The organism is Paenibacillus lutimineralis, assembly GCF_003991425.1.
Taxonomy (GTDB): Bacteria; Bacillota; Bacilli; order Paenibacillales; family Paenibacillaceae; genus Fontibacillus; species Fontibacillus lutimineralis.
Genome location: NZ_CP034346.1, coordinates 5,378,015 through 5,435,685 on the forward strand (window position 1 = coordinate 5,378,015; position 57,671 = coordinate 5,435,685).

55 protein-coding genes, 1 pseudogene, 1 riboswitch and 1 other annotated feature (2 of these 58 running past the window's edge) are annotated in these 57,671 nt (G+C 47.5%); of the genes and pseudogenes, 18 read left to right on the plus strand and 38 right to left on the minus strand.

From position 1 onward, the window contains the following. The 4 genes in view from EI981_RS23795 to gnpA are tightly spaced (at most 12 nt apart) and all read left to right on the plus strand, a layout consistent with a single transcriptional unit that may run on beyond the window. Positions 1–506, plus strand: the 3' portion of a protein-coding gene (locus tag EI981_RS23795; protein ID WP_127002475.1) for a carbohydrate ABC transporter permease. Its footprint begins 388 nt before the window's first position; 506 of the gene's 894 nt are visible here — the last part of the coding sequence; the start codon falls outside the window, past its left edge; the stop codon is at positions 504–506. A gap of 12 nt (positions 507–518) precedes the next feature. Then, entirely contained in the window at positions 519–1,403 is an 885-nt protein-coding gene (locus EI981_RS23800) for a carbohydrate ABC transporter permease (RefSeq protein WP_127002477.1), read from the plus strand. A gap of 9 nt (positions 1,404–1,412) precedes the next feature. After that, positions 1,413–1,592, plus strand: coding sequence for a DUF6903 family protein (locus EI981_RS23805; RefSeq protein WP_227011572.1), 180 nt, complete (start codon positions 1,413–1,415; stop codon positions 1,590–1,592). A gap of 12 nt (positions 1,593–1,604) precedes the next feature. After that, positions 1,605–3,779 carry a 1,3-beta-galactosyl-N-acetylhexosamine phosphorylase gene (gene gnpA / locus EI981_RS23810; RefSeq protein WP_127002481.1) on the plus strand — a complete coding sequence of 725 codons (2,175 nt, stop codon included), beginning with the start codon at positions 1,605–1,607 and terminating at the stop codon, positions 3,777–3,779. A 330-nt stretch (positions 3,780–4,109) separates the two neighbouring features. On the opposite strand, the gene EI981_RS23815 is transcribed toward gnpA, so the two are convergent. The 7 genes and pseudogenes from EI981_RS23815 to EI981_RS23845 all read right to left on the minus strand — a co-directional run bounded on the left by EI981_RS23815 (position 4,110) and on the right by EI981_RS23845 (position 11,598). Further along, positions 4,110–4,967: a MetQ/NlpA family ABC transporter substrate-binding protein gene (locus EI981_RS23815; RefSeq protein ID WP_127002483.1), complete on the minus strand. Its 858-nt coding sequence runs from the start codon at positions 4,965–4,967 to the stop codon at positions 4,110–4,112. 65 nt (positions 4,968–5,032) lie between these two features. Then, the gene (locus EI981_RS23820) at positions 5,033–5,701 is read right to left on the minus strand and encodes a methionine ABC transporter permease (RefSeq protein WP_127004967.1); all 669 of its coding nucleotides are present in this window, start codon (positions 5,699–5,701) and stop codon (positions 5,033–5,035) included. Continuing rightward, positions 5,701–6,714 carry a methionine ABC transporter ATP-binding protein gene (locus EI981_RS23825; protein ID WP_127002485.1) on the minus strand — a complete coding sequence of 338 codons (1,014 nt, stop codon included), beginning with the start codon at positions 6,712–6,714 and terminating at the stop codon, positions 5,701–5,703. Before EI981_RS23825 ends, EI981_RS23820 begins: the two co-directional genes overlap by 1 nt. A 139-nt stretch (positions 6,715–6,853) precedes the next feature. After that, a riboswitch (SAM riboswitch) is annotated at positions 6,854–7,005 on the minus strand. A 116-nt stretch (positions 7,006–7,121) separates the two neighbouring features. Next, entirely contained in the window at positions 7,122–7,838 is a 717-nt protein-coding gene (locus tag EI981_RS23830) for a Cthe_2314 family HEPN domain-containing protein (RefSeq protein WP_127004969.1), read from the minus strand. Between the two features lie 155 nt (positions 7,839–7,993). Then, positions 7,994–9,759 (minus strand): annotated as a pseudogene (locus EI981_RS23835) (UbiD family decarboxylase). Between the two features lie 334 nt (positions 9,760–10,093). Beyond that, positions 10,094–11,065 (minus strand): COX15/CtaA family protein, encoded by a 972-nt coding sequence (locus tag EI981_RS23840; RefSeq protein ID WP_127002487.1) that lies wholly within the window; start codon positions 11,063–11,065, stop codon positions 10,094–10,096. 167 nt (positions 11,066–11,232) lie between these two features. After that, positions 11,233–11,598: a thioredoxin family protein gene (locus tag EI981_RS23845; RefSeq protein ID WP_127002489.1), complete on the minus strand. Its 366-nt coding sequence runs from the start codon at positions 11,596–11,598 to the stop codon at positions 11,233–11,235. 265 nt (positions 11,599–11,863) lie between these two features. On the opposite strand from EI981_RS23845, the gene EI981_RS23850 reads away from it, so the two are divergent. Continuing rightward, positions 11,864–13,198 carry a DUF2515 family protein gene (locus tag EI981_RS23850; protein ID WP_127002491.1) on the plus strand — a complete coding sequence of 445 codons (1,335 nt, stop codon included), beginning with the start codon at positions 11,864–11,866 and terminating at the stop codon, positions 13,196–13,198. Between the two features lie 4 nt (positions 13,199–13,202). Here the strand turns inward: EI981_RS23850 and EI981_RS23855 are convergent, their stop codons facing one another. The 11 genes from EI981_RS23855 to EI981_RS23905 all read right to left on the minus strand — a co-directional run bounded on the left by EI981_RS23855 (position 13,203) and on the right by EI981_RS23905 (position 26,620). Beyond that, positions 13,203–14,840 (minus strand): putative polysaccharide biosynthesis protein, encoded by a 1,638-nt coding sequence (locus tag EI981_RS23855; RefSeq protein WP_127002493.1) that lies wholly within the window; start codon positions 14,838–14,840, stop codon positions 13,203–13,205. Positions 14,841–14,893: 53 nt separating this feature from the next. Then, complete coding sequence (locus EI981_RS23860) at positions 14,894–15,373, minus strand: DUF456 domain-containing protein (RefSeq protein WP_127002495.1); 480 nt, start codon at positions 15,371–15,373, stop codon at positions 14,894–14,896. Between the two features lie 13 nt (positions 15,374–15,386). Next, positions 15,387–16,130 (minus strand): Cof-type HAD-IIB family hydrolase, encoded by a 744-nt coding sequence (locus tag EI981_RS23865; protein ID WP_127004971.1) that lies wholly within the window; start codon positions 16,128–16,130, stop codon positions 15,387–15,389. A gap of 304 nt (positions 16,131–16,434) precedes the next feature. Beyond that, positions 16,435–17,331, minus strand: a complete 897-nt coding sequence (locus tag EI981_RS23870; protein ID WP_127002497.1) for a metal ABC transporter permease — start codon at positions 17,329–17,331, stop codon at positions 16,435–16,437. Continuing rightward, positions 17,328–18,281 carry a metal ABC transporter permease gene (locus EI981_RS23875; RefSeq protein ID WP_418789082.1) on the minus strand — a complete coding sequence of 318 codons (954 nt, stop codon included), beginning with the start codon at positions 18,279–18,281 and terminating at the stop codon, positions 17,328–17,330. The genes EI981_RS23870 and EI981_RS23875 overlap by 4 nt, the downstream gene beginning before the upstream one ends. Next, the gene (locus EI981_RS23880; protein WP_127002501.1) at positions 18,281–19,039 is read right to left on the minus strand and encodes a metal ABC transporter ATP-binding protein; all 759 of its coding nucleotides are present in this window, start codon (positions 19,037–19,039) and stop codon (positions 18,281–18,283) included. The genes EI981_RS23875 and EI981_RS23880 overlap by 1 nt, the downstream gene beginning before the upstream one ends. A 46-nt stretch (positions 19,040–19,085) precedes the next feature. Beyond that, entirely contained in the window at positions 19,086–20,060 is a 975-nt protein-coding gene (locus EI981_RS23885) for a metal ABC transporter solute-binding protein, Zn/Mn family (RefSeq protein ID WP_127002503.1), read from the minus strand. A gap of 212 nt (positions 20,061–20,272) precedes the next feature. Then, the gene (locus EI981_RS23890; protein WP_127004973.1) at positions 20,273–22,261 is read right to left on the minus strand and encodes a peptidoglycan D,D-transpeptidase FtsI family protein; all 1,989 of its coding nucleotides are present in this window, start codon (positions 22,259–22,261) and stop codon (positions 20,273–20,275) included. Positions 22,262–22,444: 183 nt separating this feature from the next. Continuing rightward, positions 22,445–24,511: a peptidoglycan D,D-transpeptidase FtsI family protein gene (locus tag EI981_RS23895; RefSeq protein ID WP_127002505.1), complete on the minus strand. Its 2,067-nt coding sequence runs from the start codon at positions 24,509–24,511 to the stop codon at positions 22,445–22,447. A 433-nt stretch (positions 24,512–24,944) separates the two neighbouring features. Next, on the minus strand, positions 24,945–26,093 hold the full coding sequence (locus EI981_RS23900; RefSeq protein ID WP_127002507.1) for a transglutaminase domain-containing protein: 1,149 nt from the start codon (positions 26,091–26,093) through the stop codon (positions 24,945–24,947). Positions 26,094–26,149: 56 nt separating this feature from the next. After that, a complete protein-coding gene (locus EI981_RS23905; protein WP_227011573.1) occupies positions 26,150–26,620 on the minus strand; it encodes a hypothetical protein in 471 nt (156 codons plus the stop codon). Positions 26,621–26,917: 297 nt separating this feature from the next. Here EI981_RS23905 and EI981_RS23910 point away from each other — a divergent pair, with 297 nt between their 5' ends. The 3 genes from EI981_RS23910 (at position 26,918) to EI981_RS23920 (ending at position 28,829) form a co-directional block, all read left to right on the plus strand. Next, positions 26,918–28,066, plus strand: coding sequence for an MFS transporter (locus EI981_RS23910; RefSeq protein WP_127002509.1), 1,149 nt, complete (start codon positions 26,918–26,920; stop codon positions 28,064–28,066). Between the two features lie 178 nt (positions 28,067–28,244). Beyond that, a complete protein-coding gene (locus tag EI981_RS29825) occupies positions 28,245–28,355 on the plus strand; it encodes a sporulation protein YjcZ (RefSeq protein WP_127004977.1) in 111 nt (36 codons plus the stop codon). 126 nt (positions 28,356–28,481) lie between these two features. Continuing rightward, positions 28,482–28,829: a toprim domain-containing protein gene (locus tag EI981_RS23920; protein ID WP_127002511.1), complete on the plus strand. Its 348-nt coding sequence runs from the start codon at positions 28,482–28,484 to the stop codon at positions 28,827–28,829. Between the two features lie 32 nt (positions 28,830–28,861). On the opposite strand, the gene EI981_RS23925 is transcribed toward EI981_RS23920, so the two are convergent. The 3 genes from EI981_RS23925 to trpS all read right to left on the minus strand — a co-directional run bounded on the left by EI981_RS23925 (position 28,862) and on the right by trpS (position 31,676). Continuing rightward, the gene (locus EI981_RS23925; RefSeq protein WP_127002513.1) at positions 28,862–29,461 is read right to left on the minus strand and encodes an SCO family protein; all 600 of its coding nucleotides are present in this window, start codon (positions 29,459–29,461) and stop codon (positions 28,862–28,864) included. A gap of 13 nt (positions 29,462–29,474) precedes the next feature. Next, positions 29,475–30,410: a heme o synthase gene (cyoE, locus tag EI981_RS23930; RefSeq protein WP_127002515.1), complete on the minus strand. Its 936-nt coding sequence runs from the start codon at positions 30,408–30,410 to the stop codon at positions 29,475–29,477. A gap of 285 nt (positions 30,411–30,695) precedes the next feature. Next, a complete protein-coding gene (trpS, locus tag EI981_RS23935) occupies positions 30,696–31,676 on the minus strand; it encodes a tryptophan--tRNA ligase (protein ID WP_127002517.1) in 981 nt (326 codons plus the stop codon). 132 nt (positions 31,677–31,808) lie between these two features. Then, positions 31,809–32,086: a binding site (T-box leader), on the minus strand. Positions 32,087–32,234: 148 nt separating this feature from the next. Between trpS and EI981_RS23940 the strand changes: the two genes are divergently transcribed. Continuing rightward, the gene (locus EI981_RS23940; protein WP_127002519.1) at positions 32,235–33,203 is read left to right on the plus strand and encodes an aldose 1-epimerase; all 969 of its coding nucleotides are present in this window, start codon (positions 32,235–32,237) and stop codon (positions 33,201–33,203) included. A gap of 168 nt (positions 33,204–33,371) precedes the next feature. Continuing rightward, positions 33,372–33,608, plus strand: coding sequence for an alpha/beta-type small acid-soluble spore protein (locus EI981_RS23945; protein ID WP_127002521.1), 237 nt, complete (start codon positions 33,372–33,374; stop codon positions 33,606–33,608). A 103-nt stretch (positions 33,609–33,711) separates the two neighbouring features. Here the strand turns inward: EI981_RS23945 and EI981_RS23950 are convergent, their stop codons facing one another. Both EI981_RS23950 and EI981_RS23955 read right to left on the minus strand, forming a co-directional pair. Continuing rightward, complete coding sequence (locus EI981_RS23950) at positions 33,712–34,131, minus strand: O-methyltransferase (RefSeq protein WP_127002523.1); 420 nt, start codon at positions 34,129–34,131, stop codon at positions 33,712–33,714. A 310-nt stretch (positions 34,132–34,441) separates the two neighbouring features. Further along, positions 34,442–36,250: a M3 family oligoendopeptidase gene (locus EI981_RS23955; protein WP_127002525.1), complete on the minus strand. Its 1,809-nt coding sequence runs from the start codon at positions 36,248–36,250 to the stop codon at positions 34,442–34,444. Between the two features lie 307 nt (positions 36,251–36,557). Here EI981_RS23955 and EI981_RS23960 point away from each other — a divergent pair, with 307 nt between their 5' ends. Both EI981_RS23960 and EI981_RS23965 read left to right on the plus strand, forming a co-directional pair. Further along, positions 36,558–36,731 (plus strand): YycC family protein, encoded by a 174-nt coding sequence (locus tag EI981_RS23960; RefSeq protein ID WP_127002527.1) that lies wholly within the window; start codon positions 36,558–36,560, stop codon positions 36,729–36,731. Continuing rightward, positions 36,728–36,967, plus strand: a complete 240-nt coding sequence (locus EI981_RS23965; RefSeq protein WP_127002529.1) for a hypothetical protein — start codon at positions 36,728–36,730, stop codon at positions 36,965–36,967. The genes EI981_RS23960 and EI981_RS23965 overlap by 4 nt, the downstream gene beginning before the upstream one ends. Before the next feature lie 91 nt (positions 36,968–37,058). Here EI981_RS23965 and EI981_RS23970 read toward each other — a convergent pair whose 3' ends face one another. Both EI981_RS23970 and EI981_RS23975 read right to left on the minus strand, forming a co-directional pair. Continuing rightward, complete coding sequence (locus tag EI981_RS23970) at positions 37,059–37,757, minus strand: DUF2225 domain-containing protein (RefSeq protein WP_127002531.1); 699 nt, start codon at positions 37,755–37,757, stop codon at positions 37,059–37,061. A 147-nt stretch (positions 37,758–37,904) separates the two neighbouring features. Continuing rightward, complete coding sequence (locus EI981_RS23975) at positions 37,905–38,297, minus strand: globin domain-containing protein (protein WP_127002533.1); 393 nt, start codon at positions 38,295–38,297, stop codon at positions 37,905–37,907. A 387-nt stretch (positions 38,298–38,684) separates the two neighbouring features. On the opposite strand from EI981_RS23975, the gene ylbJ reads away from it, so the two are divergent. From ylbJ to EI981_RS23990, 3 genes are all read left to right on the plus strand, one after another. Then, the gene (ylbJ, locus tag EI981_RS23980; RefSeq protein ID WP_227011574.1) at positions 38,685–39,932 is read left to right on the plus strand and encodes a sporulation integral membrane protein YlbJ; all 1,248 of its coding nucleotides are present in this window, start codon (positions 38,685–38,687) and stop codon (positions 39,930–39,932) included. A 75-nt stretch (positions 39,933–40,007) separates the two neighbouring features. Then, complete coding sequence (locus tag EI981_RS23985; RefSeq protein ID WP_127002537.1) at positions 40,008–40,814, plus strand: NAD kinase; 807 nt, start codon at positions 40,008–40,010, stop codon at positions 40,812–40,814. Positions 40,815–40,840: 26 nt separating this feature from the next. Continuing rightward, the gene (locus EI981_RS23990; protein ID WP_127002539.1) at positions 40,841–42,283 is read left to right on the plus strand and encodes a S41 family peptidase; all 1,443 of its coding nucleotides are present in this window, start codon (positions 40,841–40,843) and stop codon (positions 42,281–42,283) included. A 27-nt stretch (positions 42,284–42,310) separates the two neighbouring features. Here the strand turns inward: EI981_RS23990 and EI981_RS23995 are convergent, their stop codons facing one another. Further along, positions 42,311–42,643: a YutD family protein gene (locus EI981_RS23995; protein ID WP_127002541.1), complete on the minus strand. Its 333-nt coding sequence runs from the start codon at positions 42,641–42,643 to the stop codon at positions 42,311–42,313. 23 nt (positions 42,644–42,666) lie between these two features. Then, positions 42,667–43,566, minus strand: a complete 900-nt coding sequence (lipA, locus tag EI981_RS24000) for a lipoyl synthase (protein ID WP_127002543.1) — start codon at positions 43,564–43,566, stop codon at positions 42,667–42,669. Positions 43,567–43,802: 236 nt separating this feature from the next. Between lipA and EI981_RS24005 the strand changes: the two genes are divergently transcribed. Continuing rightward, positions 43,803–44,870 carry a M23 family metallopeptidase gene (locus tag EI981_RS24005; RefSeq protein WP_127002545.1) on the plus strand — a complete coding sequence of 356 codons (1,068 nt, stop codon included), beginning with the start codon at positions 43,803–43,805 and terminating at the stop codon, positions 44,868–44,870. A 53-nt stretch (positions 44,871–44,923) separates the two neighbouring features. On the opposite strand, the gene yunB is transcribed toward EI981_RS24005, so the two are convergent. After that, the gene (gene yunB, locus EI981_RS24010) at positions 44,924–45,697 is read right to left on the minus strand and encodes a sporulation protein YunB (protein WP_227011575.1); all 774 of its coding nucleotides are present in this window, start codon (positions 45,695–45,697) and stop codon (positions 44,924–44,926) included. 536 nt (positions 45,698–46,233) lie between these two features. On the opposite strand from yunB, the gene EI981_RS24015 reads away from it, so the two are divergent. Then, on the plus strand, positions 46,234–47,316 hold the full coding sequence (locus EI981_RS24015; protein ID WP_127002549.1) for an FAD:protein FMN transferase: 1,083 nt from the start codon (positions 46,234–46,236) through the stop codon (positions 47,314–47,316). A gap of 130 nt (positions 47,317–47,446) precedes the next feature. On the opposite strand, the gene EI981_RS24020 is transcribed toward EI981_RS24015, so the two are convergent. Together EI981_RS24020 and EI981_RS24025 are read right to left on the minus strand one after the other, a co-directional pair. Next, a complete protein-coding gene (locus EI981_RS24020; protein ID WP_127004979.1) occupies positions 47,447–48,244 on the minus strand; it encodes a TrmH family RNA methyltransferase in 798 nt (265 codons plus the stop codon). Between the two features lie 23 nt (positions 48,245–48,267). Beyond that, positions 48,268–48,933 carry a potassium channel family protein gene (locus EI981_RS24025; protein ID WP_127004981.1) on the minus strand — a complete coding sequence of 222 codons (666 nt, stop codon included), beginning with the start codon at positions 48,931–48,933 and terminating at the stop codon, positions 48,268–48,270. Between the two features lie 133 nt (positions 48,934–49,066). Between EI981_RS24025 and sspI the strand changes: the two genes are divergently transcribed. After that, the gene (gene sspI / locus EI981_RS24030; protein WP_127002551.1) at positions 49,067–49,300 is read left to right on the plus strand and encodes a small acid-soluble spore protein SspI; all 234 of its coding nucleotides are present in this window, start codon (positions 49,067–49,069) and stop codon (positions 49,298–49,300) included. Between the two features lie 318 nt (positions 49,301–49,618). On the opposite strand, the gene EI981_RS24035 is transcribed toward sspI, so the two are convergent. The 8 genes from EI981_RS24035 to EI981_RS24070 form a co-directional block, all read right to left on the minus strand. Beyond that, entirely contained in the window at positions 49,619–51,202 is a 1,584-nt protein-coding gene (locus EI981_RS24035) for a peptide chain release factor 3 (protein WP_127002552.1), read from the minus strand. A 171-nt stretch (positions 51,203–51,373) separates the two neighbouring features. Continuing rightward, complete coding sequence (zwf, locus tag EI981_RS24040; protein ID WP_127002554.1) at positions 51,374–52,927, minus strand: glucose-6-phosphate dehydrogenase; 1,554 nt, start codon at positions 52,925–52,927, stop codon at positions 51,374–51,376. 210 nt (positions 52,928–53,137) lie between these two features. Beyond that, positions 53,138–53,971, minus strand: a complete 834-nt coding sequence (locus EI981_RS24045) for a hypothetical protein (RefSeq protein ID WP_127002556.1) — start codon at positions 53,969–53,971, stop codon at positions 53,138–53,140. 181 nt (positions 53,972–54,152) lie between these two features. After that, positions 54,153–54,815 (minus strand): response regulator transcription factor, encoded by a 663-nt coding sequence (locus tag EI981_RS24050; RefSeq protein ID WP_127002558.1) that lies wholly within the window; start codon positions 54,813–54,815, stop codon positions 54,153–54,155. After that, positions 54,805–55,872, minus strand: coding sequence for a sensor histidine kinase (locus EI981_RS24055; RefSeq protein WP_127002560.1), 1,068 nt, complete (start codon positions 55,870–55,872; stop codon positions 54,805–54,807). Before EI981_RS24055 ends, EI981_RS24050 begins: the two co-directional genes overlap by 11 nt. A gap of 40 nt (positions 55,873–55,912) precedes the next feature. Continuing rightward, positions 55,913–56,563 carry a cell wall-active antibiotics response protein LiaF gene (liaF, locus tag EI981_RS24060; RefSeq protein WP_127002562.1) on the minus strand — a complete coding sequence of 217 codons (651 nt, stop codon included), beginning with the start codon at positions 56,561–56,563 and terminating at the stop codon, positions 55,913–55,915. Between the two features lie 105 nt (positions 56,564–56,668). Next, positions 56,669–57,370: a PspA/IM30 family protein gene (locus EI981_RS24065; protein ID WP_127002564.1), complete on the minus strand. Its 702-nt coding sequence runs from the start codon at positions 57,368–57,370 to the stop codon at positions 56,669–56,671. Between the two features lies 1 nt (position 57,371). After that, positions 57,372–57,671 carry the 3' portion of a PspC domain-containing protein gene (locus tag EI981_RS24070; protein WP_127002566.1) on the minus strand. The gene runs 201 nt beyond the window's last position, so only the last 300 of its 501 coding nucleotides appear in the window; the start codon falls outside the window, past its right edge; its stop codon occupies positions 57,372–57,374.

Here is a 57,671-nt window from a genome sequence, read left to right on the forward strand (position 1 = left end):
CGAACAGCGGACTGTTGAACGCATTCCTGAATTTGTTCCGCAGTGCCACCTCAGACCCGATTCTCTGGCTCGGTGATCAGAAGATCGTCATTTACAGCTTGAGCGGTGCCATGGTCTGGCAGGCCATCGGCTACTACATGGTTATGTATATGGCGAGTATGGCCAACATTCCCGAGAGCCTGTACGAATCTGCCGATCTCGAAGGGGCCGGTCGAATTCATCAATTTTTCAGCATCACCATTCCGCTGATCTGGACGAATATCCGAACGACGCTGACCTTTTTCATCATCAGTACGATCAACATGAGCTTCTTGTTCGTCATGGCGATGACGGGCGGCGGACCGGACGGTGCGACCGAAGTGTTCCTCAGCTATATGTACAAGGAAGCTTACACGAATTCCTCATATGGCTACGGTATGGCCATCGGCGTTATCGTATTTCTGTTCTCGTTCGCGCTTGCCGCTATACTGAATGCGGTCACCAAGCGAGAGCACTTGGAATATTAAGGAGGGGACAAAATGAATCCAGAACATCAGCATAGCAGCAATAAATTGTATAAATTCTTCATTTACCTTCTGCTGATTGCCCTTGCGGTCGTCATCATCGTCCCTGTCGGCTGGGCCTTCCTCGCTTCGATCAAGCAGGACGTTGAATTCTATGGCAGCCCTTGGGCTCTCCCGGAAGGATTCCATCTTCAGAACTTTGCGGATGCCTGGCAGAAGGCGAAGATGGGCAGCTACATGCTCAACTCCGTGGTTACGACAGCGATTGCCCTTGTTTTGCTGCTCGTCATAGCCTTGCCGGCAGCCTATGTGCTGGCAAGATACAAGTTCAGAAGCAGCAGCTTCTGGAACATGCTATTTATGGCTGGTTTATTTATCAACATTAACTATATCGTCGTTCCGATCTTTTTGATGCTCAACAATGGGGATAAATCGCTGCGCAGCCTTCTCGGGCAGCCCTTCCTCCTCAACAATCTGTTCATTCTGGCGCTCGTCTATGCCGCAATGGCTCTGCCCTTTACGATCTACCTGCTATCGGGGTATTTCAAGACATTACCTAAGGAATATGAAGAAGCTGCTTCCGTGGATGGTGCCGGTTATTTCCGTACGATGGTTCAGGTCATTATGCCAATGGCCAAGCCAAGCATTGTTACCGTCATTCTGTTCAACTTCCTCTCGTTCTGGAACGAGTATATTATCTCGATGACTTTGCTGACCAAACCGGGGCTAAGAACGCTGCCTGTAGGTTTGATGAACCTGATGGCCGCTCAGAAATCCGCCGTCCAATACGGCCAGATGTATGCGGGTCTGGTGCTGGTTATGCTGCCGACCCTGATCCTCTATATGCTTGTACAAAAAAAGCTCACCCAAGGCATGACTATGGGCGGGCTGAAAGGGTAAGGTGCCATGATGAACGATTCTCCGAGAACGATGCTACGTTATTTACTCATGCTGATCGTTTTTATTATCGCCATGACCCTGGTCATCACCGGCCAGAAGAGTATTGGTCCCGCCGGGCTAAGTACGATGCTAATCGGGCTTGGCCTGCTGGTTGGCCTGCTGTGGTTCTATAATCGACAATATAAATAGGAGTGATTCTCTATGGCTAACAGACAAGGCCGTGTCACGATTCCAACAGATCTGGACGTCATCTCACAAACCCATGAAATTATGAAGCGCTGGGGCGCCGATGCTATACGGGACTGCGACGGCACCGACTTCCCGTCTGAGCTCAGCGAGATTGGGGCCAAAGTCTATTCTACTTACTATACGACCCGAAAAGATAATGAATGGGCGCTGGCGAATCCGGATGAGATCCAGCAAATGTACTTAATGACCCCATTCCATACGGCCTCAAGCGCAGAGCTGTCTATTCCGCTGATGAAGGGCCTCTATCCAGATATGCTCAAGGTGAATGATCGTGATGATATTACACGCTGGTGGGAAGTTATGGATCGTACAAGTGGCGAAGTCGTGCCGACCGCACAGTGGAGCTATGATCCAGCAACGGAGAGCGTGACGATTGAGGCCGTACCGTACCATGACTATACAGTAAGCTTCCTCGCATATATCATGTGGGATCCGGTTCACATGTACAATTCCGTCGTTAATGACTGGAAAGACGTAGAGCATCAAGTCACTTTCGATGTCAGACAGCCCAAGACGCATAAATTTACGATGGAGCGGATTCGCAAATTTATAGAGGAGCATCCTTATGTCAATGTGATCCGATTCACAACATTCTTCCATCAATTTACGCTTATCTTCGATGAGCTGGCTCGAGAGAAATATGTGGATTGGTACGGCTATTCCGCTTCGGTCAGCCCCTATATTCTTGAGCAATTCGAGCAGGAAGTCGGCTATACATTCCGGCCCGAATTTATCATCGATCAAGGTTATTTCAACAATATGTACCGGATTCCCTCCAAGGAGTTCCGTGATTTCCAGGCCTTCCAGCGGCGTGAAGTTGCCAAACTGGCCAAGGAGATGGTCGATATTGTCCATGAATGCGGTAAGGAAGCGATGATGTTCCTCGGCGATCATTGGATCGGCACTGAGCCGTTCATGGAGGAATTCGCCTCGATTGGGTTGGATGCGGTTGTTGGCAGTGTGGGCAACGGCTCGACCCTGCGCCTAATTAGCGATATTCCCGGTGTAAAATATACAGAAGGACGGTTCCTACCCTACTTCTTCCCGGACACCTTCCATGAAGGTGGAGACCCGGTACGAGAAGCCAAAGTGAACTGGGTAACGGCCCGCCGCGCCATTCTACGCAAACCAATCGACCGGATCGGCTATGGCGGTTATCTGAAGCTAGCGCTCGATTTTCCTGAATTCGTTGATTATGTGGAGAGCGTCTGCGATGAATTCCGGACGTTGTATGACAATGTTCAAGGAACAACGCCTTATTGCGTGAAGACGGTAGCTGTACTCAATTGCTGGGGCAAGATGAGAGCCTGGGGCAATCATATGGTTCACCATGCCCTCTACTACAAGCCTAACTACAGCTATGCCGGCATTATTGAGACGCTCTCCGGTGCTCCATTTGACGTGAGATTCATCAGCTTCGAAGATATCAAGCAAAACCCGTCCATCTTAGGGGATATCGATGTTATTCTCAATGTTGGAGATGGCGATACCGCTTATACAGGCGGCGACTGGTGGCTAGACTCGGACATCGCTATCGCTATTAAGAAATTCGTGCATGAAGGCGGCGGCTTCATCGGCGTTGGTGAGCCTGCAGCTCACCAGGCCAATGGGCGCTACTTCCAGCTGACCAATATTCTTGGTGTAGAGCAGGAACGAGGCTTCACACTGGGCTATGATAAATATAATTGGACCGAGCATGATCATTTCATTACCACCGATTGCAAAATCGATGACCAAGGACATAAGCTGATCGATTTTGGCGAGGGCAAGAAAAATGTGTTCGCCCTTGAAGGAACGACCGTACTGCGCCATATTGACAAAGAAGTGCAGCTTGCCATAAATGAGTTTGGCCGGGGACGTGGAGTATACATCAGCGGCCTTCCTTACAGCTTCGAGAACAGCCGGCTGCTGTATCGCGCCATTCTGTGGAGCGCCCATGGCGAGGATGAGCTGCATTGCTGGTTCAGCGATAACTACAATGTCGAAGTTCATGCTTATGTGAAGAACGGCAAATACTGCGTAGTTAATAACACCTATGAGCCGCAGCAGACCACCGTCTATCGTGGAGATGGTTCCAGCTTCGAGCTCCAGCTGGATGCGAACGAGATTAAGTGGTACGAGATTTAATAAATAGCCGTACAAATAGAAAGAAACCAATCCATGCGGACTTTGATTGTCCGCGAAGGATTGGTTTCTTTTTCATAAACTCCCTAAACTGAAAATAAGTGCTTATATACAACTAATTCAGCTATTATGAGAAAAATTTTGCATATAACTGCTTTTATACACTTATTTGATTGATATTTCTTAATATCGAAACCTAAATAAGAAAATAGCTGCGTATACGCAGCTATTTTCTGAATACAAGAGAATTTCTGTTCAATAAGTGTATTTCTGCAATTATCTTTTTCGATTTAGCGGCTACTGAAGCGCTTATTGACATGTACTAGTTTCTTATTAAAATACAGGTACGAGTGCACCTTTATACGTATCCTCGATAAATTTCTTAGTATCATCGGAAGTCAGCGCCTTGGCCAGCTTCTGGATTGCATCGGAATCCTTATTGTCTGGACGGGAAACGAGAATGTTCGTATAAGGAGAATCTTTGTCCTCGATGAACAGAGCGTCAGTCATTGGATTTAGATCAGCCTTAAGCGCATAGTTCGTATTGATCAGAGCCAGGTCAACCTCATCCAATTGACGTGGCAGCATTGCTGCATCCACCTCTTTGAACTTCAGGTTCTTCGGATTTTCTGTAATATCTTTGGAAGTAGCTGTAACTCCAGCATCCGGGTTCAGCTTGACCAGACCTTGCTTCTCGAGCAAGAGCAGCGCGCGTCCGCCGTTTGTTGCATCATTAGGAATTGCAATCGTAGCACCGTCTGCAATTTCATCCTTGGACTTAATTTTCTTCGAATATGCACCAAATGGTTCAACATGCACACCTACGACAGATACCAGGTCGAAGTTGTTCTGTTTGTTCTGTTCGTCAAGATAAGGCTGATGTTGGAAGTAGTTCGCATCCAACTGCTTCTCGAATACTTGCACGTTCGGCTGTACATAGTCAGAGAATTCCTTGACTTCAAGCTCAATGCCTTCTTCCTTCAGCGCTGGAGCAATATGCTTAAGAATGTCCGCATGAGGCGAAGTCGCCCCAACAACCAGCTTCACAGGCTTATCAGTCTGCGTATTCTCGCTTCCGGCAGCACTGCTATTGCCCGCCGTATTATTCGCTCCCTTGTCTCCGTTGCTTCCGCAAGCAGATACCACCAACACCAACACAAGCGTTAACAGGGTAAGACTCCACTTCTTCATACAGTATGACCTCCTAATAATTAAATTTGAATAAGGACAGGACAGCTTATATATTTTGTAATTCCTTATTTCCTCGTAAAATAAATGACCAGCCGGTCGCCCAGCATTTGCAGCACCTGTACCAAAATAACCATGAAAATAACCGAAACAATCATAACTTCCTTCTCATAACGGTAGTAACCATACCTGATAGCCAGATCCCCCAGGCCACCACCGCCAATCATTCCTGACATCGCGGTATAAGAGACGAGGGTGACTATCGTGATCGTGATCCCTGCGAGCAGCCCAGGCAATGATTCCGGCAACAGCACCTTGCGGATAACCTGGAACGGGGTCGCCCCCATCGCCTGCGAAGCTTCGATCACACCGCGATCCACTTCGCGCAGTGCCGTCTCAACGAGACGAGCGAAGAACGGAGCAGCAGCGATCACGAGCGGAGGAATCGTCCCTTGCACACCGGAGGAGACTCCGACAATGGCACGGGTTAGCGGGATTAGAGCAACGATCAGAATGATGAACGGTACCGAACGGATAATGTTAACGATAAATGACATGACTCTGTATACCCATTGCAATACCGTGGAATTGGAACGCGAGGAAACATATAACAGTACCCCCAGCGGTAAGCCAATAACTAGCGTAAACAAGGTTGAATATAGCATCATCTGCAGCGTATCCACCGAAGCCGTTCCCATCTCCGACCAATCAATCTTCGAGAAATCAAGACCCCACATCACTCCATCACCTCCACATCAAGCTCGCGCTCTCTTAACAGTGCTATTGTACGGTTAACATCATCATTGCTGCCTTCGAAGGATACTGTCAGTTTCCCGTATGGCGTATCCTTGATCGTCGATATCGTGCCCTGCAAGATAGCGAAGTTAACGCCAGTCTCGCGCACCACTTGTGACATAATCGACTCATAGGTCTTCGTACCGAGGAAAGTGATCCTTGCCAGCTTAGATCCGCTTGTTAGCGAGGCCGCCGCCAGCTTGAAGCCTTCCTCTCCTTGGGCATCGCGATCAATGAATTCCTTCGTCACAGGATGCTTCGGCTTCAGAAATACTTCTGCAACCGGCCCCTCTTCGACGATGCCGCCCGCATGAATAACAGCAACACGGTCGCAGATGCTCTGGATGACATGCATCTCATGGGTAATTAGCATAATCGTTAAGCCAAATTTCTTGTTAATGTCCAGTAGCAGCTTGAGAATAGAATCCGTTGTCTGCGGGTCAAGTGCGGATGTCGCCTCATCGCAGAGCAGTACATCTGGATCACTGGCTAGCGCCCGGGCAATGCCGACACGCTGCTTCTGACCACCCGACAACTGAGATGGATACTTATTACGATGTTCCTGAAGACCGACCAGCTCAAGCAGCTCACTGACCTTCTTCTCAATTTCTTGCTTCGGTGTATGAATCAGTGTCAGCGGAAATGCAATATTATCGAATACCGTTGCCGAAGAGAGCAAGTTAAAATGTTGGAAAATCATGCCAATCTTTCGCCGCTTCTCCTGCAAATCCCGCTTGTTAAGCCTTGTTAGCTCCACACCGCCGACCCAAATTTCGCCTTCCGTCGGACGCTCCAGCAGATTGATACAGCGGATTAGCGTACTCTTTCCTGCGCCGGAATGACCGATCACACCAAATATTTCACCTTTACCAACGGATAGATTAAGCCCGGATAAGGCAGTTGTTTTCTTCTTTTTGTCGCCATATGTCTTCGTTAGCTGCTTGAGTTCAATCATAGCGAATTGCCCCCCACTACAATGGTGGACTGCGGATTGACCGCTCTTCTCACCACTGTTAATCATGAATCTTCCAGAAAATATAAGAAAAGAGCCCCTACACAGATTCAAAGGGCTCTCTTTACGTAAAGACAATGCCTTCTCATCTGTCAAAGCCCTGTCCGCTGTAAGCAAACAGACTTTGAAGGAATTAGCACCATGACATTTATCGATTCTGGTATCGTACCAAACATCGGATAAATCGGTTGCCGGGCTTCATCGGGCCTTTCCCTCCACCACTCTAGATAAGAAATATTTATGAAATTATTAATTTAAGTTTCTGAAACTATTCTGAGTATAGTAACATTCTCACAGTTTGTCAAAGGAAATTTGACACAGTTCACATTTTCCGCGTCACACCACGTATTTTATCTCCCAGCCAGCTGCTTCCATCTTTGATTTGTGTAGACAAATACCGCCTCAAGCGTCTCACACACCATTTGATAGCCTTGCTCCAGATCGCGGATATGCAGGTCCAAATTCTCCAGCTCGATTTTACCGAACAAGGCTTGGTGCCGTTGCCATAGATCGTCACGCAATTCTGAATTCATGTAATGGATCTCCGTGTTGCGACGACGTCTAAGTTCAGATAGCGCTTCGCGATATTGATTTTTGATGATGTTTAGGTCTTTACCCAATTCAGCATGCTTCGGAATGAGCTGAAGCTGACGCAGCACCGTGAAGAACGAGAAATGAGGCTTAATCTTAGCCATCTTCATATCGAACAACTCGTTAAGCACAGTTCCCAACTTGTCTAGAACTGCAAATACACGTATAAATCCGTCTTTGTAGAAAAATACGTATCGTGCATAATCCTCTCGCTCAGCAGGTTCCATGTCTTCTACCGAATCATGCGTAACCTTCTTACGGAACAGACTTGAGGCGAACAAGCACTCCTCCAGTTCATTGAGCGATGAGATCAATCCCAGAATCCAAATCTCAAGCTTACGATAATCATGCGTCGGATCATGTTTAAGCTCGATTTCATGACGCAGTATACGAATGGTCTCCTTCATCGCCTTATGCGCCTTGTCCAGTCTCTCCTCCGGTTGTCTGGGTGGCTCCCCAAGTAAGCTACGCAGCATGTTCATTCCTCGCTTCCTGCTAGAAGTTGTTCAAAAAGTCCGCACCCTAGCATCATCCGACTGAAGCGTTTTGAAAAACGCACATCGGAAGCAAAAGCGGTGCTGAAAATCGGTCTTTTTGAACACACTGTTAGCGACAAAGTTCTATTCCCCAATTATACAAAATAGCTTTTCCAGCGCTCGTCCACTAATTTTACAATATCCTCCGGAGGGAACAATTCATCCGGATATCCGGGCTTTATACGAGCATCAATCACGATCGGCAGACTATAGACAAGATGGTGCTGACGCACCTCACTTGCCGTATAAATATCGCTCGCTGGATTGAAACGGGTAAATACGGTCCAGAGGAATGAAGTCTGATCATACGTTACTGTCTTCGCATCGTCAACCAATACGGCGAGCGGCCAAGCTGTTCCCCGTTCCCGTAAACGTGCCAGAACACGTTCGGCTAATTCCGGCTCGTCCTCATAGGATGCACCGGATACGACAAGACATCCGTCATGGAAGACAGAAATCTGACTGATCTCAGTGATATCCCCTTCGTCATAAACCTTCGGTAGTTCCCGGACAGGCTTGCCAACCCCGATCATAATCGCTTTACTGCCGTGGTTCAGCTTATGCCCCGTATAGTCCAGCGTGTCATGCGAAGTATTGTTAATGATGAATAGATCGCTTCGCGGATCGAAACGTTCCAGCACGGTCTTCAACAGCAGACGGAAGTCGGCCAGATCGAGCTTCTGATCCGTCAGCATCAGGAACTTGGTTAACGATAATTGGCCTTCACCGAGAATACGGAAGCCGGCAACTAGCGCTTCGCGCGAATAGCTCTCCCGCACCACTGCGGACGATAGCGCATGGAAGCCGCTCTCCGCATAGGTCCACAGGGAATGAACCTTAGGCATCACAAGTGGAAATGCCGGAGACAGCAGCTTCTGCAGGAAGTCTCCCAAGTAATAGTCCTCCTGACGCGGCTTGCCAACAATCGTTGCCGGGTAAATCGCATTCTTCCGATGCCACATGTTCTTCACATGCAGAACCGGAAAATCATGCTGCAAGGAATAGTAACCAAAGTGATCGCCGAACGGTCCTTCCGGACGGCGTTCGAACGGAGAAACAACGCCCTGAATGGCGAATTCAACCTCCGCTGGAATCCGATGTCCGCCAAGCGGGTTATCCACCATCGGCAACTTCTCTCCCAGAATAAAGGAAGCTACCAGCAGCTCTGATAAGTTCTCAGGCACCGGAGAAATCGCCGAGGCAATCATCGCTGGCGGACCGCCAATAAAGACGGATACCGGTAGAGCTTGCCCCATCTTTTCTGCTTCATGGTAATGAAAGCCACCGCCCTTTTGAATTTGCCAGTGTACGCCTGTTGTCTGATCATCATAGATTTGAATCCGGTACATGCCGAGATTGTTCTCTTTCGGATGAAGCGGATTCTCTGTATAGACTAATGGCAACGTTACAAAAGGACCGCCATCAACCTGCCAGCTTGTCAGCTTTGGTAGCTCGCGGAGAGGCGCATCCTTCTGACATACTTCAAGAATCGGTGCCTTACTCTTCGGTACATTCTTAAGTCCTACCTTGAGCACTTCCGAATCAAGCCGCGCTCATTCCAGATCGCTTTCGGATTCGGCGGCATAATGCGGTCTAGCATCGTGACTAATTGATTGGCTAGCTGCTCCGGACGAGATCCGAACGCCATCTCAACGCGGCGGATCGTTCCGAACAGATCTGTCGCCACCGGGAACGGAGTTCCCTTTACATTTGTGAACAGCAATGCAGGTCCTTCGTCGTCAATGACCCGACGGTGGATTTCCGCCAATTCCAAGTAGGGATCAACAGGAGCATCGATAATCGTCAGTTCATTCTCTCTCTGAAGCATATCTATCCAATCATGCAAATTTTTACAGCCCATTTTAAATTCCTTCCTGAACAGCCTGGATTGCCGTATCTATATATCTGTCTTTATTATTTCAATGATTTAATATTCCATTTCACAGTTCACAGTATAACAGTTACTAGCGCTTCAGCCTGCCGAGACCAACAACAGATTCATGACAAATGGCAAATATGAAGAAAGCCCACGAGTAGATCGTGGACTTTTGTTCCTCACTATAATTTCTACCCAATTATAATAAAAAGCGGAAATACCTGCATTATTGCATTCTTTTGACTAAAAGATTGGATTTCAGCTGTAAAAAGACGCATTTTGCAATTTTGGTAATCTCCTTATCAAAGATCCCGTCGAGCTATGCATCGATCCGTTTGCCGCTAGTCTTATTGGAGCTTTGTCTGCTGAGCTGCCACGTTCTGACACTCAAATAACATAACACCCCGAATAATGAAGCGAGCACGATTATATGGGCGAGTGAAGTAAATAAGTATACTTCGAAATTGCTCAAAGTAAATACGATCCCCGCACCCGTGAACACCTGAATGATGATCAGGACCGTTGCGGCAATGCCTAATTTACGAATTTCCCTGTGATGCGGATGCTTCCAATACGCCAAATGTCCGACTAACGCAATGAGTACAAGGAGCAGCAGAGCCGCGACACGGTGAATAAAAGCGACACCAGTCCCGCCAGTCAAATCGGGAATCAGCTCATTATTGCATAGCGGCCATCCACTGCAGCCTCCCGCCGAATCCGTATGGCTGACATAGGCACCTATGTATACAACAATATAAGTATATAATGTGGCAAACCAGGTCAAATTGCGAAAGCCGATCGATACCGGTAGTGCATCGGATTGAGCAGATACCGGACCGGAATTCTTCTCCGTTGTCTCTTCAGTGCGTATACCGAGTGCTAACATGATTGAACTTGCAAAGGCAATCAGTGAGAAGCCGAAATGAAGGGCCATTACACCGGACGAGGTAGGATAAATTACCGCCATTGCCCCCATAAAAGCTTGTACCATCACAAAAATAAGCGCCAGCAGCGCATATAGCTGCAGGTCTTTGCGGTTCTTGCGGTACAACCAGAAAGCGATGAATGCGCCTACCGCAAGTAACCCCGCGGCTCCACTTATCGCCCGATGCGAGTATTCAATCATCGATGCAAGCGTGTGGGCCGGTACAAATTTCCCATGACAAAGCGGCCATTCATTGCCGCAGCCGAGTCCCGACTCTGTCTTCGTCACCACGCTCCCGCCCAAGGTAGCGAGGAACATAACAAAACAGGACAAATAACTAAGCCATTTCAAATGCTTCGTCTTCAATGATTTTCACCTGCTATAACAAAGTGTTAGGGAATTTTCACAATTCATACCACTTCATTATACCTGATATCCTCCATGCAATCATAGGGGAACATGACAAAATATTCAAAAACAAAACACGCCGCCCGCCAAATGAGTTGGGGGCAGCGTGTCTAGTTCTGAACTGCTTAGCTCTCTTTACTATCCGCCGTATTATGTAGTGCGGAATATACATCCAGCGCTTTGTTCAGGAAATCCTCGATCTCCTCACGTGATTTACGGAGTTTATTAACGAAACGAACGAGTTCTCTGCCGTCGGTATAAGCGACAAAGCTAGGAATGCCCATGATGTTCTGTTCCTGACTTACGTCTCCGACCTGATCCACATCGACCTCAACAAGGGTCAATCGATCTTCAAATTTTTGTTCTACTTCAGGCATGAACGGGTCCATAAATTTGCAATCTACGCACCAGTCCGCTTTAAATACAGCGACTACCAAATTGCTGGATTGAATGCTGACTTGGAACTCCTCAGCGGAAGTAACTTTTCTCATTGACTTTCATTCCTTTCTCATAATGTATTCTCCAAATCGATGTATCTCTAGTCAACCAAATTGAAGTGTGGAAGTCAAATATTTCGGCCATACTTATAGAAGATGTTCAAAAAATCCACTCCTCATGCCCTAGTTTCATTCAACTGAAGCGTTTTGAAAAAACGCACATCGGAAGCATAAGCTTCGGTGCTGAAAACCTACCTTTTTGAACACACACTTATATCAACTACACGACAACATGCTTCGAAGAAAGCGAGGTCCAACCATGACGCAGCAAATTCCCCCTGATCCGGATAACACGTCCAAAGAGGGTCTAAGAAAATTGATTCTTCGTCTACCTACAGCGATCAGCGAAGTTGTTAAAGACAAGACTGCTCAGTGGACCAATTCCAGCAAATTAAGGGAAGAACGATTGCCCCTGGACTGGAACGAGGCTGCGGTCAATGCGGTTAAGGCGGAAGTTGAAGATTTGCTGCGCCGTAAATCTGCACTTGGAGGCATCGCCGAGCCCTGGACAGAAGCCGAGCTAAAGCTTGCCGAAGAGATTACCGACGCGACTCGTAAGGCGGAAATTAGCAATATTACACGCACCGAAGCTTATTGGCAGTTTTTTGAGCAATATCCAGAGCTGCACTGGGCCTTCCTGGCTCATATGGTATCGCGTAATGCCGGCTGGTGGATGACTGACCTGAAGGGGAGCAGATTACAGAATGTATTCGATGAAGAGGGAAAACAGTCTTTCTACCGTTTTTTTGAGCGCAGTAATGCGCTTATTTTCCAAGATGCCTTCCCGCAGCTTCTATTATATGCCAAGAGCCGCGAAATGGGCCGAAGCCTGTTCCACCTGCTTCCGCACTTCCATGTCTCCCGCTTCATGCAGCCCTTCTGGGAGCGGTTCTGGATCGACCGCAGCAGTCCACTACTGACTGTCGGGCTTATCATTAATGAACAGAACTATATAGATAAGCAGGTCTTTCGCCATCCGCATTATCAGATATCAATAGGTGATTTCAATGAATCCGCTCTGATTCAATTGCTCGGCATGAATCATATCATATTCCCGCTGCTGAAGAACAGCGGGGATGAAGACGGACTCAGAGAATGTGAGTCCGCAGCCGACGGGCAAGACTGTCCTGAATCTGGTGATGTGCGCCGGCTGGCCGGTCGCAGCGTCGTTAACCCGGTCAGTCTGCCCGCCCGCATCGCGCTAGGCAAGAGCCTGTACGCGATGCTGTTTGGCCTGCGCGCCGTGCACAGCGGCGCGCAGCGCTTCGCCGCGGGCGTGCCGCACACGGGCTCGCGCGCGGACTATTGGCCGGATTTGTTCACGGCCAATCCAGCGGAAGCTCTGACCCCCGCCCAGGGGTCAGAGCTTGCCGAAGGCGAGACGCTGCCCGGCGGCCAGCGTCTCTATAGCCCCAAGCTGACGGACGTTTGGGGCGACGCCCCCTACGAACCAATCCTGCGCGAGGATTGGTTCAAGGACCCGAGCGCGCTGAACGGGATCAGCGCGCCGCAGTCGCCGTACCTGTGCGACATCAGTCGCGAGCACAGGTACGGTATAACAAAGGCGGCGCTCCCGGAGGACGCCGCCGACTAGCAACTTACATGGTTCCGCCTTTACCTGCTGAACCGCGCTGCAGGCGCATGAGCGGTCTGAAGACCTTCTGTAGTGCCCGCGGATAGGTTCCCAGTTCTTCCTTACGGACAACGCGCAGAACGACGAGCAATACAGGATAGAGAGCCACCACGGCGGCCCCGACGATGCAGCATGTGATGAAGAAGGCCACGCGCCCTGGCATGAAGGCTTCCATCCCGACGCCAAGCTGATTCAGCCCATAACCAACTCCCGCCAAGGCAACGACGGTAAGCAGGAATCCTGCCCAGCGTCCTCCCATAATCGAGAACGGTACGATCTTCTTCATCGAGCGCAGATTAAGCAGCGTAATGACGAGGAAGCATAATGCTGTTGCAATAATAATGCCATAGATGCCAAGCAGCGGAGCCAGGGCATAGCTGGCTACCAACTTGACGATAATTCCGATGATGACATGCACCATCGATAAGGTCGCCTTATTAATCCCTAGCAGGATCGAGTTGCTCGTCATCATTGTAATCTGGAAGATCGTTGCAAAAGTAAGCAAGGCTACGATTCCACTTCCGTCACGTGTACTGAAGAGCAAACCGTTGACCGAGTAAGCCGCCGTCCCCAGAGCAAGAATAATCGGCATGCCGGTAAGTACGGCGACCTGCATGGCCAGAGTAACCTGCCGCTTCAAATGCGCCTGATCTCCGCGGGCAAAGGCTGCCGAAATGATCGGTACGAGCGATTGACTCAGCGCAATAGCTAGAATCGGTGGAATACCAGCGATCATTTGCGCCCGATTGCCAAGAATTCCGAGTACATATGTCGCTTCATTCGGACCAATCTGTCCCGACAAGAGCGGCTTCAGAATCGAGTTATCAATGAAGTTCACAGCCGATACTGTCATCGAAGAGACGACGATCGGAATCGACAGCTTGAAGATTTCCGCGTAGATGCGGCCATAGGAGATTCTGGCTTGTCCATCATCAGCCTGAAGCGGCAGCTCGCTGCGGTCCTTACGGCGGACCTTCATATTGTAATAGAGCATAACGAGCAGCGCGGCGACGCCGCCAATGACTGCCCCAAAAGTAGCCCCGGCAGCGATTTTCTCACCCGAATAACCCCAATGATAGAATAGAAAAGCTAGAATCAGACCCGTTCCGACGCGAACGAATTGTTCGATAACCTGCGAAATACCGCCAGCAATCATAATATTCCGCCCCTGCAAATATCCACGGATAATCGCGATCAGAGGAAATAACAGCAAGGCAGGCGCTAGCGCTCGAATCGTCACAGCCGTCTCGGGAATGCCCGATGCCCGAGCATACACCGGAGCAAAAATATACAAGAGTACGAACATCACAATGCCGGAAATAGCCGCAAACATCAACCCCGCATGATAGATTCGTCTTGCTTCCATCGGACGGTTCAGTGCATGGCGCTCCGATACCATTTTACTAAGTGTACTAGGAATTCCCGCTGTTGCAATTGTTAGCAGCATGAAATAAGCGGCATTCGCCTGGGAGTAAGATGCGTTCCCGATATCGCCTAAAATATGCTCCAAGGGAACGCGCTGGAACAAGCCCAGCACTCTGGCGATCAATGCCGCTCCGGCAAGAATTAACGTGCCTTTGATGAACGATTCTTTCTTGGACAAAAATAATTCCTTCTTTCCAGGATTACTGCAAGAGTAATGCGCGATATAATAATTTAGATAACCCATATAATAAATAGAATAATCATGACAAGCTGGAGGATAATCTTAACCACAAAGCTGCTGAATAAACCAACAACAGAGCCGATACCTACCTTAAAAGCTCTATCAATACTCTCCCCGCGGATCAGTTCCCCGATCATCGCCCCGAGCAGCGGACCAAGCACAAGGCCGAAAGCTGGTATGACGAAAGGGCCGACAATAATGCCGATGGTACTTAGCCAGATCGATAGCTTGCTACCGCCAAACTTCTTCACACCCCAGGCTCCAACCGCGTAGTCGGCCACCATCAGAACAACGACAATCAAGGTTTGAACGGTCCAGAACACCCACCCGAACGAATCGAACGAGAAGAACCAACCGTAGACGAAAAAGGCAAAATAGACAGCAAGTACCCCTGGCAAAACAGGATATACCGCCCCTGCCATCCCGATAGCAAATAAAGCGATGACCAATATCCAGCCCAGCACTGCCATGCAACGCTCACTCCTACGTCAAAATATAATCGCGGATAATTATCGCAATCCCATCATCATTGTTGGAAGCCGTCACAACATCCGCCTGTTCCTGAACTGCTAATTGCGCATTACCCATAGCTACGCCGAGGCCCGCCGCCTGAATGACGGCCAGATCGTTCAAGCTATCGCCGATTGCTACGACTTCCTCCATCCTCACGCCGAGAAGCTCGCAGACCGTACGAATTCCAGTCGCCTTATTAATCCCGGCAGGATTGATCTCCAAATTATAAGGGGAAGAATTCGTAATCTCAAGTCCGCCGATATTTTGCAGCTCCGTCATTAAGGAGTGGCGCAGATCATGATCCTCAGTATGATAACCGAACTTAAGCCAATGATTCTGCTCCAGCAGTTCCGGCCTCCAGTTCTTCTCATTATAAGTTCCTTCTACCGCATCTGCCCAGAACCATACATCATGATCCCGGGACATTTGATGCATCCGCTTCACGACCGACTGATCAAGTTGTTCCCGGCGATACAGTTCATGTGGAGAACGCCATACTTCACTTCCATTAACCGTTACCATGGGTGTACCCAGACCAAGCTGTTCGCCGAACGGCACCGCATCAACGAATCGGCGACCCGTTGACAAGCATACATGCACACCGGCTGCCATCGCCTTACGCAGCCATTTTTCCGTATCTGGAGAAATTTGGTGTTGATCTGTAAGTAAGGTCCCATCCATATCCAATGCCAGCAATTTATACTTCAAAGTAATCCCCCATTCTGTAAGTAAGTGTTCAAAAAGGTCGGTTTTCAGAACTTTTTGAACAACCTCTATAATTGATAATCTGAAATTCGGGAGTGTATAGCCTTTATAGGCACAACATACCGTCATTTTATCATAATCCTCACCGATCCACATAGACGCTGCTCACAGGAGAACATATAACCGGTAAATCCACAATTTACTATAGACATCTATCCACGTTCCAAATCTTCCCACCTCGCTGAACAAAGCAAAAAGAGAATCCCCCTTGATAGGAGATTCTCTATATCTTTTACATTGTTATCTGCTTCATTCATTCTGCTGCCTGTTTCAAACTGCCCACCCGCATCTGCTGTCGTTTCGTCCAACGGGAGACTAGCCCATGCGAAGGTGAGAACAGGAACGCTAGAACGAACAGAATTCCGCATACCGTGATCATCGAACCGGCAATCGAAGCATCGAACAGCTTCGCAATATAGTAACCGCCAGTAGAGCTGATAGCCCCGATCAAGACGCTGTACAGCAGCATCAGACCGAGACGGTCAGTCAACAGGTATGCCGTCGCTGCAGGGACGATGAGCATCCCGACGACGAGAATCGCTCCTACACTTTCGAAGGAAGCTACCGTTGATAGGGAGACCAGCCCCATCAATAAATAGTGGAACAACGCCACAGGTATGCCCAAGGCTGCAGCGAGCGCTGGATCGAAGGCGCATATTTTGAACTGCTTATAAAATAACACGATCGTAATCAGCACAATAAGGAAGGTTGCTCCCAGCATCCAGATAGCGACAGGACCCAGATTGTAGCCATTCCAGATCAAAGAATCCCATGGCACATAGGCAATTTCTCCAAATAACACACAATCCAGGTCCAGGTCTATATGCTGGGCATTGCGGCTGATCAGAATAACCCCGATCGCGAACAATGCCGTAAATACGATGCCGATGGAAGCATCTGACTGCAAGCCGCTACGCTGCAGCAATTGAATCAGGAACACGGTAATCAGTCCAAGCACCGCGGCTCCGAACAGCATCAGGAACGAATCCCGCGAGCCGCCGATGAGGAAGGCTATCGCAATGCCGGGAAGTACAGAATGACTAATCGCATCTCCCACCATCGCCATTTTGCGCAGGACGAGGAAGCAGCCAAGAATCCCGCAGGTTGCCGCGACTAAAGTGCCGGTAAGTATAATCCAGAAATCCATCATCCGTCTAGCCCTCCTTCCACAGTTCCTGCGCGATGGCGAGCTGTCTCGAGCGATTGAGTCTTACGTATATGCTGCCTGGTCCGCGCCCTACGCCATAACTTGGCTATAAGGCCGCGGTTCGGAGCAAATACCACCGAGACACAGAACATCGAAGTTGCAGCCAGTACAGTAACCGGTCCGGTAGGAAGATTCGATAGCGTTCCGCTAATCAATGTCCCCGTTACACCCGAGAATGCACCGATCACTCCGGCAATGATAACCATAACTCCAAGCGAGTCCGTCCAGTACCGGGCCGATACGGCTGGAGTGATAAGCAGTGCGGCTACCAACACAACGCCAACCGCCTGAATTCCTACAACGACAGCAATCACCGTCATGAATAAGAGCACCTGCTCCAGCAGCCCTACTTTCATACCCATCCCTCTAGCAAAGCCAGGGTCAAAGCTGACAAGCTTGAATTCTTTGAAGAATATGAAGCAGATCAAGATCAGCAACAGTGAGACAGCGCCCATCATATATACATCGGACTTCATCATTGACGCTGCCTGCCCGAACATATACTTATCGAGTCCGCTTTGATTTCCGTTCCCACTATGCTGAATCTTCGTCATCAACATGACCCCGATTCCGAAGAATACCGATAAAATAATGCCAAGTGCTGCATCCTGCTTGATGCGTGAATAACGAGTTATGGCATAGATGCCGAAGGTCGCTATCATTCCCGACACGATGGAGCCGATCATGAATAATCCAATCGATTTAACACCGCTTAACATGAAGGCGATGCAAATCCCCGGGAGTGCGGCATGGGCAAGCGCATCCCCTAACAGGCTCTGTTTGCGTAAATAAGTGAATGAGCCGATAACTCCGCTTCCGATTCCAAGCAATAAGGAACCCATCAGAATCCACTGCATATTCGGATCGGCAAACCAGCCTAATAAAGTAGACATCATGTAAGACTCACCGCCTCCTGCGCTACATCCTGCAGCATGGCAATCCTTCCGCCATAAGTCTTCTGCAGATTGGAGGAGGTAAATATCTCCTCGGTCGGCCCCGCAGCTACTAGCTTGCCGTTAAGTAGAACGACTTCATCAAAGTACTCCTTCACGGTGGACAGATCGTGGTGGACAACAAGCACCGTCTTGCCTTGCTCCTTAAGCTCATGCAGCAGACGAATGATCGCTTTCTCTGTCGTCGCGTCTACCCCGGCAAAAGGTTCATCCATGAAATAGAGTGTGGCATTTTGCGCCAATGCTCTCGCTAGAAATACTCGCTGCTGTTGTCCCCCGGACAACTGACTGATCTGCCTGCCCGCGAAATCCGCCATGCCGACCTTGGCCAGACATTCCATGGCGATCTGCCGCTCCTTCACCCCCGGACGGCGAATCCAGCCCAGATGTCCATATCTGCCCATCATAACTACATCCAGCGCATTCGTTGGGAAGTCCCAATCGACGGATTCGCGCTGTGGCACATAGCCGACCTTCTTCCGATTCTCTTGGTAACTGCGGCCAAATACCTTCACTGTGCCTTCAACAGCCGGGATGAGTCCCAGCACCGCCTTCAGCATCGTCGATTTCCCAGCCCCGTTTGGGCCGAGCACCCCGATCAGCTTCCCGGAAGGAATCCGAAAGGATACCGAATTTAATACCGGCTTCTTCTGATAGGCTACCGTCAAATTACTTACTTCAAGCGGGTACACACCCATGGTTATATCGCTCCTTATCTCCTTGGCGTTAGTCACCGCCTATATTTTATTTCAATGCATTTACGATCGTGCTTACATTGTGCCGTACCATTTTGATATAAGTATCCGCATCAGATCCCGGCTCCCCTAACGAATCGGAATACAATTCACCGCCGATCTCAACCTCATGTCCCTTCTCCTTGGCTCCGGCAATGACCGCTTCCATCGATTTCGTCGGTATGCTGGATTCTACGAACACCGCCTTGATCTTATTGTCGACCAGGTAATCCCGAAGCTCGCTCACATCCTTAGAGCCATACTCCGCGGCCGTACTGATCCCCTGCAATCCCATAACTTTAATCCCGTAGGCTTCTCCAAAATATCCAAAGGCATCATGTGCAGTTACAAGCACACGGCCGGATGGTGGAATTTCGGCAACCGCCGTCCGCACCTCTTCGTCGAGTTCCTTCAATTGCTGTATATATTTCTCGGCATTGTCTTTATAGAGATCAGCGTGGGCCGGGTCATAGCTGGCCAAAGCATCGCGGATTGTCTCCGTTGCTGATATCCAGTGCTTCACATTGAACCAGATATGAGGATCATACTGTGTACCACCTGCATCCTCCCCGGAACGAAGCAGCGAGGTATCAATTCCTCGGGATACGGCTACCGTCGGCTTGCTGCGCTCGAGCTTCTCGAAGATCTCCGTCATTTTTCCTTCCAGATGCAGACCTCCGTAAAAGATCATATCCGCCCGATCCAATCGTGTCATATCTCCTTGCGAAGCTTTATATAGGTGCGGGTCTACCCCTGGCCCCATCAAGCCGATAGCTTCAACCTCTTCCCCGCCGACCTCCTGAACAACATCCGTAATCATCCCAATCGTGGAGACAACTTGGATTTTGTCGCCATCCTCGGCTCTTTGGAGATGCGAGGCTTCTCCCTCCACTTTGGAGCAGGCTGCAACGATGACCAGCACCAGCACACTTAGTGTAATCTTCGCCCTCTGCAAAGGGCCTTTCTTAACTGAAATCTGTCCCATAGATTAGTCCTCCTAATATTTTGAGCAGCGCGCTCTGTTTTTTGCTTAGTAGAATAAATGTTTCATAGAGATACAATTGTTTCACCGAATTAAAAATGTTTCCCTAATGCAAATTCTAAATGATAAACAGGCCAAAAAGCAAGAACTATTTCCATTTTTACTGAAAATAGTTCTCACCATGGCCCTTAAATGATTAAAATAACTATTGTTTATTAGTGCTTACCGTCCTGCTGCTGAAGGCTTTTCTTCGGTATACCGTCCAGCCCATACTCTTGATCATAAGCATCAAAAATTTTACGGGCGACCGGTGCGGCGCTCCAGGCCCCGAAGCCGCCTTCTGGAATAATGACCGCAACTGCAAGCTTCGGATTTTTGCGCGGAGCAAAGGCGATAAATACACCGTTATCCCGGTTAGCCCCAGCTCCCCATTGCTCCGAGGTACCCGTCTTCCGGGCAAAATCATACGGGAATCCGGCAAAGGCAGATACATCGGTCCTCATCCCATCAATTACTGCATTCCAATAAGCATCTTTAAACTCAACCTTATTCAGTACCTTCGGCTTAAATTCTTTAATGATATTTCCGTTCTCATCGGTAATTTTGTTAACGATATGCGGCTCCATTCGCGAACCTCGGCTTGCGAGAGTCGCCGTATATTGAGCCAATTGCATGGTTGTATAGCCGCCCTGCTGTCCGAAAGAAGCATATACCAATCGGGATAGTGCTGTCTCTGATTCATTGTTATAGCCAAGCTGACCCAGGAACTCTTTAGGAAGGTCTACTCCCGTTGATATTCCTAGACCGAACTTCTTCATATATTTATCCCAAACGCCGATTCCTTCAGACTTGTATTTATTATATAACCTCTCCCCGACCATATCGACCATAAAGGCATTAGAGGAAACACGAATCGCTTCAGTGGGTTTAATTGGACCATAAGCATGCCTTCCTGAGTTGCGGACGCTAGATGAATTATTCTTACCAAAGTAGGCAATACCTGTATCAGGATAATAATCCGTTGTTGCAAACAGCCCCTCATTAAGACCAATCAATACAGACAAAGGCTTGATCGTTGAACCAAGCAGTACATTAGAGCCAAAATTATGTCCTGATTGCCCCGAACTATATGGGGTAATCGACCCATTCTGATAATTTGCTTCTATTTTAGCCCAGTCTTCGGGATTAATCCCGCCGGATTGCCATACGTTCGTATCATAATCCGGCATACTCGCAATGGCTACAACATTGCCGGTGTCCACTTCCATTGCAACGGCGTAGCCTGTCTTCGCATTAGGGTGGACCTCACCGGATACCCGGTTTTTATGGACCCAATCGATCTGATCCATAATCGCCTGCTCAGCGACCATCTGAATATTCTTGTTGATATTCGTATGCAGATCATATCCCTTCTCCGGTGGAACGATCTCCGATACGCCTGTAGCCATATTCCGCGGGTCGATAGGAACTTTCTTATATCCATTCTTGCCGCGTAAATACTCCTGATAGTACAACTCCAGTCCATCAGCACCAACGAGCTCCTCACCCGTATAATCCAGAGCAGGGTCCTTGTCCTTTGAAGCATTTGCTTTACGAGTTGATTCGTACAACTTTTCAGCATCCATAAATTTAAATTTCTTCTGATATCCAACCGTCTGTACAGCTACCGTATCCTTATCGTAGTGCCGAACGCTATCCTCAACGATGTCGATACCAGGGAACTCTGATTTACGCTCTAAGAAATAAGCAACTTCTTTCATATTTAATCCCGATTTGATCAGTCTTGGCGAATAACCGTTGCCTTTTTTGTAATCCAGGTCCAGTGCCTTGACGATATCTTCCTCCGTCATCGGCTCACTAGCCTTATCGCCATACTTATCGAATACTTCCTTTAGCTTCTTGGCGATTTCCAGCGCTTCAGGTCGGTTCTCCTTGCCCCGCGCCGACATGCTGTAGTCTTTCTGGAGTGTAATGTATAACGACTGCACCGCGGTCGAGTAAGCAAGCTTCTCGCCGCCTGCCGCTAAGATAGAGCCACGAATCGGTGATAGTGGGACATCCTTGATCCGCATGCTCATCTCCTGTTTGGACAGACTTGGACCTTCAACGAACTGCAAAATCGCCAGGCGAACAATGATGACCGTAAATATTGCAAATGCACTGAAAAAGAAAAGATTCAGTCTAATATTAAATCGACCCTTCATCACCGCTTCCTGCTCACCCCGGTTTATCGGATAGACGATTTTCAATGGATTCCCCCTACTTTCTTTCCACGAAATAGTCGAGATCAAAGCCTTGGACAAGTTTAGATAAAAAAAAACAGCGATCTTTCCTAAGCTATGCCGTGAAAGATCGCTGATGTATCGTCTTTATTCAATTTTAAATTCTCATTGCGTGTTATTCGTTTGACCGGTGCTCTGATCATTTGTCTGCTGATTTTGCGTCTTCTTCGGAACGCCATCGAGTCCATACTCCTGATCATAAGCATCGAAGATCTTACGGGCGACCGGCGCGGCGCTCCAGGCACCAAAGCCGCCTTCGGGAATAATAACCGCAACAGCAAGTTTTGGATTTTTGCGTGGCGCAAAGGCGATAAATACGCCGTTATCCCGGTTAGCCCCAGCTCCCCATTGCTGCGAGGTACCCGTCTTCCGGGCAAAATCATACGGGAATCCAGCAAAGGCCACCGGGACATTCGTCTCCATCCCGCTGATGACTTCGTTCCAATATGCATCCTTGAATTCGACCTTATTCAATACCGTCGGCTTGAATTCTTTGATGATATTGCCATTCTCATCTGTAATCTTGTTGACGATATGCGGCTCCATTCGCGAACCTCGACTTGCCAGAGTTGCCGTATATTGAGCCAGTTGCATAGCTGTATAACCCGCTTGCTGTCCAAAGGAAGCATAGGCCAGCCGTGAAAGAGCTGTCTCTGATTCCGCATTCTTATAGTTTAGATTACCTAGGTATTCTTTCGGAAGATCGATCCCTGTTGAGACACCGAGACCGAACTCCTTCATATATTTATCCCAGACGTCAATACCTTCATTTCCATACTTTTTCCATAATTTCTCGCCGACCATATCGACCATAAAGGCGTTGGAGGAATGGCGGATCGCTCCAGAAGGTCTCAGTGAGCCGTAGGCATGCCTTCCTGAGTTACGAACGCTGGAGGAATCATTCTTACCAAAGTAAGCGATACCTGTATCATTATAATAAGTGGTCGTCGTGAACAGCCCTTCATTAAGTCCGATCAATACAGACAGAGGCTTGATCGTCGATCCCAATAACACCGTCGAATCGAAATTATGCCCTGAACGACCTGAACTGATTGGAGTAATCGTCCCGTTCTGATAATTAGTCATAATCTTGGACCAATCGTCTGACGCAATCCCACCGGATTGCCAGACGTTCGTATCATAGTCCGGCATGCTCGCCATGGCCACAACATTACCGGTGTCCACTTCCATCGCAACAGCATAACCGGTCTTTGCATTAGGGTGAACTTCACCAGATACCGGATTTTTATGCACCCAATCAAGCTGATCCAAAATGGCTTGCTCGGCGATAAGCTGAATATTCTTGTTAATATTCGTATGCAGATCATACCCCTTCTCCGGAGGTACGATCTCGGATACGCCTGTAGCCATATTCCGCGGATCGATCGGCACTTTCTTGTAGCCGTTCTTGCCGCGAAGCTCATTCTGGTAATACATCTCCAATCCATCCGCACCAACAAGCTCCTCGGACGTATAATCCAGGGCAGGATCCTTGTCTAATGAATTATTGGCTTCACGGATCGGGTCATACCATTTAACGTCATCCATGGATTTATATTTCTTGAGATATCCAATCGTCTGTACAGCGACCGTATCCGTATCATAGTGCCGAATGCTATCCTCGACGATATCGATACCAGGGAATTCTGATTTACGCTCCAGGAAATAAGCAATCTCCTGCTTATTTAATCCTGACTTGATCAGTCTTGGCGAATAACCATTGCCCTTGTTGTAGTCCAGGTCCATCGCCTTAACGATATCTTCCTCCGTCATCGGCTCATTGACCTTATCACCATACTTATCGAATACCTCTTTCAGCTTTTTGGCGATTTCCAGCGCCTCAGGCCGATTCTTCTTACCCCGTTCGGATTTGCTATAGTCCTTCTGCAGTGTAATGTAGAGCGACTGCACCGGAGTCGAGTAAGCAAGCTTCTCGCCGCCTGCCGCTAAGATAGAGCCACGAATCGGTGATAGCGGGACATCCTTAACCCGCATACTCGTCTCCTGCTGCGACAGACTTGGACCTTCTACAAATTGTAGGATCGCCAGACGTACAATAATAACCGTAAAAATAATAAATGTACTGAAAAAGAATAAGTTCAAGCGAATATTAAAATGACGCTTCAGCTTGGCTTCCTGCTCGCGAGGATCGTCATTGTATGAGTTCTTCATGGGCGTTTCTCCTCTTTCATGCTTCCATACTTCATCAACTATATTAACATAACGATTCAATCCGATGCGAGGTTACACACCTGGTACTAGACTTATTTAAGTACGTGTTCAAAAAGTCCGGTTTTCAGCACCGAGAAGGTTGGATAAAGCTAGGGTCTGAGGAGCGGAGCGTACGTTTTGGGTACGTGAGCACCTGAGATGTTTCCGTAGGAAACATGACTTCGTAAGCATTTGCTTAGGCCCGGCTGAATTCAAGATTCGATGTCGAATTTGCTTCCTGATTCACTTCGTGTTAGATATAGAATTTATAAGTTATCAGCGTAGCTGATGAAATTCTATATCGCAAGAAAACCTACCTTTGGATCGCGGTCGCTCATCCTTGAATGACTTCGATCGGTTTTCTTATCAAAAGCGGATTTTTTGAACAACCTCTTTAAACGGTTTTGTCAGGAACATGCGTATCATAAAAAGCAGGCGAATTGAACCAATCCCCACTTTGCGCCCAAGTTGAATCAAGCGGAATCCACTTGTCCTTCTCTGTCAGATATACCTCATTCCAGGCGTGAGGTCCGTATCCTCCTCTACCGTCATATCCTAATCCGGTCACAACCTTCACTTTAAGACCCTGAGACCTAGCCATAACCGCATACAGACGTGAGTAATCGATGCATACTCCCTTCTTCGTATCAAAGGTCATCTGCGGCGTCTGTTCATGCCAGTCCCCCCGCTCTTCATAATCCTTGACCTTACCATAATCATAGCTCACTCTGGAGCCGACCCAGTCATAGAGACGCCTTGCCTTCTCTTCATCCGTACCCGCGCCTTCCGTTACTTTGGCCGCAGCCAGTTCGATATCCTGCGGAACATTGGCATCTATCACCTCATACTTCCGCTGCAGAATACCGTTGAGTTCCGCCTCCACACTGCGAGTGAACACCGGCAGCTTTTCCTTGATCAAGTCTCCAGTCAGCGGCTCAATCACTGTGTGTGCTCCTTGTTGGTATACTGTAGAAGCCTGCACATATTGACTGAAGCTACTGTTCGGAAACAGTGTAACGACGATAAATAAAAGGACGATCATCATCATACATCTGACCGTACCGATTACGGTACCAATACATGCCCCGATAATTCTGCTCAGGAATGAGGCTCTAGCCCTTCCGCCGAAAGGAGCGCGCTCAAGCGAAGAACCTCCTAGTAAAAACGCTGAGAGCAATCCCAGTATAGTGCGGATCAACCAATAGCTAATAATAAACAACACAGCGAACCGCATCAGTGGAAAGTCACGAATCGCGGTGACGATTGTGTAATATACTTGTTCCCATGTTGCCATATCACGCTGCGGGTACGTAATGGAGGAGAGCCAATCTTGTACCTTCGGGGATAACCATATGGTGAGAGGAATCGACCCGATTATACTCACAACAGACAGAATTCCCCCACTAACTAAGGTGAACAATCTTCCCGCCGTACGGGACGCCCCACGCGCCCATCCTTGCAGCACAGATATAAGCAAAATACATATTAGCAATGCGTTAATCCAGTTCATTTCTTGTAATTGTTGAGCCAAGACCATCGTCATGCTTGCCCCCTATCTTGATGACTTATGGTCATAATATTTAAGGCAGACCTTACCCGCTACTTGCGCTTTGCTTCTTCAATAAACGCCTCTATCGTATCATTGACCTTCCATTCACCCACAGATACGCCATGGAACTTAACCTTTACTTTACTATCACCGTCACTGCCTGTGACTTCAAGATTAGGCGTCTTAATCGTAAACGTTCCATCGCTATTCTGAGTGATTTCCGCTTCCGCTGCTTCCTTCTTCATCATCTGCAGAACTTCCGACTTGGTGATATCAGCAGCCTGGTCCTTCACCGTCTCTACCGCATTGCCAATATCCTTAAGAGATATGCCACTGTATATAATGATGAACGCAGCAATGACAAGGACTAGCGCCCATTTGACTAAGGTCTTAACAAAATTCAGCACCAGAAATAGGATAACCAGGGCTACGACAATGACGAGCCAGTTTTGTTTTAGAAATTCAATCCACACATCAACATTCAAATCCATATCCATTAACACCCCTAAACTCTTAATCATTCATGTTCAAAAAGGCCCGTATTTAGCTCTTTTTGAACTACCTTGCATATGTCAGAGCTACCCGATTAAGCGGACGCTCCCTTATTATACATGATGGCCAGTTCCAATGACAGCTTAACCCCAATTTAACAGGAAATCACAGAAAATTATGTATGTCATGTACCGAAAGGGGGTATAAGTTCGTCCCAAGCGACGTACAAGTATAGCATAATGACTTTTAAGAGGTAGTTTAAAAAGTCCACTTTTGATAAGAAAACCGGCCTTTTTGAACACTCACTTTTAGAGGAGGGCAAGGCAGTGAAAATCGCTTTCTGGCTTTATTTTTTTATGTTCCTCGCTTTCTTCGACCTACATGCGCAATATCCTATTCTGACGCCCTTTGCATTGTCACTCGGGGCTGCGCCTGCCTTCATTGGTTGGATGATGGGTATATATGCGCTAACACATCTGCCTGGCAATCTAATTGCTGGACAGGGCGTGGATCGGCACGGAAGCCGTGGCTATATGATATTCAGTCTGCTCTCTGGGGGAGCGATCCTCCTACTGCAGGCCCATGTCACGGAGCCATGGCAGCTTCTCGTGCTGCGCTCGATTAGCGGATTTGTGCTTGCTTTCCTGTCCCCGGCTTGTCTGGCCCTGCTCGCTTCCCTGTCGAGCAACGCTGTGAAACAGGGGAAGTTGATGGCCGGACATGGGGTCATGCATACCCTTGCTTCTGTCGTCTCCCCGGCAGCCGGGGCCTTTCTTGTCGCCCGCACCGGTTTCACCCTTACTTTCCAGACGCTTGGCTGGCTCATGATCATTACCGGTGTTATCGCCATGTTCACGATCAAGGAACCGCCCAAATTAAAGACCACCCTACAGCAACCTATGAAGAAGGCACCTATGAAGCTCAATATCATTCCTATCTATTTCTATTTGCTGCCCTTTGCCGTATCCTGCGCCCAAGGGATTCTATATTTTGAACTCCCGCTCCAGGCCGGTGGATTATCCGGGATCATGCACACTGGACTTTACTTCTCGATTATTAGCCTCGGGGCTCTGGCGACCTTATCGTTGTTGTTCCTGAATCACTTCTCGCCGTATATTAGAACCTATCTCGGAATACTCGGTATTGCTCTGTCCTTCTTCTCACTAGCGGCACTCGACTCGATTCCGATTGTCATTTCGCTATTTGCCCTCGGCCTGGCCAAAGGTATCGTCTTCCCTGCCATGGCTTCCGTCTTTATCGACTTATGCGGGGGAAAACGACTGGGAACCGTATTCTCAATGCAATCTATTGCGATGTCAATCGGTTCATTCCTCGGCCCCATTATTGCGGGAACAATGCATAATAACTACTCTCCTTACTTCTTTGCCTTCTTGCTCTTAATGCTGGTTATTATCGTCGTTCCTACCTGGAGAGCAAATATGCCTGCTTCCTTCACCGTACCAACGGAAAGATGAAGCAGTTGAGCAGGACTTTTTGAACAACCTCTATAGGGGCATTCACATATAATTTTGAACATGGTTAGGCCATTGCACAGGGCAGGAGCGTAGATTAAACATAGTATATTTTGTAGTTACTGACCCAAGCATAAAAAGGGAGGTGATCAAAAGTGGGTCATATCGAACCGTGTGGACCATGCGGATCAGGGTCATCAGCCCAAGAGTTGGCGGTTGCTGGTCATCAGCAGGCACCATCTTGGTACTCTATATTTTGCTGGTGATTATCCTGCGTGCCCCTTTCTGGTAGGATGAAATCATGGCCCGCGGTCTGTCCCCCTCCCGACAGGCCGCTTTTATCATGTTTTTGCATGAGATGGCGGTCAGGTATACACTATAAGAATTAACCATCCCAACGTGATCGAGGTGAACCGCCATGCCGATAAGCATCATCGTCGAAGGCAAGAATGATCGCAGCAAGCTGCTCAGACTGCTTCATGAAGATATATATATTCATTGCACCTTCGGTACCTTGAACAATCTCAAGCTAGAATCGCTTCGCAAGCAGGTTGGAGATGATGAAGTTTACTTATTTATGGACAACGACGCTTCTGGCAAGAAGATCCGCGCCATATTACGGGACACCTTCCCGGATGCCGTCCAGATCTATACGAGAAGAGGCTATGCTGGTGTGGAAGGTACGCCTGACGAATATATCATCGCCCAATTAGAAAAAGCCGGGCTAGAGGAATATATTGAATATCCTCCTCCCGGCTTCGTCTGAAAATGAGACAGGCCAAATATGAAGCTGAATTACTATTCTTTGGCTAGATCGATAACACCTTGGGCGATCTCCTGAGGCGTAGACTCTGGACGGTATATATTCCGCAAGTTGCCGTCCCGGTCAACCAGACCAATCAGATCCATATGGACAAAATTGTTATTCTGATCCTTATTAATTAAAATTTTGAATGAGTTCATAGCCAGATCCATCGTCTTCTGCTGATCTCCCCGCAAGAAATACCAGCCTGAATAATCGGCCTTAAATTTGTCTCCAAACGCCTTAATGGCTTCGCGCGAGTCTCGCTCCGGATCGAAGGAAATCGAGACGATCTCGGCATCCTTGCCGAACATCCCTTTATCCTTAAGCAGGTCCTGTACTTGACTTAAGCGGAAGGTCGTGAGTGGACACACATCCGGGCAACTGGAGAAGAAGAAATAAAATAGCCGAACCTTGCCGTTTGTATCCTCTAGCGTAATATTGCGACCATCTACATTTTCCAAGCTGAAGCTCTCCACTGGCCGGATAATCGGCAGCTTGGGCTTGGCATAGGTAGTCCAGAGCAGATACCCCGCCATTATGATACATAACGCCAGCAAAATCCAGGTCAATTTATATTTCTTGAGCAACGACATCCTCAAACCTCCATTACAATCGTACTGTATCGAGAATCATGACGATCATGCTGACTGTCAAATAGTTGATTGAGAACAAGAATACCCGCTTCGCCCAAGCATCATTTTCCTGTGAACGGAAGCCTTTTAGCGCCATCAACAACCAGGATACGGACAGAAGCTCACCGATGATAAGGAACCACATTCCTGTATAATCGTAGACATACATTAATATTGGAATAGGCAGTAGTAGAACCAGATAAGGAATCATTTGCAATTTCGTTCTCGGAATTCCCTTTACAACTGGCAATAACGGGAAGCCTGCCGCCCGATACTCCTCTACACGCCGGATGCCGAGCGCCCAGAAATGAGGAGGTTGCCATAAGAACAGCATCGCAAATAACAGAACAGCTCCAAGGTCAACCTTACCTGCAGCCGCTACATATCCGATCACCGGAGGCATAGCTCCTGATATCCCTCCAACTGAGGTACTCCAGGTCGAGGAGCGCTTCAGCCATAATGTATACACAACGACATATACGAGCATTCCAATGACACCAAATACGCCGGCCAGCAGGCCGTTGCCGATAAATAGTACAGATAATCCCAATATACCTAATATAATGGCATACCAGAGCACCGTCTTCGGCGACATCTTCCCAGTAGGAAGCACGCGATTCTGTGTGCGGGCCATCTTCATATCCAAATCACGGTCAAAGTAATTGTTGAACACACAGGAGGAAGCCATAACCAGTACGGTTCCCAGTAACATGAGGATTAGTTTGCCGTATTGTAAATGCCATTGAGAAGCCACCCAAAAGCCAGCAAAAGCCGCGATAAGATTTGAACGCAAAATACCTGGTTTGGTTAGCGCGATAAAATCCTTCCAAGTCGCTGCTTTTCCTGGAGGAGTAGGTCTCACGGACAACGCTGCCGATTCTGAAGGTGCAGTGTAAGAAATTCTGTCCATGTCGGATATTTCCCCCTAAACTATAAAATTTGTCTTCCTATATAAAGAAGTTCACGAATAATTCAATGAATCCATATTACACTATAAACTTTATCATACCAAGAAGGAGAAATGTTTGACAATCATCCGATAAAAAGCAGGGATTGTGACAATTTAATGACAGAAGTTGTGTAACAGAATTGCAATTCTACTATCTAAAAAGCCCGGGCATCGATTATGCCCGGGCTAAGTTCTGAATTAATTAAATTATATGATAAGCCTAAAGTGGACTTTTTGAACTACCTCTTAGAGGAGGAAGCCCATCATTCGTTGTACATCCTGCAGTACCTTCTCCGCTTCCTCGTTAGCTCTCAATGCGCCTTGACGCAGAATGTCATGAATTTCTCCTGAGTTTCGGATCTCATGATAACGCCGCTGAAGCGGTTCAAGCACGCTAACGACAACTTCAGCCAGATCCTTCTTGAATGGCCCGTACATTTGGCCTTCATATTTCTGCTCTACCTCAGCCACTGACAATCCAGAACATTGACTGTAGATCGTGATGAGATTGCTTACCTCCAGTTTCGCTTCCGTGTCAAATCTAACCTCACGTCCCGAATCTGTCGTCGACCGGCTGATCTTCTTACGAATTTCATCCGGGGTATCGAGCAGTGCGATATAACTTCCCGGATTCGGGTTACTCTTGCTCATCTTCTTAGAAGCATCGTCAAGCGACATAATTCTGGCGCCAACTTTCGGAATATAAGGATCAGGGAGTGTGAAGTATTCGCCAAAGCGGCTATTGAAGCGCCCTGCCAAATCACGTGTCAATTCAAGATGCTGTTTCTGGTCTTCCCCTACCGGTACCAGATCAGCATTGTAGACCAGAATATCCGCAGCCATGAGTGACGGATAGACAAACAATCCTGCCCCTACAGATTCTTTGCCTGCTGCCTTATCCTTGAACTGGGTCATCCGCTCCAGTTCTCCCATTGATGTCAAGGTTGTTAGAATCCATCCCAACTGAGCATGCTGACGGACATGGGACTGCATGTACACGTTAGATTTATTCGGATCAATACCAGCAGCTACGAACAGAGCCGCTACTGCCTCGGATTGCTCGCGCAGATTAGCCGGATCCTGCGGAACTGTAATCGCGTGCAAATCAACAACCATAAAGTTACAGGAGTAATCATCCTGCAACGTGACGAAATTTTTGAGTGCTCCAATATAATTACCGAGCGTAAGCTTGCCGCTAGGCTGAATGCCGGACAGAACTTTTTTCATAAAAAACTGCCTCCTCCATATATTTAGATTTAAAGTTTGAAGTGAATGTTCATAAGTACAGTTTCAGCACCGGACCATTCCCAGATTCACTTCGTAATCAAAAACGGACGCAAAAAAGGCCTCACATCCCTGTGAAGGGACGTGAGACCGTGGTGCCACCCTTATTCGTATAGAACGATAACCAATAGCCGCGACGATCTGTTCGCCTTAAGCCGATGAGAACTATACCTCTAATGTCCGTAACGTGGATTGACCGTCCGGTAATACTTGCAAAAGGCTCGATTTCCTTTTGGGTTCATCCGGAACTCCGGGGTCCATTCAGCAAAGTCATTCCTACCGGTTCGCATCCAACCACCGGCTTTCTGAAGGAAATAAAAACATTGTCTACTTGTCCCCATCATCGTGTTCATTTATGATATTCTAAATTATACTCATAATAATTGGCTTATTATACAATGTCAAATCTATTTTTCGTCCTTGAAAAAAAGTGTTATGATAGTGCTAAGCTTTTTTAAAACCGATTATTTCAGATGAATATGTGGGAAAAGGAGCAACGATATGAAAAAAGTGACCAAAGGACAATGGAACGGTTATGACACGTACATTTTAAATAGCCGTGAACTTGAAGTCACACTGCTACCCCGCCTTGGTAATAATGTAATCAGCATTTGGGATCATGTTGAGAAGCGCCATGTTCTTCGTCATCCAGAGGAGACTGAGCTTGAATTCTACTTGCAGAAGCCTTACCATTTTGGCATTCCGATGCTCATTCCACCGGGTCGTATTCGCAAAGGACATTTCACCTATGCAGGACAGGAGTATCAATTTGACCGGAACACGGCCAATGACAATCATATTCATGGACTTCACCGTACACAGAGCTGGTGTGTCAGCGATATCGAGGAAGACGATGAAGGCTGTGCCGTAACTACTGAGTTTTTAACTTCCGATGACCCGAATTGGATGCGTCAGTATCCCGTTCCGCTCAAGTTAGAAATGACGCTCAGGCTCCAGGGTGCTTCGCTGAAGCAGACTTTCAAGGTGACACATTTAGGTGACAAGCCAGCTCCATTCGGCTTAGGTTTACATACCTGGTTCCTGCTAGACGGCAAGCCTGAGGATTGGACGCTCAAAGTACCGGTATCCGCCATCTATTCCTCAAATGAGGAACTGATTACTACCGGAGATATCGCGCCTTTGGGCGAGCTTAATGCCCTCAATGACGGATTAAATCTGAGCGGTACCAACTTTGATACGATGTTCCAAATTGGAGACAAATCCGTAACGGCCGATCTGCTCCGCAAAGATGGTTACGGACTTCATTACTCCGCAGATCCAGCTTATTTCAAGCATTGGGTGCTGTATACAAAAGGCGAAGCCGACCAATTCTTGTGTATCGAGCCTTATACATGGCTGCCAGATGCCCCTAATTCCAAGCACCCTGCCTCTGTTACAGGTCTGATCGACCTACAGCCAGCACAAACTTTGGAATTCTATGTGAACCTGGATATGATTTATCGTAGCTAAACAAAAGAATAATATATCGAGAGCCTTCCTTTATCGGAGGGCTCTCTTTGTTATACAAAGAGCCTATAAATTTCAAACAATTACCACTTTGCAAATTAGCAGTTATACTGAATATTTTATTCTGCAAAAACCATACTAACATCACAAAGGCCAAAGGAGGTGACAAACATGGCAGGTCAAAATCAAGGCCGTAACAACCGTTCCAACAACCTTGTTGTTCCTGAAGCAAATTCTGCATTACAACAATTGAAGATGGAAGCTGCACAAGAGTTGGGCGTATCCATCCCACAGGACGGTTACATGGGGCACTATACTTCTCGCGAAACCGGATCTTTAGGAGGATACATTACCAAACGTCTGGTTCAAATGGCAGAGCAGCAATTGTCGGGTCGTTCTAACATGTAATACACTCTCTCCTGTTCACACCTATAGAAAGACAGGTGATCTGCATTGGCAGGTCGCCTGTCTTTCACTATGATATCCAAAGTTCCTTAATTCACTTAAATAATTATGAAGATAAATCTGATCCTTTGTATGTATTCGCTGCATTTACTCTTGGATACCTCTGAATCATTAGGTTCGCCATATTATAATTGGACTCCAGAATAGCATCGACCATAATGGTGCCCTTCTTCAATGCGAACTCATAGCTAATCTCCCCATGAGTCCAATAGCGTTTGTACTTCAAAGCCTCAACTGCCATCACGCGAAAAGAATGAAGTTGTTCTGAAGATAAGCCCTGTTCTTCTTCCTCCAAATGACCGTTGCGGCCAGCGATCGGATTGTGGCGAATGCCGAATTTACCAATTATATTATTGCGAATTTGAATGAATACGGTGCCTGATGTCATACCTCCAAGTTCTACGGATAATTCCTTAAATACAATATCGACCTGTCTTGCCAACGAGAGCTGATCGGCTGTCAGCATACTCCCCCTCCCTTCCTATGTTGTTCCCTTGAACTAGGGCTTATGCCTCATTATATTCCAATATATTCTATTATTCAACAATTAGAAACAAAATTGGTTATAAATTACTATGTAAATAACGACTTTATACCCTATTTTCCTACTTAAATAACATCATTAAACAATAATCTTCGTTCATGGATTGCCTCCTTTTTCAGCACATGCCTCTCATTCGCGATTAAATTCCTCAATAATTGGGGCAGCAAACCGAATTGTCATAAAAAAGCCGTCCCTGGTAGAAATAACCTACTTTTGGGACGGCTCGTTCGCCTTACTTGGTCATATCAAGGAACATTTGCGCATCCGCAACAGCTAGAGCCATCGCATCGCGCCAGAAATCAGGCTTCGTTAAATCTGCATTCAAGTGCTTGGACGCCAATTCTTCTACTGTCATGCGACCCGTATCGCGAAGAATAGCATCATATTTCTCCGCGAAGCCCTCTCCTTCCTTCAGCGCCTGGGCATAAATTCCGGTACTGAACATGTAGCCGAAGGTGTAAGGAAAATTATAGAACGGTACATCAGTAATGTAAAAATGCAGCTTGGATGTCCAGAAGAGAGGGTGGTAATTTCCAAGCGCTCCATGATAGGCTTCACGCTGTGCTTCCTCCATCAGAGCAGATAGTTCAGAAGCATCCAGCATACCTGACTTACGCTTCTCATAGAAGCGAGTCTCGAACAGGAATCTGGCATGGATGTTCATGAAGAAGGATACGCTATTCTGCACCTTCTCAGCGAGCAGTGCCAGCTTCTCTTCTTCGCTTCCCGCATTCTTCAGAAGCGCATCCGCCAGAATCATCTCAGCAAAGGTTGATGCCGTCTCGGCTACATTCATTGCGTAATCCTGATTGAATTGTGGCAGCTCTTCCATCAGATATTGATGGTACGCATGTCCCAGCTCATGAGCCAAGGTAGATACGTTTGAGTAGTTACCGCCGAAGGTCATGAATATCCGCGTCTGTTTGCTAACTGGCAGTGAAGTACAGAAGCCCCCCGGACGCTTCCCTGGGCGATCTTCAGCTTCGATCCAGCCACGGTTAAATGCGTCAGCCGCAAAATCAGCCATTTTCGGACTGAATTTCCCAAATTGCTTCACAATATCTTCCGCCGCCGCTTGGTAGCCTATCTTTGTCTCTGACTTGGCGAGCGGTGCATCCACATCACCCCAACTAAGCTGTTCCACTCCAAGCATTTTAGCTTTACGTTCCAAATACGAGACAAAGATCGGTTTGTTCTCCTCTATAACCTGCCACATCATATCCAGTGTCTCTCTGGACATGCGATTGATCTGTAGCGGCTCCTTCAACGCATCTTCCCAGCCGCGCTTCTCGTACAACTTCAAACGGAATCCGGCCAATCTGTTCAATGTATCTGCGCTATAGTCAGCTACATCCCCCCAAGCCTTCTCCCATTCCACGAATGTTCTCTCGCGAACATCACGATCCGAATCGCTCAGTTTATTGGCCGCCTGTCCGACGGAGAGCGTAGATTTCTTCCCTTCATCATCAGTAAATTCAACGCCAACTTTGGCTACAATCGTATCGTAATGTTGTCCCCAGCCATGATATCCATCCACAGCCAAATCTGCAGCCAAACTTTCCAATTCTGGAGAAAGCTTCTCACGAGCGGAATCACGCTTCTCATTCATAACAAAAGCGATTGGGGCGATCTCATCCCGAGCGATCCATTCCAGCCAAACCTGATCTTCCGTATCGCGCAGCAAACTTTCGAACAATGTCATCACATTTTGCAGTGCTGCTCGCAGCGAGGTCACTTTTCCAGTTAGCTGAACCGCCTTCTTATCATGCTGATCCTGAGCCGTCAGACATTCAACAAAGGCTCCTGCCTCAAGCAATCTTGCCCTCGCACTTTGCAGCCCCTCAATTGTCTGATCCAAAGCCCGAGTCTCATCAATATTTCTTGGTACTGACGCTTGCTTCAATGCCGAATAAAGTTCAGCAAGATTGCGGCCCAGCTCATCCAGGAACTTCGCGAATTCCACTGAGGCAGAGCCTCCAGGGAAGATGGAGTCCAGATTCCAAGTCTCTACAAGCTGGTCATTTACAGATACCTGTTTCATCGATATATCATCCTTTCTTCTTTAAACTGCCTCGCACGAATTGTGGAACTGATTCAAGTAAAAGTGTATAACTATTGTATAGGTTCAAAAAGTACGGGTTTTCAGCACCGAGAAGGTTGAATGAAGCTAGGGGCTGAGGAGCGGAGCGTACGTAGTTTGTACGTGAGCACCGGAAGGCCCGGCTGAATTCAAGATTCGACGCCGAACCTACTTCCTGATTCACTTCGTGATCAAAAGCGGACTTTTTGAACTACCTCTTTAGGTATACTCTTATTTCTAGAATTCAAGACAGGAGGCATGTTCCACTATGAAACCATTGCAAATCTCGCCGGAGACGGCCGTGAAGTTGGCCGCAGAACTGAAAGTTCCGATCGAGCACCTAATGCATATGCCGCAGCATATTCTGCTGCAGAAGATCGCTGAATTAGCTAGCAAAGACAACGGGAGCAATCCTTCTGATGTTAAGGATGAACCAAAATGATTCCTTTTAATAAAGCTCTGCCCTATGACATCATTATGGGTGATGTTTATCTCCCGCAATGTCCTTTCTGCCAAAGCGATAACGTTCTGCTTGCAAAATTTAAGCCGGACGATATCATCCATGTGCGGGAGGGCAAGAAGAAACTCTTGGTCTTCCCTTGCTGCGGCAATAAAATTACGGTGCTGGACAGCGACAACGATTACTTATTAACCGATACTATCGTTCGCAAGGATTAATAACCAACGGTTAATTAATATGCAAAAAAATAGGGGCTATTCTATATTCATATTTGAATGATCCAAGGATCGGATAAGCCCCTATTTTCGGTTAATTTTGCATCTCCTCAGGCAATTCATGCCCACCATTCAACATTTCTTCGCGCAATACTGCCCACTGTTCTCTCGAAGCCCGAATCATGGAAGCATCCATAATCTTCTTGTCATTAATGACTCTCGAGAACCATTTCACGGCATCATTATAATTGCCTGTACGGCGATTCAATTCTCCGATCAGATACATCAGCCTGGCGTCATTGCCAAGATTGCTCTCCGTCTCGTATACGCGTATGTAAGATTCTAATGAGTACTGTAAGAAACGCTGCTCTTGCTCACGATCTTCTTTATACCGATACAGCCATGATATATGATGCAGAAGACTTGCGATGATCCGTTCCTTCTCATTAATCGTTTGGGCGCATAGTAATCCGAGCTTGTATGTCTCAAGCGCCGCGCTCCAGTCTCGCTTACCTCCATAATCCCGCTTGATGTAGCGCGTCTCAATTTCCTCATGAAAACGTGCGGTCTGTCGTTCATTAAGACGTTCGGTTGAATTTTCTGTAGAAGCAAACCCACAGAACGGGCACACCCGAACCACGTAATAATCCGGATTCTCATTGCGATAATATCCACAAAAATCGGTATCCGTTTTCAGCGCTCTTTTGAAGCTGGGGCGAACACGGGAGGTCGTGAATTCATTCTCGCAATAGTTGCATGTCACTTTAATCGTAAAGAGAGGTTCTAGTTCCAAGCTGCATACTTCCTTTCCATCTCTCATTAAAGTAGTTGTTTAAAAAGTCCCCCTCCGTTTCTTTCGTCCCTAGCTTCATCCAACCTTCTCGGTGCTGAAGGTCTGGCTTTTTAAACTCAGACTTAAAGGGGGTACACACTCCAAAACTCAATCATTCGTGCTGCTTTCTGTATTCACAAAATGATGTGCAGGGCCCGACAGACGCTGGATAACGAAACTTCGCAGCGGCTCATCCACCCCGATCTCCTCGAGCGCTGTACTCATGCAAGCCAACCAGGCTTCAGCTCGCTCAGGTGTAACAGGAAATGCCATGTGGCGTCCCCTCATCATAGGATGACCGTGCATATCGGAATAAAGAGATGGCCCCCCGAAGAACTGAGTCAGGAACATATACTGCTTCTCCATGACCGGGTTAATATCTGCAGGGAATAGCGGACCGATAAGCGGATCAGCTACAACGCGCGGATAAAAAGCCTCGACTAAACGTCTGATCGTCTCTGCCCCGCCAAGATTATCGTAAATACTCAGATTGGGGTTCACCCTGCATTCATCTCCTATCTTCTTCGTCTATAGAGGTAAATCAAATGCACATATAGAGGTTGTACTTAGATAAATTATACCAAAAAAAAATAAAAGCTCCTATCGGAGCTTGTAACAAGTAGTAAATTTAGTTCGTTAGTAGCTACGCCAGTCCTCTTCACCAGGATGGACAAGAGAGGCACGAATGACGTATACAAAGGCGCATACGAGAACACCGGCAACAAAACTCATATTCAACACCCCATCCAAAAATGAATTTATAGTGCTATTTTACCATATGGAACCGAAAAAAAACAGCACTTCATGTAATCGCTTTCCTATTTTTTTGGTGATGTTTGTCCCTCCGGGCTCATACACTGGACTATGACTCAAGTGGAGGCGTTATCCATGAACAAAATCTGGACAAGAGCGATTATTCCTCTTATAGCACTTATCCTCATCGTGATGATGCTGATCTATCCTTCGGCCTCCTGGGAGGCGGGTGTACGTGGATTAGCTATTTGGTGGGACGTGCTCTTTCCATCCCTGTTCCCTTTCTTTGTGATCTCCGAGCTTATGCTCGGTTTTGGAATTGTCCATTTTATAGGCAAACTGCTGGATCCTTTGATGCAACCATTATTTCGCATCCCTGGAACAGGCGGCTTTGTCGCCGCTATGAGCTTCGCCTCTGGCTATCCCGTCAGCGCCAAGCTCACCACCAAGCTGCGTAGACAGTTATTGATCGGACGCGAGGAAGGGGAGAGGCTTGTCGCCTTCACTACGACCTCAGACCCGATCTTTCTGATCGGAGCCGTATCTGTCGGCTTCTTCGGCAACCCAAAACTGGCCGGTGCACTCGCCCTCGTTCATTACGGCAGCGCCATCATCGTAGGCTTGATCATGAGATTCTACGGCACGAAGCAAAGTACAGATAAATCAGCTGGTTCCACGAGCAAGAAGCCAAGCGAAGCGAGCTTCAGTATCCGGCTTGCTCTAAGGGCCATGCATGAAGCCAGACTCGTGGACGGACGGAGCTTGGGAGAACTGCTACGCCACGCAGTCACTTCGTCCCTTCAGCTCATGGTCGTCGTTGGCGGGCTGGTCGTCTTTTTCTCCGTCATCCTCGAGGTGTTGACCGCTGCAAATGTAATGAGCTTCTTCTATAGCACAGTCCAAGGAATGCTTGCTATTCTGCACCTGCCGCCTGAGTTAGCCCAAGCCTTTGTAGGCGGAACCTTCGAGGTTACACTTGGGGCTAAAGCATCAGCAGCCCCCGCCGACGTCCCGCTCATGTTCAAGGCAGCTGCGGCAGCCTTCATTCTATCCTGGGGTGGTCTGTCGGTACATGCACAGGTAGCCAGCATCTTGAATGATGCGGATCTTCGCTATCTTCCTTTCTTCTTCGCCAGGCTAATACATGCTTTTCTGGCCGCGGCTCTTATGCTTCTAGCCTGGAAGCCACTAATGGGTGCAAGCCCCTCCTTCAAGCCGCTGGAGCAGCCTGAACAGCTGCTGCAACGATGGAGCGAAGTGCCTAGCCTATTTATCGTGTTCGTAAAAATTGTAGTAATACTGCTTATTTTATCTCTTTTAGCGCGAATCATTCAGCAACTCCTGTCATCCTTGCCTAGGCAGAAAGGAAAACCGAAAAAATGAAACGTTGTGTTATTTTTCATAATTGATTATGATCTTTACAGGTATTATAAAAGATTTGCAAAGGAGCCTATCACCTTGAGATATTACGTTCTGGACCGCGGAGATCAACTATCCAGAGATCTTAGCAAGTCCTTTCACAAGCTGGCGGGGGAGCATGGACTGATACTGGATGCCGAATCCCCTGATATTGTTGTGTCTATTGGCGGGGACGGCACGATGCTCCATGCATTCCACTCCTTCATTAACCGCGTATCTTCTATCGCCTTTGTTGGAGTACATACTGGCCATCTCGGCTTCTATGCCGACTGGAAAGCGGATGAAATCCCCGAACTCATCCAACTCATGAGCGGACAGAAAGATCGCCGGCAGCTGAATCCCAGAATCGTCCATTATCCTCTACTCGAAGTGGAAGTGGTCAAGAAATCCGGTACCTCCTCGTTCATCTGCCTCAATGAATTTACTCTCAAAAGTGTGGATGGCGGTACAATCGTAGCCCAGGTTGACATTAACGACCAGATGTTCGAAATGTTCAGAGGGGACGGTATTTGCGTATCTACTCCTTCAGGAAGTACGGCGTACAACAAGAGCATTGGGGGCGCCATGGTCCACCCTTCGATAGAAGCTATGCAGATTTCTGAGATTGCTTCGATCAACAACCGTGTATTCCGTACGATGGGCTCAGCTCTGGTGCTGCCTAAGCATCACCATTGTGATATATACTCACGCAAAGAACAAAATTTGATGCTTACTATTGATCATATCAATACGCCTGTGGATGACCTTATCTCGGTTCGCTGTCAGGTTGCCAAGCAGAAGATCAGTTTTGTACGCTATCGTCCTTTTCCATTCTGGAATCGGGTACGCAATGCCTTTCTAGGTTAATCTTATTTTGCAAAGGATGGACAATAATGAAGTTGAACAAGTTAGGTAGGAGATTACTCGTTCCGCTACTGGCCCTGATGCTCACCCTCCCGCAGGCTGCAAGCGCCGCTGCCGAAAGTACGGAACAGACCAAGGATTCAGAGCTTGAGATTCTGCAAGAGGTACTCGATTATCTAGATGCTTTCAATATCGAGGGGACACAAAGACAGGAATTTATCGATAATGCAATACGCGGCATGGTCTATACCCTCGATGATCCGTACAGTGACTATTTAACCCCTGAAGATATGGAGCAATTTGCCGGCAGCATCAACCAGGAATATGTCGGCATCGGCATCACGCTTAGATATGCTAAGGACAAATTGTATATTACAGGCGTACTAGACGGTTCTCCAGCTAAGAATACAGGACTCAAACAAGGAGATATCATCACCAAAATTAACGGCGTTCCCGTTGCTGATATGGAAGACATCGACCTGAGCGGACAAGCAGGTACCGTCATCCGCATTACAATCAAGCGCGGTTCTGACAGTCTTACTTTTCCCGTCAAGCGTACTGAATTTTCACTCACATCAGTAACAGGAAAGCTCATTCCGTCCAGCAAGATCGGATATATCTCCATCGCTTCATTCTCGGAAGACGCGGATAAGGAATTCGCCAAGATATTAGCTTCACTGCGTAACCAAGGCATGAAATCGATGGTACTAGACTTACGTGATAATCTAGGCGGCTATGTGGAATCTGCACAAAATATCGCCAGCCAATTCATGAAAAACGGTACACTTATGTACACAGCAGACCAGAGCGGCAAGCTGCAGAAGGTAAGCATCACGAACGGCAAAGATATTGGAATGCCAGTCACAATTCTGACTAATGAATGGACAGCCAGCGCCTCTGAGATTCTTACTGGTGCGCTGCATGATAATGGAATCGCCAAGGTCGTTGGTGCCCAGACCTATGGAAAGGCTCGGATTCAGAACGTCTTCCAATTATCCAACGGTGGATACCTCAAAATGACAATCGAGCGTTATTTAACACCAAATAAAGAAGACTTCAATTATATCGGCCTGAAGCCCGACATCGAAATTACAGGCAGTCCTGTCGCCCAGCTCGTTACCGCTCTGTACAAAGCTGGCCTGAAACACGTGGAACTAAGCGGCAGCGCCTATTCGTTGAAGGTGAATGGCGTCGAGCTGGGCGGTTATATTGACACAGTTCAAAACGGCAGCAAAGTCTATGTACCGGCCAAAGTTGTCGCGGCTCTCGTACAAGGCAACACCACTTGGAACAAAGCGGCTCAGAAGCTGGTTATTACCGATAAAAATGGCAAGAAGACTGGCTTCACTTTAGCATCCAAAAGTATAAAAATAATCGACGGTGAGTCTTATGTGGAACTGCATGATTTCGGGCAGAAGTTTCCTGATTTGAAATGGAGCTATCAGCAAGGCATTATCCATTTATCTTATTAAAAAACACAAAATAAAACGGCTGCCGATTTACTCGGCAGCCGTTTTCTCTTCTTCTTGGACTGTTTTGTTGGAAGGTTCTTTTGGAGTATCTTTCATCTTCTGCAGAACAAAGTAGGCACATCCAAAATTGCAGTACTCGTTAATATACTCAGTAATGCTGGAATATGCTGTATCGCGTGTTACCTTCGGATGATTGTCACGCAGGAAGCCCTTCAGACGCAGCTTCTCATATCCCCAATCGCCGATAATGTAGTCATAACGATCCAACACTTCGCTGTATCTTTGCTTGAATGCTTCCTGATCCCAAGCATTCTTATGATTGTATATCAGTTCATATGTTCTGCCGCCAATGTGGATCATTGGCTTTCCCTCCTTAATCGCCCTTAAGACAACGCAGTCGCGCCATCTTTGTGGCTCTTGGCCGATTTAACCTGCTCATGGGCATGATAAGAGCTGCGAACGAGCGGACCTGATTCAACGTGGCTGAAGCCGCGCTTCATTCCCTCTTCCTTCAGCTCTGCGAATTGCTCAGGTGTATAGTACTTCTCAACACGGAGATGCTTCGGTGACGGCTGTAAATACTGACCAATCGTCAGGATATCGCAATCTACCGCCCGCAAATCGTCCATCGCCTGCAGAATTTCGTCCCATTCCTCGCCCACGCCAAGCATAATACTGGACTTCGTAGGGATGTCAGGCTGCATTTGCTTCGCTCTTTGCAGCAGTTCCAGGGAGCGACGATATTTCGCCTTAGCCCGAACACGATCGGACATACGTTCTACCGTCTCGATATTATGATTCAGAATATCAGGCTTCGCATCCATTACGATACGCAGGGAATCCGCATCCCCCATAAAGTCGGGAATCAATACTTCAACAGAGCAGAGAGGCAGACGCTTGCGAATAGCGGCGACTGTTCCTGCAAAGATCGAAGCGCCCCCATCCTTCAGATCGTCTCTTGCTACGCTGGTAACAACGCAATGGCGCAGATTCATATTTTCAGCAGCTTCAGCAACACGTTCCGGCTCTTGCAGATCCAGTTCAGTAGGCATTCCCGTGTTTACAGCGCAGAAGCGGCAAGCGCGTGTACATATATCGCCCAGAATCATGAAAGTTGCTGTACGATTCGCCCAGCATTCATATATATTCGGACAACGAGCCTCTTCACAAACAGTATGTAAAGTTTTGGAACGCATCATTGTCTTGATATCTTGATAGTTATCGCCGGTCGTCAGTTTAATTCTAATCCAGTCCGGTTTCGGTTCATTTGCGAGCTTCGACAAGATAGAAACCTTCCTTCTTCATTGGTTTGTATTGAAGATCATTGTAATCCCACAATGACATTTATTATACCATGAATCCACTGGGAATACCTACTTAATAAATTGGAATAAAAACACAACATTTGATCCAACCTAAGTGTGGAGCTACGTCTATCAACTGTCAGTATGTGTTCAAAAGTTCGGTTTTCAGCACCGACCTGCCTCTACAAACCTCTCACTAAGGAGGAGAAGATACCTTGAAGAAAACCTTAACATCCCTATACAGCAAGACGATAGGCTGTCTTATCGCCGCTTCATTGGTGACGGTACCTTGGCCTTTTAGTGGATCCTCAGTCACTACGGCCCATGCCGCTACTCCGGAGAAGCCAGGAACCGCCCAAACCAGCCTGAGCGTCTATGAGCTAAGACGGGACCTATACGAGGAAATTGGCATTCAGACGCAAATTCCGTGGTACTGGCTTGCTGCTATCGATCAATATGAACGGACCATAACCCCGCGTTCTCGTAAAAAAGTGAAGCAGGAAGATCAAACCGATCGTTTAACGAGCATCCGATTTAAGGAAGGCATTTGGTCCGGTCCTATTAATCCCGATTTGGCTGACAAAAACCTGACCACGATTGCCTTGTTCGGCGGAATTGGCAAGGATGCATCGGCGGATGGAGTCGCCGATCCGACCGATGATCATGATGCCATGTTCACGATGGCCTCTTATTTGATCAGTATTGGTTATGAGGAAGAAGACTTTCAAATCGCTCTATGGCGTTATTATCAGAATGATTCCGCGGTGAAGCGTATCCGGCAATTTGCCAAAATCTACAAAGCATTCGGACCGATCAATCCTACCGCCAGCGCATTTCCGCTTCCGATTAAAAGCATTTACACCTATCGCGATACGTGGGGAGACCGGCGTGGATGGGGCGGCCTTCGCATCCATGAAGGGACGGACCTGTTCGCCTCCTACGGCGTACCGGTTCGCAGTGTATGCTATGGAATCATAGAGACCAAGGGGTGGAATCCCTATGGCGGCTGGCGCATTGGCATTCGCGATCTGAATAATCGATATCATTACTACGCCCATCTGCAAGGATATGAGAAGAAGATCGAGATCGGCGACATGGTCACACCGGGTCAGGTCATCGGTTGGGTCGGTAGCAGCGGATATGGCCCACCGGGAACACAAGGGAGGTTTCCTCCGCATCTTCACTACGGGATTTATCGTGATACCGGGACCACAGAGTGGGCCTTCAACCCGTATCCCCTGCTTAAACAATGGGAAAAGGCCGAGCGCAGCCGCAGCAAATAAGCACCGGATTATCGATACTCCCATTTGCTACGGATTAGCATCAGCCTATTCTTTTAATGCCCCGACGATGGTATTGTGTCTTGCTCGTTCCCCTGCTCCCCATCTGTCGAGGGGATGGTTCCCTCCTCTATAGGCGAGTTGTTGCCCTCCTGCGGCAGCTCCTCGCCTGTTTTATTAGGAGCCGGTATGGCAATATTAGGCGCCCCGGCTTGATTGCCTACGGGATTGCCTTTGCTATCGTAGTAATACATCGGAACATCGCCGACGACGAGCAAGTAAGAGACAGGGATTTCGGTCTCAACAGATTGCGGCTCCATATCAAATGGAACAACGACAGCCAGCTCCGCTTTGACCCGCAAATATACCTCCACCAGGATCATATTAATGCCGGCATCCTGTTTACGGGTGCTCAAATCGACCTTCACGTCCCCTTGCGGCTCGATCTTGATCGGAATCCGCGGACCGAATGAAGCTAGAATCGGACTACCTAACGCTTGCCCCAGCGGAATCGTCTCCGACAAATGCGATACTTCCTCCAATGTGTCGCGGACTGTTGCGATCGTATCCGATGTAATCTTCATGTGGGAGGAATAGTTCAACATGAACCCAGACACTTTCCCGTTGCCATCCATCTTCCAATCGATCAACCGGTCGACTTGATCCGTATTCGCGACCTGCGAAGTGATCGCTTCATTGATCGCATCCGTGGCCATCTGCTTCACACGGATACTGGCCAAATGCATAATCGGCCCTTTCATATGCTTCTCGACATAATTATAAAACTGTAAAAATCCGAATATGGTGATCACCACGATGATTAGCCACAACCACCGTCTACTCCCAGACCTTCTTCTCGGCCGTCTCCTCCGGCTACGCCAACCCCTTCTAAATCGTAGCATCTCTCACCCTCCCAGCCAGCAGGCAACTTCTAGAGGTTTGTTGTTCAAGCCCGCTCTTGAACACACTTCTATACAAGTTATGCTGAACCTGGCCAAAAAAGAAGGACTACCATTCTGCTGTTTGCTTCAAGCCGCCTATAAACAAAAAGTCACCATTTATCATTTTAACTTTTCCATAACCTTTATTTGAAAGTAATCCATTATACTAAGATTTGTGAATTATATTACAGGTTCAATGTCATATTTATCTTGTTAGGTTAGGCTAGTGTTAAAACTCAACTTGAGGGCGGAATTCGTATTTTTATATGAATATTTGTATTGATCTACCCCTCTAGGACTGGTTCCCAGAGGGGTATTATTTTTGCAACAAAAGGGGCAAACATTCAATGGGCATTGACTTATGCTGCTAATCTTTAGTGCTATCAATCTAATTCCATTAATCGCAGGAAAGCGAGAGAGATGAGATGAGAAAACATAAATTCATTGTATTGTCCGGACTTCTTATTACTATTCTAACAGCCTCATTCCTATTTTCACTAGTCAATCATCGCTCGATCAGCCAAATGAAGAAAGATCCTGAGAATCTCCCCGTGACAAAGACATTCTTGAAGTTTGATACGGTTATCACCATTAAACTATTCGGAGACAAAGACGCGGACAAGCATTTGCAAGAGATTGACCAGCTTTTAGATCGAATCGACGGTCAGATCAATATGTACAATATGCAAAGCGTAATTAATCAGGTAAATGCGTCGGCAGGAAAAAAAGCAGTCACTGTCCCAGACGAGACCTTTCGTTTGGTAAAAAAATCGATGGAGTACGCGCATGATACAGAAGGAGCTTTTAATCCAGCAATAGGCGCTCTGGTCAAGCTGTGGGGGATTGGGAATGGCGGAGAACATCCTCCAGCAGAACACCTCATTGAACAAGCAAAGTCCCTTAGTCAGTATTCCGATATTGAATTGAATGAGAATAAAAGTTCGATCAAGTTAGTCAAGTCAGGCATGTCTATTGATCTTGGGGCAATCGGGAAAGGTTATGCCGCCGATCTGATTGCAGACTATCTGCGTGGGGAGAAAGTAGAAAGTGCGTTGATTGATCTTGGAGGTAGCTCAATTACTACAATCGGCAGTAAACCCGGCGGAGCGGATTGGCATATAGGAATACAAGAACCAGACCAATTGCGTGGTGAAGACATCGGGACTATTCCGCTTAAGAATAATACGATCAGTACCTCCGGCGTCTATGAACGATATTTTGTTTTTGATGGAATTCGCTATCACCATATACTCGATTCAAAAACAGGAGTTCCCACACGCAATGGAATTCTTAGTGTGACGATCATTGGTGGCACAGCTGCAGCAGGGGATGCCTTAACTACAGCCGCAATTGTCAAAGGACTAAAAGAGGGAATCTCCTATTTGGAGAAAAAAACTGACACAGAGGGCATATTTATTACAGAGGATAAAAAGATCTATATAACTTCAGGGCTGCACGGAAAATTCAAACTAACCAATCCCAACTATACGCTTGCAACCTTAAATTAAGATAGGGCCGTCAACACTGACGGCCCTCATTCATTTTACTTAGATGATTCAACGCTCACCAGCATCGTAAAATTGTATTAAGTAGTGTTCATATAAAAAATTTAGTAAATGGTTGATGACATCAATGGATTCAGTTAAAATACCGCTGCCGCAGCCCTTCATACAACAGCACTGATGCAGCCATGGCCACATTAAGCGATTCCGCCTGACCGCGCATCGGGATGATCAGTCCGTCATCCATCAGCGCACGGACTTCTTCGCTAAGCCCACCGCCTTCACTGCCGAACAGCAGCCAGACAGGGCCGGTGAAGTCATATTCGTAGCAATTAACCGCCGCCTGCAGACTTGTGCCAGCAAGACGAATGCCTTGTTCCTTGGCTTGCGGTAGGATTTCCGATAACTGGCTGCGCAAAATCGGCAGATGGAATAATGACCCCATCGTGGAGCGAATCACCTTGGGGCTATATATGTCGGCGCTTCCTGAGCCGACAATGATGCCATCAGCACCCACGGCATCCGCCGTACGAATAATTGTGCCGACATTGCCGGGATCCTGGACTCCGTCGAGCACGACAACAAGGCTACGATCCTTGTTCAGCAGCGACTTCATCTGCACCTGCTCATCTGCTTTGCGCAGAACGGCAAATACCGGCTGAGGCGTCTTTGTATCGCTACACTTGGCGATCACTGCCTCTGACACAGCGATCCAGTTCACATCAAGCCGCGCTGCAGCAGCCGAAGATAACTCCGCCGGAATTCCGTTCTCCTTCTCGTAACATATACACTCTATGTCCGCACCTGAACGAAGTGCCTCCTGAACTAAATGGATACCTTCGATCAAGTATTTATGCTGCTTATCCCGATGCTTCTTCTCAAGCAGCAGCGCCCACTCTTTCACTCGGGCATTTTGCGGCGATAAAATTTCCATCATATTTATTTCATCCTAACCGATCAAGATTCTGCATAAGCCAGTTCCAGCTTCGTTAAATCGTTCTTCTGTCCTACGATAATCAGAATATCGCCTTCCTCAAGACGGTCATCCGCTGTAGGTGAAATATTCATCTTCGTCCCCCGTTTGATCGCCATCACGTTACAGCCGAATTTGGCCCGAACGTCCAGCTCCTTCAGGTTCTGACCAAGCATGCCAGAAGTAGCCCGCATCTCGGCGATACTATATTCATCTGATAACTCAATATAGTCCAGAATATTTGGTGAAGTTAGATGATGCGCTACCCGAAGTCCCATATCTCTTTCCGGGTAAATGACTTTATCGGCTCCGATCTTGTTGAGCACTTTACCATGAAGCTCATTCTGCGCTTTTACGACGATTAGCGGTCCCCCGAGATCTTTTAATATTAGAGTAGTGAGTATACTAGCCTGAATATCCTGGCCAATCGCCACAACAACTACATCAAAATTACGGATGCCCAGCGCTCGCAGCGCTTCTTCGTCCGTAGAATCTGCGGATACTGCATGTGTTACAATATTGGATACAGCCTGGGTCCTTTGTTCATTAGCATCGATTGCAAGAACATCGAATCCCATGCCACTAAGAGCACTCGCGACACTAAGACCAAATCTTCCCATACCTATTACGGCAAATTGCTTCTTTTCTATGCGTGCCACAATGATTCACCCCGAACTTTTGGATTCGATCTAGTATACCATATTCGATTCAAAACTTGAATTTATACAGGCCGGATCGGGAACATTAACGAATGGGCCTATACTATTTCAAGGAGGGTTCTCCATGTCAATTATGCTTGATCTGCGTCAGGCTGTCATTTACAAGGTACATGGCAAGGACAAAGAGGGGCTACGTGAGATGATCGAGGGCTCCATAGACGCCCAGGAAGCAGCGCTGCCCGGGCTTGGTGTCATGTTCGAGATCATCTGGAAGAACATCGATCAGACCAAGCAGGACGAATTACTCGACATTCTCAATCAGCAGCTTGCTCAAATGGAATTAAAGCCTTTGAAATAAGGTGGCTGCCCCATGTATAGAACAAGCCTTTACTAACCGATCTCCGGTCAAGTAAAGGCTTGTTTTATATAGAGGTTGTCCCCCTTTGATCACGAAGTAACACGGAGAACTTATTCGACATCGAATCTTGAATTCACCCGGGCCTTAGCGGATGCTTACGAAGTCATGTTTCCTACGGAAACATCTCAGGTACTCACGTACAAACCACGTACGCTCCGCTCCTCAGGCCCTAGCTTCATCCAACTGAAGCGTTTTGAAAAAACGCACATCGGAAGCATAAGCTTCGATGCTGAAAGCGGGACTTTTTAGAATACTTACTTACGGAGCAGTTTCCTGGAACTTCGCATCTGGATTTTTCTCCATCGCCGTCCGCATCGCATATTCATTCTCGAACAGGGCCACATAGTTGCCCTTTTTATCCGTTACAAGCGTTGAATTAATACGGAATTTGGATGGATCCACCTTCTCGGCTACGATCCAGCGTGCAAATTGAAATGGCATGCGCTGTAATTGTACATCCACACCATATTCATTCTTCATTCTGTACTCGAACACTTCGAACTGAAGCTGTCCGACAACGCCCAACAGCGTATCCTCAAACCCAACGGTTGTGAATACTTGGATCGTCCCTTCTTCCGTCAGCTGGTCGATCCCCTTCTGGTATTGCTTATGCTTCAATGCATTCTTTACAGTAACTTTAGCAAATATCTCTGGTGAGAAGGTTGGCATCTCAGCAAATGTAACGCCCCCACCCTGGCTTAACGAATCCCCAATCCGGAAAATACCCGGGTCGAAGAGACCGATAATATCCCCTGGATAAGCTTCGCTCACAATATCCCGATCCTGGGCCAGAAATTGCTGTGGCTGGGATAGCTTAACGTCCTTGCCGGTTCTCATTTGCTTCACCGACATGCCGCGTTCGAATTTGCCGGATACAATGCGCAAGAAGGCAATCCGGTCACGGTGGGCCGGGTTCATGTTCGCCTGGATCTTGAACACATAGCCCGAGAATTTCTCATTCGTAGGCTCAACAGGTCCATCCGTACTGCGGCGCGGCTCAGGCTTAGGTGCAAGCTGCAGGAAATTCTCCAAGAAGGTCTGTACCCCGAAGTTATTCACCGCACTGCCGAAAAATACTGGAGTAAGCTGTCCATTCTTCACTTTCTCCAGATCAAATGGATCGCCGGCTACATCAAGCAACTCGAGATCCTGGCATAGCTGATCATGCAAATATTCTCCAGCCATCTCACGGATGATCGGATCATTGTAGTCTTCTACCTTCTTCACTTCAATATGATCGTGATCGTCTCCTTGGAACAGCTCCACCTGGTTATTCATCCGGTCGTATACACCGCACAGTTCGCGTCCAGAGCCGATTGGCCAGTTCATCGGTACAGAACGAATACCTAGAACCTGTTCAATTTCCTCCATCAGATCAAACGGACTACGTCCTTCACGGTCCAGCTTATTAATAAATGTAAAGATTGGGATTCCCCGCTTTGCACAGACCTGGAATAACTTGATTGTCTGCGCCTCGACGCCTTTGGCCACGTCGATCAACATGACCGCGCTATCGGCGGCAGTCAATGTACGATACGTATCCTCACTAAAATCCTGGTGACCCGGAGTATCCAGAATATTAATGCGATGTCCTTTATAATCAAATTGCATTACGGAAGAGGTTACAGAAATCCCCCGCTGCTTCTCAATCTCCATCCAGTCACTCGTTGCATGCTTGCTTGCCTTACGTGCCTTAACCGAACCGGCTAGACGGATCGCTCCCCCAAACAGCAGCAATTTCTCAGTTAAAGTCGTCTTCCCGGCGTCCGGGTGGGAAATGATTGCAAACGTTCTGCGTTTATCCACTTCCTGCTGCAGCTCTTGCTCCAATGCTTTGCTCATTCTCACTTTCCTCTCGCTTCACAAATTCATGCCTTTTATTTTAACATATTTTTTTATGCAAGTACGCATATTCCTTCACGCTACTCGGCAAAAAAAGACGCACCAAACTGTTTTCCGTTTGGCGCGACTCTCTACATAGCTTATTATCGTTAAATTCGGTATCGGATATACTTACTGCTTGATCCAGATTACGTTGTCTTCTTCCTGTCCGTTCACCGGCCACCAGTGGAATCCATCCAGGGCAAGCAGCTCATCGGCTTGCTCAGGTCCCCATGATCCTGCAGGATACATTTGGATGTCAGATGGGTTCTTGGCCCAAGCTGAAGCGATGCGATCCACGAAGGACCAAGCTGCAGCTACTTCATCCCAACGGGTGAAATAAGTGGAATCGCCATTGGCCGCATCATAAATGAGGCGTTCATAAGCTTCCGGCGAGTTAATGCCTACCTGGCAGCTCTGGCAAAATTCCATCGCGAACGGCTCGATCTTCGACTCTGACCCCGGCTTCTTGGCATTGATCTTGATATAAATGCCTTCCATCGGATTAACACGGATGACGAGCAGATTCGGCTCAAGATTATGCTTCTGACCCAAGTAGACGTTCGTTGGCATTTGCTTGAATTCCACCACGACTTCCGTAGTCTTCACGGGCAGGCGCTTACCGGTACGAATATAGAACGGTACCCCAGCCCAGCGGAAGTTATCTACAAATACCTTAGCAGCAAAGTAAGTTTCCGTGTTGGAATCTGGATCTACTTTGTCCTCTTGACGATAGCCCAGCATTTCTTTGCCATGGCTCTCTCCGGACTTGTATTGACCACGAACAACATGAGCCTTCACATCTTCTTCAGATTCATATGGACGCAGCGAGCGAAGTACTTTAACCTTCTCATCACGGATATCCTCCGGATATAGACGGCTAGGCGCCTCCATAGCGATCATCGTCAGCATTTGCAACATATGGTTCTGACCCATATCACGCAATGCCCCCGCATGATCATAGTAGCCGCCGCGCTCTTCCACGCCAACCGTCTCGCTCAACGTAATCTGCACGTTGGCAATATGCTTATTATTCCATAATGGTTCGAAGAAGGAATTCCCGAAGCGAATAACCTCGATATTCTGAACCATTTCTTTGCCGAGATAGTGGTCAATCCGGAAGATCTCCTCTTCCTTGAACACTTGGCTTAATTCTTCGTTCAACTTCTGAGCAGAGCTCAGATCGTAGCCGAACGGCTTCTCGATCACCAGACGATGCCAGCCTTCGCTAGCAAGCATGCCGCCCTTCTTAAGGTTGAAGGATACGCTACCGAACAATTCAGGAGCGAGCGCGAGATAGAACAAGCGGTTACCCGGTATATTGAAGCGGTCTTCCACGGATTCCGTCAAATCCCGCAGTTCATGATACCCGTCGATATTGTGAATATCCAGCGATTTATAAGAGAAATGCTCGGCAAACTTCGTCCAAGTCTCAAGGTCATCCTCTTTGACTTTGTAACGGCAGAACTCTTGAATGGAACGATATAGATCGTCCCGGAATTCTTCATGAGTGCGTGGTCTCCGGGCAACGCCGATAACTGCAAAATCCTCAGCCAGCTTCCCTTCGCGATATAGCGAATAGATAGCAGGAAAGAGCTTACGACGCGCCAAGTCCCCAGTAGCACCAAAAATAAAAAATACCGCTCCCGGTGTCTGAAGTGATTCTAGATTTTGATTCTCAGTCATGGCTCCTCATTTCTTTCTATATATTATAGTGTATATTTATTCAATTCCTATCAATACCATCACCTTACAAGGCATCACTAGGTAGTGATGTAATTTTAGCACATTAACGCGAAGGTTGCCATCATATTCATATCAAAAATTGTTGGGTTTCATGAAAATTCATCTAATATTAATCTAACATTAATTTTAAGTTCATTTTATGCATCGTTTTTAATATTCTACCGTGAGCAGCGGGGATCCGAAGGAGATTTCCTTCTCTCCAGTGTCGACATTATAATGTACTGCCATCTGAAGTGCGACATTATAATCTCCGCTGCGGACAGATATTGGCAATCCACCAGCTTCATAGGAGCGGCTTATCGTCTGCGAGTCTTCATCAACATACTCTTCAGCGCTATGAAGCTTGAATGTCGATCCCGTCTGCTGCTCAATCTTATTCAATAGCTTCTGAATCGAGGCACCAGAATATTCAGGCGACTGAGTCTCCACTTCTAGCTCTTTGGAAAGACCTGAAGATACGAAACCTTGCAGGGCAGCGTTCCAGTTCACATCAACCCCCTCATCCTGAAGCGAATGACCGTAAACGGTCTGTAATTCACTGAAAACATCACCATTCGCACGGGCATCGCCTTCCATGAGCAGGATCACATAAAAGGAGGTCCCTCCCTCTTCAGGCATAACAGATAACTTTGAATAGACGCCGACGTTAAAACCTTGAGCGTTGTAGACGGCATGGCCTTGAACTTCATTCTCTTCCGGTGTGGACAATCCAAGCCTAGCAGCTAGCACATAAGCAGCTTCACTAGGCTCGAGTAGCGAATTCCATTTTCCCTGCCATTTCACTGTGGCACGAAGCTTTCCTTCCGACGAGCTTTCTGCCAGGGCAAGCACGCTCTTCCATTGTTTATCCACAGCAGCCACTTTATTCACCTTGCCCTCATCCAGTCCAGTAAAGCCAATGATCACCATAATAAGTGCAAAACCGATCATAACGAAGCCACAACGCTTCAAAGTATTAAGTCCTACTCGTTCTCTTCCCGGCATCTTAAGTCCCCCGATTCTGGAATCTACTAATCTATAAATCTAGGATTCCCTGCCAGGAAAGATTTATACTCGCACAATTTGCTCCCTTCCCACTCTTTCATACATGTTGCTCCTCAAACAAAAAAGACCCGGCTATACGCCAGGTCCTGGTTCGCAATTTATGGATGCGCAGGTGGTCCAATTATTCCGCAAGCCCATTCTTGTAAGCATAGATTGCCGCTTGAGTACGGTCATCTACGCTGAGCTTGGCCAAAATATTCGTAACATGGAATTTGACCGTCTTCACACCAATGATCAGATCATCGGCAATTTCTTGATTGGACTTACCTTGTGCCAGGAGCCGGAGCACGTCCATCTCCCGGTCCGTAAGCTCTTCATGGGCAGGCGTCTCCGCCTTCGGCTGTCTCAGCCGGTTCATCATCTTCGAGGCCACCTGCGATTCCAGCACAGACTGCCCTCTGGCAGCTGCCCGGATCGCTTCGGCAATCTCCGAAGCACGCGACGTCTTCAGCAGATAGCTGAACGCCCCCGCTTCAATAACAGGGTACATCTTCTCATCATCCAGATAACTCGTCAGCACAATGACTTTGCAGTCCGGATACAATTTCAGCAACTGTCTTGTTGCTTCAATCCCATCCATCCCCTCCATCACAAGATCCATCAGGACCACATCGGGCTTATATTCCTGAGCGAGACGGATACCTTCTTCTCCGCTGCTTGCTTCTCCGACAACTTCGATTCCATCTTCAGTTCCAAGCACAGCAGCCAGCCCGATCCGCACCATCTCATGATCGTCGACTAGCAGTACTTTGATGTCTCTTTCATTATCTATCTCATTCTCCATGATGATGATCCTCCCCGTTCTCTTCGTTCATTAACGGAATTGTGATTTCTATACGAGTACCTTTGCCTGGAGCGGTAATAATCTGGATTGAACCTCCGATCTCAAGCACCCGCTCCTGCATGGTTGATAAGCCATAAGAGGCTTGCTTCTTATCATCTAGCTGGAAGCCCATTCCATTATCTCTTAATGTGACCTTGACGACATCCCCCCGCCGATGAATACGAATCTCCATCTTGTCGGCCTTGGCATGGCGCATCGTATTCGACATCGCTTCCTGAATAATGCGGAACAGATGATTCTCGATCCCTTTCCCGAGATTAAGCCCTTCATCCATTTCCAGTATCAGCTCGATCGGCACCTTCGCTTTCAGTTCACTAACGAGCTCCAGCAAGCCTTGAGACAATTGCTTACCTTCTAAGTATACCGGGCGCAAATGCAGCAGTAGTGCCCGCATCTCAGATTGGGCTACTGAGGCCATCTCCTCAATCAGCTCCACCTGTCGCCTAGCTTTCTCAAAATCCCTATCCATCGTTCGTCCTACTGCCGTAGCGGTCATCGATATCGCGAACAACTGCTGGGAGACTGCGTCATGAAGCTCACGAGCCAGGCGCTGCCGCTCCTCGACGATCGCTGATACACGGGCTTGCTCAGCAAGCTGCGCATTATGGGTTGAGAGGCGCTGCAAGGAGGTTACCTGCTCCTCCCAACGCTTGCCGATTCGTACAAGCTGTTCGCCTAACTGTCCGATCTCATCCTCACCTAACTCTGGAACTGTTCCGGTCTGATTCCCCTTCTCCCATTGCAGCAGCGCATTGCGCATCGAATCTACTTTTTTCTTATATTTGTAACCTTGCCAGAAGCCGTATACCGAACCTAGGCTGATCAGTAACGTCAGCAGGGTTAGCCCTGCCATAACCGCTTTCTTCCAGGAATCGGTCAGTTGGAAATAACCGTATGTATATAGAACATATAAAATAATCGCTAATAAAATAAAACAGAAGAGGATCCCTCCGCGCATACTGCGTGAGACCATACTGACAGGCTTTTTTCTCTTCATGCGGCGCAGATCCTCCTCTTTCGAAATTTAAGCAACCTCTTTAAGATAGACGTATATCAATATCTCCTATAATATAGGAAATCATTATTTTCACTTTTTGCTCACAGGCATCATAGTTCGGCGATCTCCAGTTCACCCGATTAAATATACCTGTGCGACGCTCTTGTCCCAATTCGATTTGCCCGAAAAGCACAAAAGCTTCGATCTCGATTCCATATCCCTCGAATAAGCTCATATCAATGTCCCCAACGACCCCTTGGAACATCAATACATTATGAGAACCTTCCACAATTGCCAGCGACATATCAATATCCAATTCTCCAAGAATATGCCACATGCTCGTATTCTGCAGTACCCAAGGATCACGGTCCCAATGGACGGAGGAAGTTATATTCTGTCTTTGAGTATAGCTGCCGTGCGGCTGAACCTTACGTACCTTCGCATAATAAAGACCAAGTGAGATCATCAGGATGGCTACGACCAGCATGAAATTATTAAGCAGGATCAAACCGACACCAATAGCAAGCAGGATATATCCTGTCTTCGCTTCCTCTCCTTGGCGGACCTTATAAATGCCATAACCCAATAAGAAGAGCGCAACAATGGTAAAGAAGCTTAGCCCTTTCCCGAATATCATCATGACGCCGAGTACAATCAATCCCGCGGCTAAGAGTCTTTTTCGCTTATCCATGTCGCACCTCCTGCCGTTCTAAGAGTTGGAAAAGCCATAAGGTATATTCTACCGTATGGCTTCACCACGTCTAGCATAACATATTGTCCATAAGACTTGTAGCTATTATTCTGCGCTCTCTTTACCCGCTGGGGTTGTGTTAAGTTTAGCTTTCAAGGCTTCCAATTGAGCATCTACTTTCAATTGTTTCTCCGCATCCGCAGGATTAACATAAGTCGAGGACGGATCTCTGCGGTATACTACGCCTGCCACTTCAGCTTCTGCTTCCAACTGCATGATCTTCTCTTCCATGCGTTGGAAACCGAGTGATGCGCCGCCGCTGTCGATCGAATGCAAACTGCTGACCTGCGACATTTGCTTTCTTGCTTTAGCCATTTGTGCACGGCTTACAAGCTCATTGCGTTTGTTGCGCAGCTTGTAGAACTCATCCTTCATTTCATGAAGCTGTTCTTTCAATTCAGCAGCATGAGCTTCAGAGCTGGCATGCAGTTGGCTGAATTCAGCTTGCTTCTGATCATAGTGAAGCTTCTCTTCCAGCAATCTGCGGGCAACTTCCTCTTGACCATTCTTCAGAGCAGCTTCCGCTTGAGCTTCTCTCTGTGCAGAGATGCGTACAGCTTCTTCCAAGCGCTGTTTCATTCTGCGTTCATCCGCCATTTGCTTAGCTACAGTCACCTCAGCATCACGGATTTCCTTTTCCATGTCACGCAAGTACTGATTCAACATAACAATTGGATCTTCCACCTTGTCGAGCATATCGTTAACCGACGCCTTTGTGATATCCTTAATTCTTTTAAAAACTCCCATTTTATAAATCTCCCTTCTCATATTTGGAGACCTTCTTACGAAGCTCCTCAATTTCTTTTTTCATTGCCTTCATCTCAATGTCTTCCATCATGGAGTCCAAATCCGGACCGCGGTTAGCGGAGTTAACTCCTGGACCGCCGAATTGTCCTGATGGACCGTTATAGAAATTGCCGCCGTTAGGCCGGCCATTCCCGCCAAAGTTGCTTCCAAATCCTCCTGGGCCGCCTGGTGCTCCTCCACCAGGACCGCCAAAGCCGCCGTTGCCGTAACCACCGCGATTCTGCCACCCGCCGTTAAAATA

Excerpts from the sequence above, each read along its gene's own strand:
- EI981_RS23800 (WP_127002477.1), top strand. The coding sequence starts at position 519 with ATGAATCCAGAACATCAGCATAGCAGCAATAAATTGTATAAATTCTTC.
- EI981_RS23805 (WP_227011572.1), top strand. The coding sequence starts at position 1,413 with ATGAACGATTCTCCGAGAACGATGCTACGTTATTTACTCATGCTGATC.
- gnpA (WP_127002481.1), top strand. The coding sequence starts at position 1,605 with ATGGCTAACAGACAAGGCCGTGTCACGATTCCAACAGATCTGGACGTC.
- EI981_RS23815 (WP_127002483.1), bottom strand. The coding sequence starts at position 4,967 with ATGAAGAAGTGGAGTCTTACCCTGTTAACGCTTGTGTTGGTGTTGGTG.
- EI981_RS23820 (WP_127004967.1), bottom strand. The coding sequence starts at position 5,701 with ATGTGGGGTCTTGATTTCTCGAAGATTGATTGGTCGGAGATGGGAACG.
- EI981_RS23825 (WP_127002485.1), bottom strand. The coding sequence starts at position 6,714 with ATGATTGAACTCAAGCAGCTAACGAAGACATATGGCGACAAAAAGAAG.
- EI981_RS23830 (WP_127004969.1), bottom strand. The coding sequence starts at position 7,838 with ATGCTGCGTAGCTTACTTGGGGAGCCACCCAGACAACCGGAGGAGAGA.
- EI981_RS23845 (WP_127002489.1), bottom strand. The coding sequence starts at position 11,598 with ATGAGAAAAGTTACTTCCGCTGAGGAGTTCCAAGTCAGCATTCAATCC.
- EI981_RS23850 (WP_127002491.1), top strand. The coding sequence starts at position 11,864 with ATGACGCAGCAAATTCCCCCTGATCCGGATAACACGTCCAAAGAGGGT.
- EI981_RS23860 (WP_127002495.1), bottom strand. The coding sequence starts at position 15,373 with ATGGCAGTGCTGGGCTGGATATTGGTCATCGCTTTATTTGCTATCGGG.
- EI981_RS23870 (WP_127002497.1), bottom strand. The coding sequence starts at position 17,331 with ATGATGGATTTCTGGATTATACTTACCGGCACTTTAGTCGCGGCAACC.
- EI981_RS23875 (WP_418789082.1), bottom strand. The coding sequence starts at position 18,281 with ATGTCTACTTTATTAGGCTGGTTTGCCGATCCGAATATGCAGTGGATT.
- EI981_RS23880 (WP_127002501.1), bottom strand. The coding sequence starts at position 19,039 with ATGGGTGTGTACCCGCTTGAAGTAAGTAATTTGACGGTAGCCTATCAG.
- EI981_RS23885 (WP_127002503.1), bottom strand. The coding sequence starts at position 20,060 with ATGGGACAGATTTCAGTTAAGAAAGGCCCTTTGCAGAGGGCGAAGATT.
- EI981_RS23890 (WP_127004973.1), bottom strand. The coding sequence starts at position 22,261 with ATGAAGGGTCGATTTAATATTAGACTGAATCTTTTCTTTTTCAGTGCA.
- EI981_RS23895 (WP_127002505.1), bottom strand. The coding sequence starts at position 24,511 with ATGAAGAACTCATACAATGACGATCCTCGCGAGCAGGAAGCCAAGCTG.
- EI981_RS23900 (WP_127002507.1), bottom strand. The coding sequence starts at position 26,093 with ATGACGATGGTCTTGGCTCAACAATTACAAGAAATGAACTGGATTAAC.
- EI981_RS23905 (WP_227011573.1), bottom strand. The coding sequence starts at position 26,620 with ATGATTAAGAGTTTAGGGGTGTTAATGGATATGGATTTGAATGTTGAT.
- EI981_RS29825 (WP_127004977.1), top strand. The coding sequence starts at position 28,245 with ATGCGGATCAGGGTCATCAGCCCAAGAGTTGGCGGTTGCTGGTCATCA.
- EI981_RS23920 (WP_127002511.1), top strand. The coding sequence starts at position 28,482 with ATGCCGATAAGCATCATCGTCGAAGGCAAGAATGATCGCAGCAAGCTG.
- EI981_RS23925 (WP_127002513.1), bottom strand. The coding sequence starts at position 29,461 with ATGTCGTTGCTCAAGAAATATAAATTGACCTGGATTTTGCTGGCGTTA.
- cyoE (WP_127002515.1), bottom strand. The coding sequence starts at position 30,410 with ATGGACAGAATTTCTTACACTGCACCTTCAGAATCGGCAGCGTTGTCC.
- trpS (WP_127002517.1), bottom strand. The coding sequence starts at position 31,676 with ATGAAAAAAGTTCTGTCCGGCATTCAGCCTAGCGGCAAGCTTACGCTC.
- EI981_RS23940 (WP_127002519.1), top strand. The coding sequence starts at position 32,235 with ATGAAAAAAGTGACCAAAGGACAATGGAACGGTTATGACACGTACATT.
- EI981_RS23945 (WP_127002521.1), top strand. The coding sequence starts at position 33,372 with ATGGCAGGTCAAAATCAAGGCCGTAACAACCGTTCCAACAACCTTGTT.
- EI981_RS23950 (WP_127002523.1), bottom strand. The coding sequence starts at position 34,131 with ATGCTGACAGCCGATCAGCTCTCGTTGGCAAGACAGGTCGATATTGTA.
- EI981_RS23955 (WP_127002525.1), bottom strand. The coding sequence starts at position 36,250 with ATGAAACAGGTATCTGTAAATGACCAGCTTGTAGAGACTTGGAATCTG.
- EI981_RS23960 (WP_127002527.1), top strand. The coding sequence starts at position 36,558 with ATGAAACCATTGCAAATCTCGCCGGAGACGGCCGTGAAGTTGGCCGCA.
- EI981_RS23965 (WP_127002529.1), top strand. The coding sequence starts at position 36,728 with ATGATTCCTTTTAATAAAGCTCTGCCCTATGACATCATTATGGGTGAT.
- ylbJ (WP_227011574.1), top strand. The coding sequence starts at position 38,685 with ATGAACAAAATCTGGACAAGAGCGATTATTCCTCTTATAGCACTTATC.
- EI981_RS23990 (WP_127002539.1), top strand. The coding sequence starts at position 40,841 with ATGAAGTTGAACAAGTTAGGTAGGAGATTACTCGTTCCGCTACTGGCC.
- EI981_RS23995 (WP_127002541.1), bottom strand. The coding sequence starts at position 42,643 with ATGATCCACATTGGCGGCAGAACATATGAACTGATATACAATCATAAG.
- EI981_RS24015 (WP_127002549.1), top strand. The coding sequence starts at position 46,234 with ATGAGAAAACATAAATTCATTGTATTGTCCGGACTTCTTATTACTATT.
- EI981_RS24020 (WP_127004979.1), bottom strand. The coding sequence starts at position 48,244 with ATGGAAATTTTATCGCCGCAAAATGCCCGAGTGAAAGAGTGGGCGCTG.
- sspI (WP_127002551.1), top strand. The coding sequence starts at position 49,067 with ATGTCAATTATGCTTGATCTGCGTCAGGCTGTCATTTACAAGGTACAT.
- EI981_RS24035 (WP_127002552.1), bottom strand. The coding sequence starts at position 51,202 with ATGAGCAAAGCATTGGAGCAAGAGCTGCAGCAGGAAGTGGATAAACGC.
- zwf (WP_127002554.1), bottom strand. The coding sequence starts at position 52,927 with ATGACTGAGAATCAAAATCTAGAATCACTTCAGACACCGGGAGCGGTA.
- EI981_RS24045 (WP_127002556.1), bottom strand. The coding sequence starts at position 53,971 with ATGCCGGGAAGAGAACGAGTAGGACTTAATACTTTGAAGCGTTGTGGC.
- EI981_RS24050 (WP_127002558.1), bottom strand. The coding sequence starts at position 54,815 with ATGGAGAATGAGATAGATAATGAAAGAGACATCAAAGTACTGCTAGTC.
- EI981_RS24055 (WP_127002560.1), bottom strand. The coding sequence starts at position 55,872 with ATGAAGAGAAAAAAGCCTGTCAGTATGGTCTCACGCAGTATGCGCGGA.
- liaF (WP_127002562.1), bottom strand. The coding sequence starts at position 56,563 with ATGGATAAGCGAAAAAGACTCTTAGCCGCGGGATTGATTGTACTCGGC.
- EI981_RS24065 (WP_127002564.1), bottom strand. The coding sequence starts at position 57,370 with ATGGGAGTTTTTAAAAGAATTAAGGATATCACAAAGGCGTCGGTTAAC.